Origin of the sequence: Thermoanaerobacter sp. X514, assembly GCF_000019065.1 — a bacterium.
Lineage (GTDB): Bacteria > Bacillota > Thermoanaerobacteria > Thermoanaerobacterales > Thermoanaerobacteraceae > Thermoanaerobacter > Thermoanaerobacter pseudethanolicus.
Genome location: NC_010320.1, coordinates 1,822,501 through 1,880,171 on the forward strand (window position 1 = coordinate 1,822,501; position 57,671 = coordinate 1,880,171).

Annotated in this window: 53 protein-coding genes, 1 tRNA gene and 2 pseudogenes (2 of these 56 only partly in view); 11 read left to right on the forward strand and 45 right to left on the reverse strand. The window is 32.9% G+C overall.

Annotation, left to right across the window (positions count from 1 at the left end; all coding sequences use genetic code 11):
- A protein-coding gene (locus TETH514_RS09120) for a class I SAM-dependent rRNA methyltransferase (RefSeq protein ID WP_009052448.1) crosses the window boundary here: on the forward strand, nt 1-1,088 show its 3' portion. It extends 88 nt beyond the left edge of the window; 1,088 of the gene's 1,176 nt are visible here — the last part of the coding sequence; the start codon falls outside the window, past its left edge; its stop codon occupies nt 1,086-1,088.
- 66 nt (nt 1,089-1,154) lie between these two features.
- Nucleotides 1,155-1,388: a peptidoglycan-binding protein gene (locus TETH514_RS09125; protein ID WP_003868407.1), complete on the forward strand. Its 234-nt coding sequence runs from the start codon at nt 1,155-1,157 to the stop codon at nt 1,386-1,388.
- On the opposite strand, the gene pyrE is transcribed toward TETH514_RS09125, so the two are convergent.
- The 7 genes from pyrE to pyrR form a co-directional block, all read right to left on the reverse strand.
- On the reverse strand, nt 1,385-1,957 hold the full coding sequence (gene pyrE / locus TETH514_RS09130) for an orotate phosphoribosyltransferase (RefSeq protein WP_012268739.1): 573 nt from the start codon (nt 1,955-1,957) through the stop codon (nt 1,385-1,387). The two genes, TETH514_RS09125 and pyrE, sit on opposite strands and share 4 nt — an antisense overlap.
- A gap of 13 nt (nt 1,958-1,970) precedes the next feature.
- Complete coding sequence (locus tag TETH514_RS09135; RefSeq protein WP_009052450.1) at nt 1,971-2,879, reverse strand: dihydroorotate dehydrogenase; 909 nt, start codon at nt 2,877-2,879, stop codon at nt 1,971-1,973.
- The gene (locus TETH514_RS09140; protein WP_009052451.1) at nt 2,876-3,604 is read right to left on the reverse strand and encodes a dihydroorotate dehydrogenase electron transfer subunit; all 729 of its coding nucleotides are present in this window, start codon (nt 3,602-3,604) and stop codon (nt 2,876-2,878) included. The genes TETH514_RS09135 and TETH514_RS09140 overlap by 4 nt, the downstream gene beginning before the upstream one ends.
- A gap of 8 nt (nt 3,605-3,612) precedes the next feature.
- Nucleotides 3,613-4,536: an orotidine-5'-phosphate decarboxylase gene (pyrF, locus tag TETH514_RS09145; protein WP_003868403.1), complete on the reverse strand. Its 924-nt coding sequence runs from the start codon at nt 4,534-4,536 to the stop codon at nt 3,613-3,615.
- A gap of 58 nt (nt 4,537-4,594) precedes the next feature.
- On the reverse strand, nt 4,595-5,890 hold the full coding sequence (locus TETH514_RS09150; RefSeq protein WP_003868402.1) for a dihydroorotase: 1,296 nt from the start codon (nt 5,888-5,890) through the stop codon (nt 4,595-4,597).
- A gap of 1 nt (nt 5,891) precedes the next feature.
- On the reverse strand, nt 5,892-6,806 hold the full coding sequence (locus tag TETH514_RS09155; RefSeq protein ID WP_003868401.1) for an aspartate carbamoyltransferase catalytic subunit: 915 nt from the start codon (nt 6,804-6,806) through the stop codon (nt 5,892-5,894).
- Nucleotides 6,807-7,011: 205 nt separating this feature from the next.
- Nucleotides 7,012-7,548, reverse strand: coding sequence for a bifunctional pyr operon transcriptional regulator/uracil phosphoribosyltransferase PyrR (gene pyrR, locus TETH514_RS09160; RefSeq protein WP_003868400.1), 537 nt, complete (start codon nt 7,546-7,548; stop codon nt 7,012-7,014).
- A 216-nt stretch (nt 7,549-7,764) separates the two neighbouring features.
- On the opposite strand from pyrR, the gene TETH514_RS09165 reads away from it, so the two are divergent.
- Nucleotides 7,765-8,760 carry an AIR synthase family protein gene (locus TETH514_RS09165; RefSeq protein ID WP_009052452.1) on the forward strand — a complete coding sequence of 332 codons (996 nt, stop codon included), beginning with the start codon at nt 7,765-7,767 and terminating at the stop codon, nt 8,758-8,760.
- Nucleotides 8,761-9,049: 289 nt separating this feature from the next.
- Here the strand turns inward: TETH514_RS09165 and TETH514_RS09170 are convergent, their stop codons facing one another.
- The 19 genes and pseudogenes from TETH514_RS09170 to csx20 form a co-directional block, all read right to left on the reverse strand.
- On the reverse strand, nt 9,050-9,967 hold the full coding sequence (locus TETH514_RS09170) for an RluA family pseudouridine synthase (protein ID WP_009052453.1): 918 nt from the start codon (nt 9,965-9,967) through the stop codon (nt 9,050-9,052).
- 4 nt (nt 9,968-9,971) lie between these two features.
- A complete protein-coding gene (gene lspA / locus TETH514_RS09175; protein WP_009052454.1) occupies nt 9,972-10,406 on the reverse strand; it encodes a signal peptidase II in 435 nt (144 codons plus the stop codon).
- Nucleotides 10,407-10,674: 268 nt separating this feature from the next.
- On the reverse strand, nt 10,675-11,232 hold the full coding sequence (locus TETH514_RS09180) for a GNAT family N-acetyltransferase (RefSeq protein ID WP_006570348.1): 558 nt from the start codon (nt 11,230-11,232) through the stop codon (nt 10,675-10,677).
- Between the two features lie 44 nt (nt 11,233-11,276).
- A complete protein-coding gene (locus tag TETH514_RS09185; protein ID WP_009052455.1) occupies nt 11,277-11,951 on the reverse strand; it encodes a M48 family metallopeptidase in 675 nt (224 codons plus the stop codon).
- A 51-nt stretch (nt 11,952-12,002) separates the two neighbouring features.
- Nucleotides 12,003-14,477, reverse strand: a complete 2,475-nt coding sequence (locus TETH514_RS09190; protein WP_009052456.1) for a DUF2357 domain-containing protein — start codon at nt 14,475-14,477, stop codon at nt 12,003-12,005.
- Nucleotides 14,452-16,173: an MrcB family domain-containing protein gene (locus TETH514_RS09195; RefSeq protein WP_232195818.1), complete on the reverse strand. Its 1,722-nt coding sequence runs from the start codon at nt 16,171-16,173 to the stop codon at nt 14,452-14,454. The genes TETH514_RS09190 and TETH514_RS09195 overlap by 26 nt, the downstream gene beginning before the upstream one ends.
- Nucleotides 16,174-16,327: 154 nt before the next feature.
- Complete coding sequence (locus TETH514_RS09200; RefSeq protein ID WP_009052458.1) at nt 16,328-19,426, reverse strand: DEAD/DEAH box helicase family protein; 3,099 nt, start codon at nt 19,424-19,426, stop codon at nt 16,328-16,330.
- Between the two features lie 12 nt (nt 19,427-19,438).
- The gene (locus TETH514_RS09205; RefSeq protein ID WP_009052459.1) at nt 19,439-21,337 is read right to left on the reverse strand and encodes a site-specific DNA-methyltransferase; all 1,899 of its coding nucleotides are present in this window, start codon (nt 21,335-21,337) and stop codon (nt 19,439-19,441) included.
- 13 nt (nt 21,338-21,350) lie between these two features.
- Nucleotides 21,351-22,076, reverse strand: coding sequence for a DUF4391 domain-containing protein (locus TETH514_RS09210; RefSeq protein ID WP_009052460.1), 726 nt, complete (start codon nt 22,074-22,076; stop codon nt 21,351-21,353).
- A complete protein-coding gene (locus TETH514_RS09215; RefSeq protein ID WP_009052461.1) occupies nt 22,077-25,238 on the reverse strand; it encodes a helicase-related protein in 3,162 nt (1,053 codons plus the stop codon).
- Between the two features lie 124 nt (nt 25,239-25,362).
- Nucleotides 25,363-26,091: pseudogene (locus tag TETH514_RS13175) on the reverse strand (restriction endonuclease).
- A 460-nt stretch (nt 26,092-26,551) separates the two neighbouring features.
- Nucleotides 26,552-28,552, reverse strand: a complete 2,001-nt coding sequence (locus TETH514_RS09235) for a TIGR03986 family CRISPR-associated RAMP protein (RefSeq protein WP_009052462.1) — start codon at nt 28,550-28,552, stop codon at nt 26,552-26,554.
- 18 nt (nt 28,553-28,570) lie between these two features.
- Nucleotides 28,571-29,152 (reverse strand): CRISPR-associated protein Csx19, encoded by a 582-nt coding sequence (csx19, locus tag TETH514_RS09240; protein ID WP_009052463.1) that lies wholly within the window; start codon nt 29,150-29,152, stop codon nt 28,571-28,573.
- The gene (locus TETH514_RS09245) at nt 29,142-30,560 is read right to left on the reverse strand and encodes an RAMP superfamily CRISPR-associated protein (RefSeq protein ID WP_009052464.1); all 1,419 of its coding nucleotides are present in this window, start codon (nt 30,558-30,560) and stop codon (nt 29,142-29,144) included. Before TETH514_RS09245 ends, csx19 begins: the two co-directional genes overlap by 11 nt.
- Entirely contained in the window at nt 30,553-32,769 is a 2,217-nt protein-coding gene (locus TETH514_RS09250; RefSeq protein ID WP_009052465.1) for an RAMP superfamily CRISPR-associated protein, read from the reverse strand. The genes TETH514_RS09245 and TETH514_RS09250 overlap by 8 nt, the downstream gene beginning before the upstream one ends.
- Nucleotides 32,766-34,310, reverse strand: a complete 1,545-nt coding sequence (locus TETH514_RS09255; protein WP_009052466.1) for a hypothetical protein — start codon at nt 34,308-34,310, stop codon at nt 32,766-32,768. Before TETH514_RS09255 ends, TETH514_RS09250 begins: the two co-directional genes overlap by 4 nt.
- Entirely contained in the window at nt 34,307-35,656 is a 1,350-nt protein-coding gene (locus tag TETH514_RS09260) for a Card1-like endonuclease domain-containing protein (protein WP_009052467.1), read from the reverse strand. Before TETH514_RS09260 ends, TETH514_RS09255 begins: the two co-directional genes overlap by 4 nt.
- Before the next feature lie 53 nt (nt 35,657-35,709).
- Complete coding sequence (gene csx2 / locus TETH514_RS09265) at nt 35,710-36,999, reverse strand: TIGR02221 family CRISPR-associated protein (RefSeq protein ID WP_009052468.1); 1,290 nt, start codon at nt 36,997-36,999, stop codon at nt 35,710-35,712.
- Between the two features lie 2 nt (nt 37,000-37,001).
- On the reverse strand, nt 37,002-37,412 hold the full coding sequence (csx20, locus tag TETH514_RS09270; protein WP_013337640.1) for a CRISPR-associated protein Csx20: 411 nt from the start codon (nt 37,410-37,412) through the stop codon (nt 37,002-37,004).
- A gap of 351 nt (nt 37,413-37,763) precedes the next feature.
- Here csx20 and TETH514_RS09275 point away from each other — a divergent pair, with 351 nt between their 5' ends.
- The 3 genes and pseudogenes from TETH514_RS09275 to TETH514_RS12390 form a co-directional block, all read left to right on the forward strand.
- Complete coding sequence (locus TETH514_RS09275; RefSeq protein ID WP_012268740.1) at nt 37,764-37,997, forward strand: DUF6883 domain-containing protein; 234 nt, start codon at nt 37,764-37,766, stop codon at nt 37,995-37,997.
- A 17-nt stretch (nt 37,998-38,014) separates the two neighbouring features.
- On the forward strand, nt 38,015-38,203 hold the full coding sequence (locus TETH514_RS09280; protein WP_009052470.1) for a hypothetical protein: 189 nt from the start codon (nt 38,015-38,017) through the stop codon (nt 38,201-38,203).
- Between the two features lie 97 nt (nt 38,204-38,300).
- Nucleotides 38,301-38,688, forward strand: a pseudogene (locus TETH514_RS12390) (transposase); the annotation flags it as partial.
- Nucleotides 38,689-38,823: 135 nt separating this feature from the next.
- On the opposite strand, the gene mscL reads toward TETH514_RS12390, so the two are convergent.
- The 4 genes from mscL to TETH514_RS09300 are packed head-to-tail and all read right to left on the reverse strand — an operon-like array spanning nt 38,824 to nt 42,434.
- A complete protein-coding gene (gene mscL, locus TETH514_RS09285) occupies nt 38,824-39,204 on the reverse strand; it encodes a large conductance mechanosensitive channel protein MscL (protein WP_009052471.1) in 381 nt (126 codons plus the stop codon).
- A 41-nt stretch (nt 39,205-39,245) separates the two neighbouring features.
- Nucleotides 39,246-41,042 carry a DUF2207 domain-containing protein gene (locus tag TETH514_RS09290; protein ID WP_009052472.1) on the reverse strand — a complete coding sequence of 599 codons (1,797 nt, stop codon included), beginning with the start codon at nt 41,040-41,042 and terminating at the stop codon, nt 39,246-39,248.
- A gap of 16 nt (nt 41,043-41,058) precedes the next feature.
- Nucleotides 41,059-41,814 (reverse strand): sulfite exporter TauE/SafE family protein, encoded by a 756-nt coding sequence (locus TETH514_RS09295; RefSeq protein WP_009052473.1) that lies wholly within the window; start codon nt 41,812-41,814, stop codon nt 41,059-41,061.
- Nucleotides 41,814-42,434, reverse strand: a complete 621-nt coding sequence (locus TETH514_RS09300; RefSeq protein ID WP_009052474.1) for a nitroreductase family protein — start codon at nt 42,432-42,434, stop codon at nt 41,814-41,816. The genes TETH514_RS09295 and TETH514_RS09300 overlap by 1 nt, the downstream gene beginning before the upstream one ends.
- Nucleotides 42,435-42,695: 261 nt before the next feature.
- Between TETH514_RS09300 and TETH514_RS09305 the strand changes: the two genes are divergently transcribed.
- Nucleotides 42,696-43,160: an RNA polymerase sigma factor gene (locus tag TETH514_RS09305; RefSeq protein ID WP_009052475.1), complete on the forward strand. Its 465-nt coding sequence runs from the start codon at nt 42,696-42,698 to the stop codon at nt 43,158-43,160.
- Nucleotides 43,161-44,120 carry a sigma factor regulator N-terminal domain-containing protein gene (locus TETH514_RS09310; RefSeq protein WP_009052476.1) on the forward strand — a complete coding sequence of 320 codons (960 nt, stop codon included), beginning with the start codon at nt 43,161-43,163 and terminating at the stop codon, nt 44,118-44,120.
- Between the two features lie 103 nt (nt 44,121-44,223).
- On the opposite strand, the gene TETH514_RS09315 is transcribed toward TETH514_RS09310, so the two are convergent.
- The 8 genes from TETH514_RS09315 to TETH514_RS09350 all read right to left on the reverse strand — a co-directional run bounded on the left by TETH514_RS09315 (nt 44,224) and on the right by TETH514_RS09350 (nt 51,297).
- A complete protein-coding gene (locus tag TETH514_RS09315) occupies nt 44,224-44,445 on the reverse strand; it encodes a hypothetical protein (RefSeq protein WP_012268741.1) in 222 nt (73 codons plus the stop codon).
- Between the two features lie 185 nt (nt 44,446-44,630).
- A complete protein-coding gene (locus TETH514_RS09320) occupies nt 44,631-45,746 on the reverse strand; it encodes a sodium ion-translocating decarboxylase subunit beta (protein WP_009052477.1) in 1,116 nt (371 codons plus the stop codon).
- A gap of 46 nt (nt 45,747-45,792) precedes the next feature.
- Nucleotides 45,793-46,152: an OadG family transporter subunit gene (locus TETH514_RS09325; RefSeq protein WP_003867702.1), complete on the reverse strand. Its 360-nt coding sequence runs from the start codon at nt 46,150-46,152 to the stop codon at nt 45,793-45,795.
- Between the two features lie 36 nt (nt 46,153-46,188).
- Complete coding sequence (gene mce, locus TETH514_RS09330; protein WP_003867701.1) at nt 46,189-46,590, reverse strand: methylmalonyl-CoA epimerase; 402 nt, start codon at nt 46,588-46,590, stop codon at nt 46,189-46,191.
- Nucleotides 46,591-46,603: 13 nt separating this feature from the next.
- Entirely contained in the window at nt 46,604-47,533 is a 930-nt protein-coding gene (gene meaB / locus TETH514_RS09335) for a methylmalonyl Co-A mutase-associated GTPase MeaB (RefSeq protein ID WP_003867700.1), read from the reverse strand.
- 3 nt (nt 47,534-47,536) lie between these two features.
- Entirely contained in the window at nt 47,537-47,950 is a 414-nt protein-coding gene (locus TETH514_RS09340; RefSeq protein ID WP_003867699.1) for a cobalamin B12-binding domain-containing protein, read from the reverse strand.
- Nucleotides 47,951-47,964: 14 nt separating this feature from the next.
- Nucleotides 47,965-49,647 carry a methylmalonyl-CoA mutase gene (locus TETH514_RS09345; RefSeq protein ID WP_009052478.1) on the reverse strand — a complete coding sequence of 561 codons (1,683 nt, stop codon included), beginning with the start codon at nt 49,645-49,647 and terminating at the stop codon, nt 47,965-47,967.
- 558 nt (nt 49,648-50,205) lie between these two features.
- Nucleotides 50,206-51,297 carry a transglutaminase domain-containing protein gene (locus tag TETH514_RS09350; protein WP_003867697.1) on the reverse strand — a complete coding sequence of 364 codons (1,092 nt, stop codon included), beginning with the start codon at nt 51,295-51,297 and terminating at the stop codon, nt 50,206-50,208.
- A 162-nt stretch (nt 51,298-51,459) separates the two neighbouring features.
- Here TETH514_RS09350 and TETH514_RS09355 point away from each other — a divergent pair.
- Nucleotides 51,460-51,535: transfer RNA gene (locus tag TETH514_RS09355), tRNA-Trp, on the forward strand.
- A 172-nt stretch (nt 51,536-51,707) separates the two neighbouring features.
- Here the strand turns inward: TETH514_RS09355 and TETH514_RS13180 are convergent.
- Complete coding sequence (locus TETH514_RS13180) at nt 51,708-51,782, reverse strand: PspC domain-containing protein (protein WP_156770530.1); 75 nt, start codon at nt 51,780-51,782, stop codon at nt 51,708-51,710.
- A gap of 180 nt (nt 51,783-51,962) precedes the next feature.
- Here TETH514_RS13180 and TETH514_RS09360 point away from each other — a divergent pair, with 180 nt between their 5' ends.
- The gene (locus tag TETH514_RS09360; protein ID WP_009052479.1) at nt 51,963-52,379 is read left to right on the forward strand and encodes a secondary thiamine-phosphate synthase enzyme YjbQ; all 417 of its coding nucleotides are present in this window, start codon (nt 51,963-51,965) and stop codon (nt 52,377-52,379) included.
- Nucleotides 52,380-52,401: 22 nt separating this feature from the next.
- Here TETH514_RS09360 and TETH514_RS09365 read toward each other — a convergent pair whose 3' ends face one another.
- Nucleotides 52,402-53,022 (reverse strand): TraR/DksA C4-type zinc finger protein, encoded by a 621-nt coding sequence (locus TETH514_RS09365; protein WP_003867695.1) that lies wholly within the window; start codon nt 53,020-53,022, stop codon nt 52,402-52,404.
- A 15-nt stretch (nt 53,023-53,037) separates the two neighbouring features.
- A complete protein-coding gene (locus tag TETH514_RS09370; RefSeq protein ID WP_003867694.1) occupies nt 53,038-53,349 on the reverse strand; it encodes a DUF5665 domain-containing protein in 312 nt (103 codons plus the stop codon).
- Between the two features lie 220 nt (nt 53,350-53,569).
- Between TETH514_RS09370 and TETH514_RS09375 the strand changes: the two genes are divergently transcribed.
- Nucleotides 53,570-54,751 carry a PLP-dependent aspartate aminotransferase family protein gene (locus TETH514_RS09375; RefSeq protein WP_009052480.1) on the forward strand — a complete coding sequence of 394 codons (1,182 nt, stop codon included), beginning with the start codon at nt 53,570-53,572 and terminating at the stop codon, nt 54,749-54,751.
- 33 nt (nt 54,752-54,784) lie between these two features.
- Here TETH514_RS09375 and bcp read toward each other — a convergent pair whose 3' ends face one another.
- The 4 genes from bcp to trpB form a co-directional block, all read right to left on the reverse strand.
- Entirely contained in the window at nt 54,785-55,246 is a 462-nt protein-coding gene (gene bcp, locus TETH514_RS09380; protein ID WP_038016646.1) for a thioredoxin-dependent thiol peroxidase, read from the reverse strand.
- 80 nt (nt 55,247-55,326) lie between these two features.
- Nucleotides 55,327-56,109, reverse strand: a complete 783-nt coding sequence (gene aroF, locus TETH514_RS09385) for a 3-deoxy-7-phosphoheptulonate synthase (protein WP_012268743.1) — start codon at nt 56,107-56,109, stop codon at nt 55,327-55,329.
- A gap of 11 nt (nt 56,110-56,120) precedes the next feature.
- On the reverse strand, nt 56,121-56,909 hold the full coding sequence (gene trpA / locus TETH514_RS09390; protein ID WP_009052482.1) for a tryptophan synthase subunit alpha: 789 nt from the start codon (nt 56,907-56,909) through the stop codon (nt 56,121-56,123).
- Nucleotides 56,906-57,671 carry the 3' portion of a tryptophan synthase subunit beta gene (gene trpB / locus TETH514_RS09395; RefSeq protein ID WP_009052483.1) on the reverse strand. 410 nt of this gene lie beyond the right edge of the window, so only the last 766 of its 1,176 coding nucleotides appear in the window; its start codon lies off the right edge, out of view — the gene reads right to left on this strand; the stop codon is at nt 56,906-56,908. The genes trpA and trpB overlap by 4 nt, the downstream gene beginning before the upstream one ends.

Genomic DNA, 57,671 nt, shown 5'->3' on the forward strand with positions numbered 1-57,671 from the left:
AAGGAGATTACACTCCAGGTGGAATTGTAAATGTTTTAAATCACAAAAAAGAATTCATAGGAAAAGGCTATATAAATTTAAAATCCATGATAACAGTAAGACTATTGACTCGGGATATTCATGAAGAAATAGATGAAGAATTTTTTAGAAAAAGAATTAAAAGAGCCTGGGAATACAGAAAAAAGGTTATGGACAATTTAAACTCCTGTAGAGTCGTATTTGCAGAAGCAGATTTTTTACCTGCTTTAATCGTGGACAAATTTGGTGACTATCTCGTTCTTCAAACACTTTCATTAGGTATAGATCGATATAAAGAAACAATAGTAAAGCTTCTTGTTGAAATATTAAATCCCAAAGGAATTTATGAAAGAAATGATGTAAATGTAAGAGAATTAGAGGGCCTTCCACAGCAAAAAGGTTATTTGTACGGCAAGTTTGACACAATGCAACAATTTGAAGAAAATGGAATAAAATTTTGGGTAGACATTGAAAATGGCCAAAAGACTGGATATTTTTTAGATCAAAAAGAAAACAGAAGAGCAATTCAAAATTACGTCAAAGATGCAGAAGTTCTTGATTGTTTCAGCCACACTGGTTCATTTACAGTACATGCCCTACACTATGGAGCAAAAAGAGTCGAGACAGTCGACATCTCTGAGGAAGCCATTGAAATGGCCAAAAAGAATGTAGAACTCAATGGTTATCAAGAAAGATGTAATTTCGTATGTGACAATGCCTTTGATTTGCTGAGGAAATACGACAAAGAAAATAGAAAATTTGACACTGTAATATTAGACCCTCCTGCCTTTACAAAAAGCAAAGAAACTGTAAAAGACGCATTAAGGGGATACAAGGAAATAAATTTAAGAGCATTAAAAATTCTAAGAGAAGGAGGCTTTCTCATCACCTGTTCTTGTTCACAGCACATAAAACCTGATATGTTTTTAGATGTCATTAAAGAAGCAGCCAATGATGCTAAAAGAAATGTAAGACTTGTAGAACAACGTACTCAATCAAAAGACCATCCAATATTATTAGCCTCTGAAGAAACTCAATACTTAAAGTGCCTAATTCTACAAGTCTTATAAAAAAGAACACTTTCCCTATTTTTATCATATTGTGTAATAGTGAAAGTGTATAAATGAGGTGAAAAAATGGAGAGGCAACAATTAGGCTCCAGGCTTCTATACGAGGGTACCGTCGGATACGATGTCCTTCAGCTTCAAATGATTCTTCAAAGTTTAGGTTATGACCCTGGTCCAATAGACGGCATTTTTGGGCCAAGAACCAAAAACGCCGTCATGAGATTTCAAAGAGACAATGGTCTTAAAGTGGATGGAATTGTAGGACCAGAAACAATGAGAGTTATAAATATGCTCATACCTTAAAATTTCCTGCTTCCCGGCTTTACAAGAGGAATGCCTTCTTTGCAAAGAGGACATTCCTCTTTTTCATATGTCTCAACATACAAACTTACTACAGACTTAAAAGGAACTTCAAAATTTACCTTTCCGTCGCTTCTATCAACTATACTTCCAACTCCTATAACATTGCCTTTTAAAGAATTGACTAAATTTATAACCTCTTTTACAGAACCTCCTGTAGTAACAACATCTTCTACCACTAATACATTTTCTCCTTCTTTGATTTCAAACCCTCTTCTTAGCTTCATCACCCCTTCTTCTCTTTCTGCAAAAAGAGCTTTTGCTCCAACTTGACGAGCAACTTCATAGGCCAATATAATTCCTCCAATTGCAGGCCCTATTACAACATCTATTTCGTGGCCTTTAAATTTTAATGCCAATTCTTTACTAAAAATTTCGCTGTATTTAGGATATTGAAATATTTTCGCACACTGCAAATAGGTATCGCTGTGTTTTCCTGATGTCAATAAAAAATGTCCTTTGTTAATTACTCCTAACTTGCTAAAAATCTCTAAGACTTCTTCTTTTTCCATTTTCTCATCCCCTTTAATCAACCTTTAAAGAACCTATAATCTCATTTATGTCTTCTATATTGTTTAAAACCATATATTGTTTTATGCCCTCAATAACTTCAATTGTGCAATTGGGATTCACAAAATTACAAGTGCCAATTGCCACTGCCTTCGCCCCCGCAATCATAAACTCTAATGCATCTTTAAATGAACTTATACCGCCCATACCTATAACAGGAATTTTCACGGCTCTCGCTGCCTCATACACCATCCTAAGGGCAATAGGCTTTATAGCAGGTCCAGACAAACCCGCAATCACGTTCTTAAAAACAGGGGTTCTTGTATCAATATTTATAGCCATTCCTGCAATTGTATTAATTAAAGATACAGCATCTGCTCCTCCATCTTCTGCTGCTTTAGCACAAACTCCAATATCTCCTACATTTGGAGTTAATTTTACAATGACAGTTTTTTGTGTAACTTTTTTTACTTCTTTTGTTATATTAAATATATCCTCAGGATTTATTCCAAAAGCCATACCACCTTTTTTTACATTTGGACAGGAGACATTTATTTCAATTCCATCAACACCATCTATATCAAGCTTCTTTGCCATGTAAGCAAATTCCTCAATGGTTTCTCCTGCAATATTTACTATTACAGCAACATCATAATCTCTTAAAAAGGGCAGCTCTTTCTCAATGAAAGCATCTACACCCGAATTTTGAAGCCCTACACTGTTTAGCATTCCACAAGGAGTTTCATAAACTCGTGGAGGTGGATTACCTTCTTTAGGTTTTACTGTAAGTCCTTTTACAACTATTGCCCCTAATTGATTTAAATCAATATATTCTCCGTACTCTCTTCCAAACCCAAAAGTACCTGAAGCTGTCATCACCGGATTTTTTAACTTAAGTCCCCCAACTTCAACTTGTAAATTCAAAACTCCACCTCCTCTGCCCAAAAGACGGGACCATCTTTGCACACTCTTTTGTACGCAAAACCACCATCTTTTTTCACTTTGCAAGCGCATACAAGACAAGCTCCTATGCCACAAGCCATCCTTTCTTCTACAGATATTTGACAAGGAATGTTATTTTTAAGAGAAATATCTTGTAATATCTTTAGCATAGGTTTTGGTCCACAGCCATATATTATGTCAATCTTATCAATTATATCCTCAATTACTTGTGTCACCATTCCTTTTTTCCCAAAACTTCCGTCCTCTGTCGTGACAATAACTTCTCCCAAATTTTTAAACTCTTCTACAAGAAAAGTTTCACTTCTAAATCCCAACGCAATATACAATTTTTTTGCTTTGATTTTTTTAGCAATGTATAGAAGGGGAGGAATGCCTATTCCCCCTCCTACTATTAAAACATTTTTGTCCTCCCTTATCTCAAAACCATTTCCATGAGGTCCTGTTACCTCAATTATCTCCCCACTTTTCATTTGAGATAAATTCTTTGTACCTTCCCCTTTAACTTGGTACACAATTGTCAAGGATTTGTCCTCAACAGAGCATACGCTAATAGGCCTCTTTAAAAAAGTCTTGCCTTTGCAGTCTACCATCACAAATTGTCCTGGGTGTGCTTTCTCATACCACTCAAATACCATTTTATAAATACCTGTGGCTATCTTTTCATTAGACAATATCCTGGTTTCCATTTTTCACCTCAACAAGCGATGTATTTTCTTTTAACAAGCCCATTGTTAATCATACCTGTCATAAGAATTACTTCTGCTCTCGCCGCTTGTGCATACTCATATTCAGAATATACATCTTTCCAGTAAGGAGTTTGATATGCATAGATAACGCTCCGTGAAGAATTTATTATTGCGCCAAATCCATTCTCATCAAAACAATCCATTATATCTTCAACAGTCCCCCCTTGTGCCCCATAGCCTGGCACTAGAAAGAAGCAATTTGGCATTTCCTTTCTTAGCACTTTTGCCTCTTCTGGATAAGTTGCCCCTACTACTGCACCTATAGAACTATAGCCATATTTCCCAATTGCTGAATTTGAAATTCTATTTATCATTCTTGCAACACTTTGATATACATACTCACCCTTGGTAGTTTTTATATCCTGTATATCTTTAGAACCTTTGTTAGAAGTCTTGACAAGTGCAAATATACCCTTATTGTATTTAATCGCATCTTCTACATAAGGCATTATAGTGTCTTCACCCATATAGGGATTTACAGTAATAGCATCAAACAACTGGTTTTGCAAATAAGCTTTTGAATACATTTTTGCAACCTCTTGTATATCTCCTCTTTTAACATCCGCTATTACCATAAGCCCTAAACTTTTGGCGTATTCCGCAGTTTTAAAGAAAGCTTTAAATCCTTCTATCCCATAAGCTTCATAAAAAGCCACTTGGATTTTGACCGCAGGTACAATATCGTAGACTGCATCTATTATACCTTTATTAAAAAGGTATAAAGCTTCAGATATGCCTTCAATATTTTCTCCTTTTCTCTTAAAAGCAACGTCTTTTATAAATTGTGGAGTTTTTTCAATTCTGGGGTCAAGCCCCACTACAACAGGGCTTTTCTTAGCTTTTATACTCTCAATTAATTTATCAATAAACATCTACACCATCCTCTTATTGAAAATTTATTCATTTTATTGTATAAATATTTATTAATAATTATACCTCAACTTTTTCTGTTTTTCTATCCTTTTTGTATTTTATTTCTCCTTCCACTATCGTACAATCCACAACTCCTTTTAGCCTCATACCATGGAAAGGTGTGTTTTTCCCTTTTGATTTAAATTTATCTTTGTCAACTACATACTCTTCATAAGGGTCTACAATTACAATATCCGCTATCGACCCTACCTTTATCCCACTGGATATACCTAATATTTTCGCAGGATTTATACTCATGTAATTGACTAACTCTTTTATGGTTATTTTACCTGTCTGTACAAGGAAAGTATTTATCACAGAGAAGGCTGTCTCTAAGCCCGATATTCCAAAAGCAGCCATGTCGTAAGGTACTTTTTTGTCATCCTTAGTGTGAGGGGCATGGTCTGTCGCGATTGCATCTATTGTGCCATCTTTCAATCCTTCTATTAATGCTTCTATATCCTCTCTTGTCCTTAAGGGTGGATAAGCTTTTGTGTTTGTATCGTAATTGTAAACTGCTTCATCTGTCAAGGTAAGATTGTGAGGAGTCACTTCAGCAGTTATTTTCACTCCCTTTTCTTTCGCTTCTCTTATAAGTTCGACACTTCCCTTTGTTGAGATATGTGCGATGTGAAGCCTTACACCAGTTGACTTTGCAAGTATAATATTTCTTGCAAGCATGACTTCTTCTGCTTCTCTTGGTATGCCTTTTAATCCTATCATTGTTGAAATTACTCCGCTATTCATTACACCTTCTCCACTTAAGGCTTTGTCTTCACAGTGAGTTATCATAAGAAGGTCATACATTTTTCCGTATGTCATTATCCTCTTCATAAGCCCTGCGCTCATTATTGGAAAACCATCATCAGATAAGGCAACAACCCCTGCTTTTTTAAGTTTTGCCATTTCGGTTATCTCTTCGCCTTTCATTCCCTTTGTCATGGCTCCTATAGGCAGTACTTTTACAACTCCTTCTCTTTGTGCAATGCTTTTTACATATTCTACTACTATTTCATTGTCTATAGGAGGATTTGTATTTGGCATGCAGGCAACAGTTGTATACCCTCCTGTTGCTGCCGCCTCTGTCCCTGTTTTAATAGTCTCTTTCTCTTCAAATCCCGGCTGCCTTAAATGGGTGTGCATATCAACAAAGCCCGGAAGTACATATTTTCCTGTCGCATCAATCACTATCCCGTCTGAGACTTGTATATTTTTATCAATCGCTTTTATGATACCATAGTCTATCAATATATCCGCTGTGGCTTCACTTCCAAATCCATCTATTACCGTACCGTTTTTTATAATCATCCTCATTTTAATTTCTCCTTTCACAAAGTATTTTTAAAAGTGCCATCCTGACAGCGACACCGTTTGTCACCTGTTCTTCTATAACAGAATACTTGTCATTTGCTGCTTCTGACGTAAGTTCAACATTTCTGTTTATAGGCCCTGGATGCATCAATATCGCATCAGGTTTTGCAAGTTTCATTCTTTCCTTATTTATCCCAAAATACTCTCTATATTCGTCAATTGAGGGAAAAAGACCGCTTTTTTGTCTTTCCAGCTGTATTCTAAGCCCCATCACCACATCTGCTCCTTCTATTGCTTCCTCTACATTGTAGTAAGCCTTGACTCCTAATTTTTCTATTGCAGGTGGCATCAAGGTTGAAGGGCCTGCAACTCTCACTTCCGCCCCCATCTTTTTAAGTCCCCATATATTTGACCGTGCAACTCTGCTGTGCATAATATCTCCTATTATTGCCACTTTTAATCCTTCAAAGCTTTCTTTCTTTTCTCTGATTGTCATCATGTCCAACAAGGCTTGGGTGGGATGTTCATTTATACCATCTCCTGCGTTTATGATAGAGGCATTTGTGTATTTTGCCATAAGATGCGGCGCTCCACTCATGTTGTGTCTTGTTATTATCACATCCGCCTTCATCATCTCAACAGTCCTTATGGTATCTATTAAAGACTCCCCTTTAGCCACACTGCTGGTTGCCACTTCTATATTGCCGTAATGGGCTCCTAAATACTTTGCTGCCATCTCAAAAGATAGTCTTGTCCTCGTGCTAGGTTCGAAAAAAATCGTCACAACTGTCTTTCCCTTTAGTATCTGTGAATATTTTTCTCCATTTAGAATTTTTTTCATCTCCTTTGCAGTGTCTAAAACTTCTAGTATTTCTTCTTTCGATAAATCCTTAATGCCTAACAGGTCTTTTCTCTTCACATTACCTTCCTCCTTTTAAAAAAAGAGTAGTAACCACATCACAATAGTGTGAAATGGTACTACTCTTTTTGTATAAAATATTCTCTTTTGTTAAAATTAGGGTTCTGAATTTTGGCATAAAAAATCCTCCCTTTTTAGAGTTTAATACTCCGGGAGAATATCTATCATTCTCCCTTTTTAGCCTCGCTGGGCTAAATTAAAGGTGCTACTTTTCAGTTATTACAACTCTGTTTACTTTGTCTACTTCCTCCAACATTACATTTACTATTTCATTTTTTGATGTTGGAACATTTTTACCTACATAATCTGGCTTTATAGGCAATTCCCTATGCCCTCTGTCAATTAGTTCTGCCAGCTGTATCGCTTTAGGTCTTCCTAAGTCGATAATTGCATCCATAGCAGCCCTTATAGTCCTTCCTGTGTATATCACGTCATCCACTAATACCACTATTTTACCTACTACATCTACACCTATATCTTTTTTCTTCACTAAAGGCTGTTCAAGGTCTGTCGTGAGGTCATCGCGATATAAGGTGATATCCAGCGACCCTACTGGAGGCTTTTTCCCTTCAATTCGCGATATATACTTCGCTATCCTTTCTGCTAAAGGCACTCCTCTTGTCTTAATACCTACCAAAACCACATCTTCAATGCCTTTATTCCTTTCCACAATTTCATGGGCTATTCGTATGAGCGCTCTGTCTATAGCTTTTTCATCCATTATCTCTGCTTTTATCTTCAACTTCACAACCTCCACAAAAAAACTTCTTGCACTGACAAGAAGTTTTTTATGCTACATTATGGTAACCTTGCCAGCCTCACAGGACTGCTTAAAGAACTTTGCTTTTTTATATATTATCACATTCTTTTTAAATTGTCCATAGGAATATTTAAAAAAAATAAAAATTGTGCTAAGATGTTAGTATTGACACCAATATTAAAAGAAGGATGTGACAAAATGGAAGTAGGAAAAGTACCTGTAGAAATACTAAAAAGAAGTGTTTTCCCATATCTCGGAGTTAAAAGAAAAGAAGTTTTAGTCCACTCCCAATTAGGAGAAGACAGTAGCATAATCGATTTCGGCGAATACGTGGCGGTCCTTTCAACAGACCCCATAACAGCAGCAGAGAAATTAAGCGGCTTTTTATCTGTCATAATATCCTGTAATGATTTAGCTTCTTGTGGCGCAAAGCCAATTGGAATATTATCAACTATACTACTGCCCGAAGGCAGTGATGAATCTGTACTCCATAATTTAATGGAAGAAATAGATAAAGCAGCAAAAAAGCTCAACATAGAAGTTTTAGGAGGCCACACAGAAATAACCACTACAGTAAACAAGCCTATTATAAGCACAACAGCAATTGGCATGGCTAAAAAAGGTGAGTACATAACCACAAAAGGCGCAAAAATAGGCGATGATGTCATAGTTACAAAAGCTTTAGGCCTTGAAGGCACAGCAATTTTAGCAACTGACTATGAAGATTTGCTGCTAAAGCGCTACGATAAAGATTTTATCTTAAAAGCACAAAGTTTTATAAACGAAATAAGTGTCATAGAAGAAGGACTTATTGCAGCACAAAATGGTGCAAATGCAATGCACGATATAACAGAAGGAGGAATATTAGGAGCAGCCTATGAAATCGCAGAAGCATCAGGCCTTGGCATTGAAATATATGAGGAAAAATTGCCAGTACGCCCTGAAACAAAAGAAATTTGCCGTTTTTTTGGCATAAACCCTTTAAAGCTCATATCCAGCGGTTCAATGATAATTACTGCCAGTGATGGAGATAAAATAGTCAAATCTCTATCTGAAAAAGGAATACAAACTACAATAATAGGTAAAATTATAAAAGAAGGGAAATATTTAATAACATCAAAAGGAAAAGAAGAAATAACTCCACCAGAGCGAGATGAGATATACCTTGTCAATAAAGATAGGATTACCACTTAATCCTCAGCTTGTTGACAAAGTCAAAAATTTTTAAATAGGATATTTCGCATCGTCACTCCGATGTTCCAAAGCGACAAAACTAAACTCGACCTTCGGGCTCCGGCAGGGTACCGGGCACATTCGACATCCTTGTCTTAGTGCCCGCCTCTGCCATCCGTGGCTACGGCCCTGCCTCCACCCTCGGTCTCGTTAAGTTTTGTTATCGCTTTGTCACAAGTCGTGCCTTATGCAAAATATCCTATTTTCGAAAATTTGTCTACAGTCTGAGGATTACCACTTAATCCTATCTTTATTTATTTCTCAAAATCTCTATCAATTTTTTAAAATACTCAGGAAGTGGAGCTTCAAACTCCATGTAAACTCCTTTTGTAGGATGCATAAATCCTAAAACACTTGAATGTAATGCCTGTCCTTCCAACTTAAACTTTTGCCTCTTAAAGCCATAAACATGGTCTCCTACAATAGGATGTCCTATATAAGCCATATGCACTCTTATCTGATGAGTCCTACCTGTCTTTATAACCGCCTCTACTAATGTATTTTCTTTAAACCGCTCCAAAACTTTGTACAATGTAAGAGCATATCTTCCATCCTCTATTACAGCCATCTTCTTTCTGTCAACAGGGTGCCTTCCTATAGGTGCCTCAATTTTCCCCTCTTCATCTTTTATAACTCCCTCTACAATAGCAACATATTTTTTAAAAACACTTCTCTCTTTTATTTGATTAGAAAGGCTTATGTGGGCCTTATCATTTTTAGCAACAACCATCACACCAGAGGTATCCTTATCAAGCCTGTGAACTATACCCGGCCTTAAAATGCCGTTAATTCCCGATAAATTTTTACAGTGGTAAAGAAGTGCATTAACAAGTGTACCGCTGTAATTACCCGGCGCCGGATGCACTACCATTCCCTGTGGCTTATTTATCACAATTATATCATCGTCTTCATAAAGAATATCCAAAGGTATATTTTCTGGCAGTACATCAATTTTCTCTGCCTCTGGGATATTTACAACAACCTCATCATTCTCTTTTACCTTATAACTGGGCTTTACCGTTTTACCATTTACAAAAACAAGCTCATCCACAATCAATTTTTTAATATAAGACCTTGTGTAATCTAATTCTGCCGCAAGAAAAACGTCTATTCTCTTTCCCTCATCCTCTTTTTCTCCTTGCAAAACTATCTTATCTACTATGTTCATCACATCACGCCTTCTCCTTAAAAATCATAAGATATCCTAATATAATAGCTCCTATAACTATAAAAGAATCTGCAACATTAAAAACCGCAGGGAAAAATTTAAAATCAATAAAGTCTACAACATATCCCAATCTAACTCTGTCAATAAGATTTCCAATAGCGCCACCTAAAATCATAGCAAGTGTATAATTATACACACTATTCCCTGGCAGTTTAATCATAGAATAAATTAGCACAGCCCCTACAATTACTGTTATAACTATAAAAAAAAGAGTCTTATTCTGAAGCATACCAAATGCCGCACCTTTATTCTCCACATAAGTAAGATGAAAAAAATTCTTTATAACCGGATAACTTCCTATAAGCATAAGGTACTTCACTGCAAGATACTTCGTCAATTGGTCAAGAAAAACCACAAAAGCTACAATAACTATCGCCAATGCCAATTCCTCCTATGTATTCATTTGTTTTTCTAACCATATTGCTGTACGAATATATTATACAGAAAAATTACAAATTAAACTATAGCTTAATTTATAATTAAACTTTCTGCAAAATATTAATCTATGTCTGTAATGAATAATTAAAATTAAATATTTCCTTTAGACACAAAGAATATTCTAAATTTTATGCAAAACAAGCCATCCAATATAAGGCGCTTATTGCCTTAGATGGCTAAAAAAACTGATTAATTTTCTAGTCTATAATCTAATTATTTAATTCATACTCTCTTTTCAAAATAGAATACATCTTCATATCCCAAAATCTCCCTTTTATAAAAACTGTTTCTCTCAATATCCCTTCAAACTTCATACCAACTTTTTGCATTACTCTCTCAGAAGGTATATTTTCCACCTTGCACCTTGCCTGTATTCTATTAAGATTCAACTTTTTAAAGCCAAACTCTATTACTTTTTTAACTGCCTCTGTCATAAATCCTTTATTCCAGTATTTTTTGCCAAGCACATACCCTATTTCTCCTGTCATATTCTTTTCATCTATAAATACATATCCACATGTTCCAATTAATTTGCCATTTTCTTTTAAATATAATCCCCAGTCTGAAGGCTCACTATTTGCATATTTTGACAACAAAAGATTAATAAACTTTACAGAATCCTCAATACTTTTATGATATTCCCATGATACATATTTTGTAACTTCTGGATCCCTTGCGTATTCAAACATGTCTTCCGCATCTTCTAAACTTATTTTCTTTAATATAAGCCTTGGAGTCTCAAGAACAGGTTGATAAAACTTTTCCATATTTTTTACTTCCTTCCTTAAAAATATATACAATTAATTTTCACTTACAAATTCAGCAAATAACCATTTTTCTTGAGCCAGTCTTCCTGCTTTTTATAATCCGGCATTAACATCTTTACTTTTATCCAGAAATTCTTTCCATGATTTCTTTCTTCCAAGTGTGCAAGCTCATGCACAACAACATAGTCTATTACAGAAATAGGAGCCATTATAAGTCTCCATGAAAAGTTTAAGTTTCCATTTGAAGAACAAGAACCCCACCTTTTTTGTGCAGACGTAATATTTATCTTATTGTATTTTAAATTACTCTTTTGTGCATACCACTTGACTCTTTCAGATATCTTCTTAAAAGCTTCTTTTTTATACCAATCAATAAAAACCTCTTTTGCTTTATTTAAAAAATCCCTTGAAAGATAAAAACCATCTTCAAGCTTAAGAGGAACCTCCTGATTATCTACTATATACAGCTTATAATACTTACCAAGATATAAAAACCCTTCCCCATTCACAAATTCCTTTTTTAAAGCTTTAGGACCCCTTGCCTCTATCTCCTTCTTTTTCTCCTCAATCCACCTTGAATGCTTTTGTATCACATCAAAAATCGTCTTTTCATCTATACCAAAAGGTGCTTTCACTATAAGAGTAGCATTATCTGTAATCTGCAATGCTATTGTCTTTCTTTTTGAACGTATTATTTTCTCAATCTTTATGTCTAACATAATTTCACTTCCTATAATGGTGATAAGATACTTAATTCTTTTTTAAATATACTACATCTTATTTCTTATCCTCTTTATAATTGCATTGGGTCTTTTTGAAAATTCTTCTATAGGTATTTTGTCTCGTAAAATATCATCTTTATAGATATTATAATAACCCTCATTTATAAATATCGTTAAATTCCCTATTTTAAAGCCTGTTATTTTTGTATTTTCGTCAATCACTTTACTATTAATATTGACTTTTAAAAATTCTTCTTGATGCTCATACAACCTCTTAAGTTCCAAATAAAGTCTATAGTCTTCTTTTGTTTTTATACAAAGTTCTGATACATTTTTTGCATTCTTAAGAAGAAACAAATTAGTATATATACGATTCGTAACTCCAAAAGAACCACAAGTAATAGGTCTTTCAAGCTTTTTCCATTCTTCTATTTCAAATTTCACATATAACTCATCAGAATCCTTTGGTATTTCTTTTATATCTTTCCTTTTTACTATTTCAAAACCTTTTATCCTCCCATAATAGTGTATCCCAGCTTCTTTATCAAATTTTTTGATTGACTGGTATATCGCAACATATTTAAACTTCATACCGCTAGACTTAATATTTTTATAAGGTATATGATAAAAATTATATTTGAGATTTATATCAAGCTGCTCTTTACTTGACAACGGAGCAACAAGTACTTCTTTATCATCAAACTTTACTTGATCAATGTATTCATATGTACCACCTTGAAAAACTGAATCTTCAAAAGCTGACTCAAAAGAATTATTTATAAGGTCATCTATGAATTTCTCAACAAGCTTAGTAGAACCAGGTAAAAATGGCAGTCCTCCCACATTAACTTTTTCAATACTTTTATAAAAATGATGTTCTTTATATTTTTCTTCGTCAGAATATGGAAACAATACAAAAGCCCCGAAAACCATTCTCTCAAAATTTTTATTATTTTTATTTTCATACACAACGGCATCACGGTATCTATGCATAGTGTTTATATCCTCTTCTTCCGGACCTGGAGAACGATATTTATTATAATAATCTGTATCAACAACTGCAGGATTTATTTTGTATTTTGCATCAAGTACATATTTAAATATAGTATTTGATCCAACTTTACTCAACGATAATATATTATCAGGCATTTGAGGTGTAGTTGGGATATTATCATATTTAAATTTCTTATTGTACACTAGGGAATATATCTCCCCATTTTTTGGATTTTGATATTCAACACGAGTCTCCTCGCCTTTTGTCAAAGTAACAGTAAGTCCTCGATTATTAAATTTAATAATACCTTGCTTTACAAGACTATATTTTTCTCTCAATATTGAATTAAGTTTGATAAAACACCAATATTCATATAATATAGCCAAATCTTTCATAGATATTTTAAAAATGTATTCCCTTATCATAAGTCCCTTTAAAAGCATAATATAATATTTATAAACATCCTTGTATCCTGGCGCCATATTAAGCACAAGGGAAAGTGAATTCATAGTATATATATCTCCAACATCTTTCAAAAAACTGTAATTTAAATGCCTTCCAAGCTTATATATCATCGCTTCAATGCTTTTTTTAATATTTTCATCAACAATACTTGATTCTTTTTCATAATTTTTCTTAACTAAATTAAGCTTTTTTATTATAGATTTTATAATGTATTTTACCAATCTGTTTTCATATGTATCATAGGTAATAGAACTCTTTACAGAGCAAACTTTGTCAACTATTATTTCCCCATTAATGTTCTTCACATATTGAGGATGCTTGTTAATCCATTTTATTCCCTCTCTGTCAACCCTTTTTGCAGTATAATATTTGAGTATTTCCCTATCTTTTTTTAATACATGATGGGGCATATTTAGCACAATCATGATCGATTTATTTAACTTATCAAACACTTGATTTATAATCGCAAAAAATTCAGTGAGGCTGTTTCCTACCTTGTTTTTAGTCATGCTATAAAAGTATGTCCTTTTATAAAAATCAAATATAAGGTTGTATAATTCATTGTTAATATCTTGTAAAAGAGCATAATAATCCTTTTGATAGTCAATTTTAGAAGGAAAAACCTCAATAGTTACCTTTAGATATTCTCGATTATTCACTAGCATAATAAGCTCTGAATATCCAATATCATTTTTAAAATTAATAATACCTGATAATACTCTTTTGGAAGCACCTACAAAACGTACTTTGTTCCTAATATTTATATTCTCATGCCAAAATGACACCTCATCATCAGTTTTTTTCTCAATCACAATTTCATAATTTTGCTGTTCATAAAAAAGAGGATAACTATCCCCCGTATATGACACCAACTTATCCTCTATTGGCGAATAAATTTTAGCAGTATATTCTGTACACGAGATATATATTTTTGCCCTTACGTTTTCATTGATATTTAAAGCTCCAACATTAGGATGATAGGGATTGCCTTTTATTGAAAAATCAAATTTCGGAGTAGATATATAAAGCAGGTCAACATCAGAGCCAGTATGACGTAAATCCATCTTCTTCATATCTCCTTACCATATAAATAATTTTTTCTGCTGACCTTGGATATACACAATTATCCATATCTTTAAGCATCTTATCACTAACATCCATATCCTCATAATCATACTTGGCTTCATAATTGCCAGAACATATTTTAAATAATTCGACAAGTATTTTCTTTATACTGATACTGCTTCCGTGTATCCTGGGCAAAATCTTTTGCAATATTTCTAAATCCATCGCTTCATCAAAATCCATTAAACCATTTAACTCATTGTATATCATATAAAAACTTATTTCATCTCTCACCCTATAACCAAAATGCAAATTTCCTTCTCTTAGAACATCATTAATTTTTTTTAAAACCAAAATCACATCATCAATAATTTCCCTATAATCAAGACAATCATTTAATGTTAAAAATTCACTCTTCAAAAAACTATTGTTTAATACTTTTTCAGTAATTTCTTCGATATCTCCAACAAAATAATCGAGGTTTACATCAGAAAACTCAATAACATTTGCTCTATCAAGCACTTTTTTGCTAAAGGGAAACGTAGTCTCATCCATATTAACAGTGCCAATGAAATATAAATTTTCAGGTATGTACAAATTGCCATATTCATGGAAAGAATTTTCATCTAACAGTTCTTTGATCAAAAGGGGATCTGTAACAATTCTATCGCCATCCTTTTTTCGTGACTCTATAATTGAAAGAATATCGCTGAAATAATACTCTACACGTGCAAGGTTCATTTCATCCAATACAAAAAAGTAAGGTCTATTTATATCGTTTATAGCCTTTTTTATAAAATTTGTTAAAACACCAGGATGAAATTTATTATGCATATCTTTGTAACCTAATAATTCCGTAGAATCTGACCAGTCGGGTCTTACAGGTACCAACATAAATCGTCCATTCTTGGTATTGCAACCGATAGCCTCCGCAAAAAGTCTTGCAAGTTTGCTTTTCCCAGTACCTGAAATACCAGCAAGAATTAAAAATGGCTTTGACTTCAAGGATAAATAAAAATTTTCTATTAACTTATCATTGTAGCTAAACCCATGATTTTTTATGTAACTTTTTATGTAATCAAGTTCATCTTTGACGTTATAACTAGTATCGTTGTCAGGTATATAATCTTCCTCATTTTCATATATTTGTTCCTTATCTTCACCGCTTAAAACAGAAACATTTTTATAAATATTTATCAAATCATGAAGGTCATTTTTTAATGTTTCATCATCTGGTAAATCATTATTCTCATATTTTTTATAAAATATTGTCCCTTTTTCATAAAATTCATTGCCAATTGATAAATTATTATCTGTATTCCATCCCTTTGCCTCCATTTTACTCCTTATCTTTAAAGCAAGAGATAACATTTTTTTAATGGCCACAAGTTTACCATATTTATCTTTTAACTTAGTATAGCCTTGATTCAAAGTTAAATATAGCCTTTTCATATCAGAAGAAAATAGATAAACAATATATACCCCTTCCATTGTAGTTTGTGTAATATTTTTGTCCATAATAGCAACCCAAGGAATTTCTGCCCAGTTACCTTGACCATTAGAGCCTTTAATAAAATATTCATCACCTATAAAATCAAATTTTTGTATCTCCTGAGGTATTTCTTTTCGTAATATATCTCCTATTCTATTTCCTTTAAATGGCTGTGAGGTTCTTGCTTTTATATAATTATCCATAACCTCTTTAAAAAGAGTCTTTAGTGACATTTTTATCTTACCTTTCTCAAAAATATAAATTTCTCTAGTTATTATTCAAAATATCCCATTTTTATTTAATTAAACACTTTATATATTTCGACATGTATTTTAAAAATTCCTTCTTAAGCCTCTTTTAACTTCCTTTCACTACATTATTTTTTTGTATACTTCTATTTACAATATCTTTAAATCTTTCATAGCTATTGACCCAATCAAAAACTACATCACTGGATACGGTGGCAAAATGTTTACGGGCACATTCAATTTTGGCTTTTTCCACATCGGTTAAATTAACTCTTTCTTTATCAAATTTTGACTCTACAATAAAATACAACTTTGCTCTATGATCATCAACTTTATGGATTATTGCCCAGTCAGGGGTATAATTTCCATAAGGGGTTTCAATTACAAGTCCTCCCTTTTTTAATTTTGTGAAGAGAAGAACATCAGGATCTTCATCAAGGCTTCTAGCAAATTCATACTCCCCATGGCTATCTACACGGATATATTTCTGGAGAGCTTTTCGGTATTCTTCTTTTGTTTTATATGCTTTTTTAGCACTTTCATTTAGCATCCATTGTTCAATTTCATCCACAGCAAAAATATTCTTCTCTTCAAACACAACTCCATCCAAAACCTCATATTCTATATTCTTAGCCTGGAATTCATTCAATTTATTCTGGAGAATCTTAATTACTTCATCTAAAATCTCTTGTTTCTGCAATAAAATTTTATTTTCTAAAGCTGAATAAATTCTGATTAAAGCTTTCCTTGGCAAGAAAGTTTGATGCATGAGATAATTTATTATTTCAAAATCACTTTTATTATTTTCTATTGCTTCTGTTCCAAGATTAATTGTAAATTTAGCAGGATCATGTATTTGCAACTCATTAGATTTTTTGAAATCTATACCTCCTGTTGCTACTTCATATTGACGATAAATAGATTTATAAGTAAGATGTTTATTGATTTCTTCTATACTTTGTTTAATAAACTCCTCTTTATCAATGTTTACATGGTAAATTGTTCTTTTGTTTATTCGTTCACGTAATTCTGCTAAAAGCTTTTGAAATTCTTTTTCCGTTACAAAACTGTTATATCCATTTTCCACAGGTTCTTCATCACCATTTTTAATCTCAATTCGCTTACTTCCTTTTGCTTTCATATTTTCTATAAATTTCTCTTTAATAGCTTCCTGATACGGTTGTAAAATTGCATTTGTAAAATCATAATATATTATCTCTGCTGCATCTTTCGTTAGTTGGTTAGTTTTAGCATTAATAATTCCAGCATTAATAAGTTCAGTCCTAAAAGCTTCTACTGTATCTGCCACAAGAAATTCCTCTGGAATCCCAGCGTCTGCCAAGGTTTGATAAATAACTTCAAAAGTAACTTCTTCCTGATCTAGTCCTTCCTCCAATCTAAAATCTTTTTGCAAGGCTTCAGCGAAGTGATCGTAATAGTCATTGGCAATTACAGTCAAAACATTTATTTCACTGTCAAAACACCGGTTTCCATAAATATCCACTGGCAGTCGCAAGCCTCGTCCTATTTCTTGCTTTTTAGCAATTTCTGAACTTCCTTTTTTTAATGTACACAGTTGGAAAACATTAGGGTTATCCCAGCCTTCTCTTAAAGCTGAATGAGAAAAAATAAATGCCAATGGTTCATCAAAAGAAATTAGTTCATCCTTTTTCTCTAAAATAAGTTGTATTCCACGTTCAATATCTTCCTGAGATTTAGCTTTTACCTCTAATTCATCTTTCCCCCAGTCCCAATCCTCTATCTCAGTTTCATTATTTTTCTTATCCCGTGCAAAATAACCTTCTCTTACCTTTTGCACATTTTTGTATTCAGGAAATAAATCAGGATATTTTTTAAAAAGTTCATTATATCTTGGATCTTTAATTACTTTCTCATATTCCTCATCAAAAATGCGGGCATAAATTCCTCGGCCGTCAGGTGCTTCACTATCTCTAAAATTTTTAACCCGATCTATAAAGAAAAGGGACAAAACTTTGATTTTATAGCCTTTTTCTAAAATTTTTAGTTGCTTTGTTAAATGCGTTTGTATAGTTAAACGGATTAATATTCTGATTAAGTCCAGTTCATCTAAGTTATAATTATTTTCTCCTTCTTTTAATATTAAGATACCTTCCTTATAACCAATTTTCAATCCGTTAATTTTGTGCGGGTCTTCCAATACAATCATATCTCTATATTGGGATAATTCTCCGGATAATTCATAAAGGCTTACCCCTTTTTGCACATTGAAGGTACGTAATTTAACCTGCCCGCCCGGTTCACGATAGAAAATTTCAATTTTTGCTTTTAAGTCCCGGGTAAATTCTATATAGCGAACATAAGGGTAGTCTTTACTGATATTGCCATAAACAGTTTTAACCTCAATTTTCTTTACTAAATCCTGTTTATAAGCCTGGTACGAATCAAGTTTATATACTTGATGGTAAAGCTTTTTATGAGTTGCTGAATACCTTAAAATGAATAGCGGATCCAATTCTTCAATAGCCTTTAAAGAAGCACTTTTCTTTTTCCCATTTCCTTCAAGTCGCTGTGGTTCATCTATAATGACAATTGGTTTAGTATATTTTATTAGGTCCCACAAAACTCGCCCTCTTTCATCTTCTCTGCGAATTTTATTGCTGTCTTTATTAAATGCCTGTATATTCATAATTACAATGCGTAAATCCCTAGCTTCCACAAAGTCCATTAACTTATTTAAGTTATTTGAATCATAAACGAAAGCATAATTTGAAATGTCAAGGTCATAAAGGGTTTTTAAATGTTCTTTCAAAATTTCAATATTTTTTTCTACTCCTTTACGAATAGCCACTGTAGGCACTACAATTATAAACTTTAAAAAATTATAATTTTTATAGAGCTCCAAAATAGTCCGCAAATATACGTAAGTTTTACCAGTACCTGTTTCCATTTCTACAGAAAAATTATATATAGGCTGTAAATCAGCAGAGGGAAATAGCATATTTTGCGTTTGTATTTCTCGTAAATTTTCTAGAATAACATTTCTTCCTATGTCCAATCTATTCCTTATAATTTCCTCAGATATACGTCCTATATGTCGGGTTTTCCCACGATAAATTACATCTCCCAGCTCCCGATCTTGTCCTCTAAAGAGGGCTACAACTGAGTTGATAGCTTTCTTTTGGTATTCTAAATTATCATCAAAGTTAAATATAACTTTCCTTGTCATTTAGCCCACTCCTTAAATAAACTCTACTCTGTAAGTCTGGTCTTTTCCCTGGTTAAAAAGCTTTATTTGTGTATCAAGTCTGTGCAAAATATTTAACTTCAAAGAAATATCATCATCAAAAGCACTATCTCTAAAAATAATTTTTATCGGTTTTGGTTCTAAAGAAGCTATTTTATCCACAATATCACTGGTAATCGTTTCTTCAAGACATACAACTACACTATCGGCAAACATATATGTTCGATTCCCTATATTGGTAAGTTTTTCAATTTTAGATGTAAGTGGGAAATCTCTGTGACGTAGCATAATCTCATAAACTACATCAATATCAGTAAAGCCAGGATTAAAGTCTAAAGCATCCTTAACAGAAAGAGCGCTTTCGCTTAAAGTAATCTGCTCACCTTTAAGAGCATCATCATTCCATCGAATATTTGTTTTACCTACCTTAAAAACTTTAAAACCAATATCAAGGTCATCAATCCACTCCTTATCCTTAAATTCTTCTTTAATCTTTTCTCCAGCCCTACGAATCCTCTCTTTACCAATATCGGCAATGGTTTTAAAGCCAGCTTTATAGGCTTCTGATTCTTCATCTACCCTTTCAGGAAGTTGCACCATTATAAATTTGCGTTTGCCACCATCTTCAGCATTAAGCTCCATAACGGCATGAGCTGTTGTAGCTGAACCAGAGAAGAAGTCAAGAACTATAGAATCATGCTTTGTACCTATATGAATACACCGTTTTACTAAATCAACAGGTTTAGGATAATCAAAAATAGAACCTTTAAGTAATGCCCTTAATTCTTTTGCAGCACTATCAGTATGACCTACTTCACTATATTCCCATATAGTTTTAGGAGTAATCCCATTCTTGACTTCAGATAAAAATCTTTTTATCCTGGGAACATTATTACCATCTTCACCAAACCAGATTCGATTATCTTTTACTAATTCTTCAAATTTTTCTTTTGAAACTCGCCAACTATTACCTGGGGGAGGCAATACTTTTCTTCCACTTGGTGTAATAATTTCATAAATATCCTTTTCAGTAACTCTGCCTACACTAAGGTTATCACTTATCCACGGCCCACGAGGGTCATTGTCTGGATTTTTATACCTAGCATTTTGCTTATCTGTTCTTGGTAATAATGTTGGCCTAAATACTTCTTTATTCTTTGCTACTGCAATTATGTAATCATGACTTGTTGAGAACCATTTTGCATCATTTTGAATTCCATATTTTTTCTCCCAGATAATAGTTGCAATAAAATTCTCCTCCCCAAAAATCTCATCACAAATCTTTCTTAAATTTGCCACTTCATTATCATCAATACTAATAAAAATTACTCCATCATCGGAAAGCAAATCCTTAGCTACTTTTAAGCGTGGATACATCATATTCAACCAATTGGAATGGAAGCGTGCAGAACTTCGCTGGTTTTTAATTAAACGCTCACCGTTTTCATCAAGTTCACCTTCTTCTTTGTCGCTTTCTTCTTTTAATTTTTTAAAGTCATCTTTATAGATAAAGTCATTGCCGGTGTTATAGGGCGGATCTATGTAAATCATTTTTATCTTGCCATAGTACGAATTTCTAAGAAGTTTTAAGACCTCCAAGTTATCTCCTTCTATATAAAGATTTTCTGTAGTATCCGGATTTTTGCTCTCTTCAGGTACATACTTTAAGGTTTTTCCAACTACATCGGTTAAGGCAAGCTGTTTTGCTAAAGTCTTCCCTGGCCAGGTAAGCTCATACTTTTCCTTCCCTACCTCTTCAACTTGGCCAAGTTCCTGTTTTAGCGCTTCAAAATCTACTTGACCATCTTTTACAACAGCAGGAAATAACTCAGCAAGCTTTTTGATATTATCTTGGACTGGATTAAATATTTCCTTTGACACTTTATTTTCCATTTTATTACCCCTCCTAAATAGCAATTATTTCATTTAACCTTAAAAAACTACTTTTTATTTCTGAATTAAGGCTTGCTTTTTCTGCTAATGTGATCGACTTGCTCAGATGATTTTGAAGATTTATAATTTTCTTTAAAAGCGTCCTAATTTCATTCATTTTTTCAATATTATAAAAGATATTGGTATCTAATGCTCTTAAAGCTCCAGTCCAAAGATATTTATAGGTAATAAGATAGGCTTTAGTTATAATTTCTGTGTAAAAGGTGAGTTTGTTACCAGTGTTTAATATTTTAGTAAAAGCTAAATATTGATCAAATAATGTTGCATTTTCATCAGGGAAAAATAAAGAACTTCTCTGAGTAAAAATTATATCATCTATGACAATTTCCTGCGAATCAATTTTACTTAATCTTTTTAAAGCAAAACAGTACAGGTAATTGCCTTTATTATCAATAAACCGTAACACCGCAGGAGGTTTAACTGTTTTTTGTAAAATTCCGCCAATAAAATTAGAATACTTTAAGTCATTAACTTTTATATCAAAATAAAGAATAGCTTGATAGTTATAATCATTGTTTATTAATGACGGTATTTCTTCTCCAATTATTTGGTGTGTTAAAATTATTCCTTTAACATCTTCTTTAAATTTTTGTTTCTCTTGTTTTGTTAGTTCCCCGGTTAAAAAGGTTTTTATATCGAAATTTTTATCAATCTTATATTTCTCAGGTACTCCAAGCATTTACATCACCACAAGAAAAGATACTAACTCAAAATCATCAGCACTTGTATGGGCAAATTCATTTTCGTAGCCACCAAAGTCAAAAATACTTGTTTCAGCTTTTATTTCTTCCTCACCTTTAATACTATCAATTGCCTTATTCAAAAGATTTGAATAAAAGCTCATATCAGTTGCATTTTTAGTTTGCTGATTAAACAAATCAATTAGTTCGGTATTTGGTTTATTTTTCCCATAAGAAAGCTTTCTAAATTGCATTAAAGTTTCTCGTGAACTACCGCTTCCAAAATATATTTCACCGTCATGGGTAACATAAATTAAGTAATAGGGGTAAAGAGAACTATTACTTTCAGGCTTAGTATTATCTTCAAGATGCCTAAAGCAAAAGATACAACCTGGTTTTTCCCCTTTAACCACAGAATAAATTCCTCTCGGTACTCTTTTTATTTCAGGATGACTACGCACATACATGGACAACTCATATAGGTAATCGTTCATATTTAGGCCTGTTATAGAAATATTATCTGATAATTCATCAATATCAACTATTTCATTTTGCAATCGTTCCAATTGCTTTTTACGAAAATCGAAGTCATTTAAATCTGGATTTAATATATCACCTTCTCCGGTTGCAGTCAAATTTACCGCCAGCATTTTTTGTTTGACACGGTATTCTAATTGAAGATATTCATTTAGTTCTAAATTCGGGAAAAAATTTATCATAGCTATTCGTTCATTTTTGCTTCCAATCCTATCAATACGACCAAAGCGTTGAATTAAAATAACTGGATTCCATTGAATATCATAATTTACCACGCAATCAGCATCTTGAAGGTTTTGACCTTCGGAAATACAATCAGTAGCAATAAGAATATCTATTTGTTCATTTTCGGGTAATTTTCTCTCTAATTTAGAATTGGGAGAGAAATAAGATAGTATAGTATTAAATTCTTTAGAAATATTTAGCGTTGTTTTAGGTTCGCCTGTCCCAGTTACAAGCGCAGTATGAATTCCATGTTTTTTCATTTCTTGTGCAATAGTATCATAAAGATAATATGCGGTATCAGCAAAAGCAGTAAAAATTAATACTTTTTTATTGCCTGGATTATAAGGTGTCTTAGTTATTTTTTCTTCTAAAAAGTTTAATAAGGTTTTTAATTTTTCATCTCTCTGTTCTTGCAGAACAATATCAACACTTTTCAACAATTCTTCTATTTTCCCTTTATCGTGATATAAGTCAGCCAAATATATTCCTTTCATTAAATGATTAACATTTATTTCATACTTATAATCCAATAATAATTCTTCATCGTCATCTGATTCTTCAAATTCTACTTCTAAATCTTCACTACTTTTTTCAAGCAATTCTATATATCTATCAATTCTCTGAAGAAGACGTTGTAAAGTCTCCCTAAAAGCATAAACAGAGCTTTCTAATCTTTTAAATAAATTGAATCGGTGTAGTACGGAAACAAAATATTCTCTTTCTTCATGATTAAATAATACTCTACCACCACGAACTGTTTGAAATTTTTCTACATAATATTGCTTGTATTCTGGTCTAATGTATTTCATAGGTTGATATACCGCAAGTGTTAACATATCAAGTTTTTCATCTGTGTCATAAAATTTTAACAATTCTCCTTTGCTATCAATTTCTGGTTTATAAGTTTTTGGTGGAAGTTTTTCAGGAAAACTACTTATTTCATCATTGCCATAATACATAGTGATATGCTTACGACTTCTCGAAATTGTAACCATTTCAAGAAGTTTAAAAAATTCTGATGGAAGATTATCCAATAAATCCTTTTTATTTCTATTCGACTCTTTAATCCAATCATTTATTACTTTTTGCGCTTTTTTTAATACCCCTTCAATGCTTATAATACCATCTTCTTTAAAAGCTTCGTCATTATCTATAGTAATTGTGCTCAACTGATTTTTTAAGTCATTTAGAGAATTGTTTACAGGTGTAGCTGTCAGCATTAAAACTTTTGTTCTAACCCCTTTTTTAATAATTTCATTTATCAATCTTCCATAACGTGAAAGTCTTTCTGGATTATCATTGCGATTTCTGAAATTATGGGACTCATCAATAACAAGCAAATCATAATTTCCCCAATTTATTCTGGATAAATCAAGGCCGCTACGGGATCTCCCAAAACGACGACTTAAATCACTATGACAAAGAATATCAAATGCAAACCGATCTTTCGCAAAACGGTTATCTATGTAAGAATTTCTGAATGAATCCCAGTTATCATACAACTTTGCCGGTGTTAAAACTAAAACTCTATGCTGTCGTAACTCATAATATTTTATTATAGCTAATGCTTCAAAAGTTTTTCCAAGCCCTACGCTATCAGCAATAATGCAGCCATTATATTTTTCAATTTTGCGTATAGCAGAAACCACTGCATCTTTTTGAAATCGAAAAAGACTTTTCCAAATCTCAGTATCTTTAAAACCAATATGATCGCTTTCAAATCGCTCTATATCGGAATCTAATTGGTCTCCAAAAAGTTCATAAAGGGTAAAAAAATAAAGAAATTCCGGATCGTATTCTTTATAAATGAAATTAAGATTTTCTAAAAGTTGCTTCTTGAAATCTTCTGTATATCCCTTATTGTTCCAAATAAGTTCAAAACTTCTTTTAAGTTCTTTGACCTGTTTCGAATCAGTAATTTCTATATTAAAATTCATTGGAACTATACCATTTTTCCTGGTTTTGCGGATAATTTCCAAAGAAGAATCCCCAAAAACTCCATAGTCTTCATCTATTAATATGAAATTGCTTTTTAAAAGCTCTTTCTTTTTTATCCTTTTTACATTCACGTGTTTTTCAATAAAATTATACATACTACGAGCTTTGCTTAGATGCCCCAATTTATTTTTTTCAACTATTTCATAGGAGTTAAAAAATATATTATCAGCAATTCTACCAATTTCAAATTCCCGAGAAATTTCTTTGCCAGTAGGAATATAAGTAGAATCTCTTAGAACAAGATTTATTTCTTTGACTTTTTCCATGTCGAATTGCAATTCACTAAAAACAGAAAGTGTTAATTTATCATTAACAATGTTTATTGTACTATTCTTTTTATTTTTAAGTATAGTTTTTATCCGTTGTATTAAAACATCATTGGAATTTATTACTTCAGCCATTCTCCTATCCCTCACCTTTTAGTAACCTATCATATATAATAACATACTGCATAAGAATATTACATAAACCTCTATAAATCAAAAAATGTATTTTAGCACGCCTAAGAGTTTAACACATTTACAGTCATTCTTCAAAATAGTCATTATCAATTCTTTTTATCTCGTATAGTTCCTGTATTGTTACACCAACATTAAAATCTATCATATATTCAGCTAATTTATGTCCATCGATTAAAATTATTTTTTTACTTGTTAATCTTTCAACATATTCTTTAGCATCTTTTGTAAAATTAGAAGTTGTTATAAAAATTCCCTTGCTTGCACCTTGCCCATCTAAAGCGCCAGCAAAAGTTTGAATTATAGGTCTTCCAAAAATCTCTCTTTCCATCTTTTAGCTTGTATATAGATTTTATCAAACCCTAATTTATCTTCATTAATTATACCGTCAATTCCCTCATCACCTGTCTTTTGTGTCATTTCCTTAGCTTCCTCTTTAGAACCTCCATACCCCATTTTTATTAACAAGTCTAACACTATTTCCTCAAATTTATATGGATCTACCTCTTTTAGTTTTTGTAGCAATTCGTCTATTAGAGAATCTTTTATTTCATCATAAGCATTGCTAATTCTTTCAAATGGTGTCATATTGTCATTTTTTTAAATATGTAGCCGCCCATCCTATTCTATTATAAAAAATTTTAATACCACTCTCACGTCTTGAATTTACTTCTTCCTCTGTTAAGTCAAATACATTTTTAAGTTTTTCTTCTAATTCTTTATACTTGTGTGTTTCATCAACAGAAAGAATTTTAAGTAATGGCAACATAATCTCTTCATATGTAGGTATAGCCATTTTATCAACCCCTATTTTATGTATCTCCATAATATATTTCTACACAACTTTACAAAATCCTTTATTATAACACATAACTTCATAATATTTAATTTTATTTAAAAAATTTAGTCTCTCTTTACAATATCTCCTAATAAAAAACAGGCATAGATTAAAACATATTGCCTGTTTTTTTAACATTTTATTTTATCTTTTCAAATTTACCCTTAATTAGCTGATATTTATTCAAACTAATTATTCAAAGTTTGAAATTTTACTGCCTACATTTATATAATAGGCCGCTTCCTGAACTTTTTGTATATTTTGAGTAAAATCAAATTCTGCAGGAAATTTGATATCCCTTCGAAATTTATTGTAAAAAAAACATGAGTTTACTTTTTCATGGCAAACTCATAAGTATAGCTTTCTTTTTTTATATAAGAATTAATAAAAACCTTTTTTGCCAGACTTTGTGCAATATTTATTGTATCACCTTTTCCGGTTTTGGTAAAACAGGCCTACCTTTGTATTCATTACATGTATTCCTCCTGGAATCAGAGCAAATACAGCCATAATCCGAATCGTCCTGTGGACATTCTATCATCATATATCTTGTTTTCTTAAGCCAATCTGGAATCTCAGTATTACTCCAGTTTAGCATTATTTTTAATTGTTTTAGTCTTGGAGTTTCCCAAAGGGAACTTGCATTGCCTTTATCATTATCAGAAATGTTTCTTAAAATATATTTTTCAAATGCTTCTTTAAAGTCATTTTTTCCACTTGTTTTATCTTCATCTCCTAAGTTCCATGTATCATTATTAAATAATGATGTATATCTCTTTTTTCTATCCACTATAAACAAACTCGGTTTTATTTCTATACTACCTAAACCTAATGGTTTGCCCATACCAATCTTATGATAATGATTTTCTGGTAAGTCTAATACAAATAGTAATGCACCTAATTCTTCCTTTGTAAGATTTTCAAAACGTATGCGTGATTTGAATTTAATATTTCTTTTAATTGGTTTTATAATAGTATGCTGAGTATCATTTATTGCTTTTCCTTCATTCCAACTGTATTTTTTTGTTGAATTATCTGGACTATTTCTATGCCAGTAAAGTTTATAGCCTCTAATTAATGCATCTTCATTATCCCAATGTTTTAGTTCTTCTAACTTAGTATTCTCTTCTTTAGGCTGCTCTAAGTAAAGCTGAAAAGCTGTAGGTTTTGGTGAAGAAAGAATTTTAGGTGAAGTCTCTTCAATAAATATATCATTTTGTTCTTTCTCCAGAACAGCATCTTCAAAAAATACTCTACTTGCCCATTTACTTTCTTTCCCAAAAATAGCTTCAGCAAAATCTATTGTATCATTTGACTTTAAATTATCAGGCACATGATCACCTATAGTTAACTCATAGGGTAATCTAAAGAATCCTGTATGACCAAAAGCAACTCTATCTTTACCTTCTTTATCTTTATACTTAACAAAAAACACAGGAGCACCATTCGGTAAATCTATTTTCAATCCATTAGGTAATTTAAATTTTTTATCTCTTGCCATTTTTATAAGATTATAGTATTCCGGAATATTTCTATTTTCATCGTTTTGATAATCCTTTATGTCCTTGTCACTCAATTCAAAAGAAGCTGATAAATTATCCGGTTCCTTTATTATCCAATTTTTCTTTTTCCCTTGAATCATTCCAGACCAAATTTTGTAATCATTATTAATTCCTTGTATTTCAAATACTTTTGAAATATCATTGAACCTATCACACTTAGATGAAACAATCTTATATGTGCCACTTTCATATTTTAAAAATCCTGCACTTTTAAACTTATTTTTTGAAAAATATAAATTTTTTAAGGTTGAATTTTTACCAGCTATATCTCTGTAATATAACCTTCTTTCTTTATCAAAAAATCCAAATTTTCCAAAAGAGACTATTTCTACTAAAGTCCTAACCATCCCTCTTAAAGAACTTCCTGGAATTATTGGTAACCCATTTTTTATAGAAAAAAATTCACTTTCTTCTATATCCCTTCTAATATATATAGGTGTTTTTGTAGTAATCACAAGGTCTATATATCCTGAGAATCTGTCCTTATGATATTTGTTAAACTCTGGAATATCTTGTGCTTTTACTACACATTCATTTAATGGAATAAAATTATACGGAGCTCTTGCAGGTATTCTAGATTGTGTTTTCTGTTGAGTTCCATAATTTTTCTGATGATTTTCTGTTTTTTCCTTGTTTTGATCGTTTAAGTTTTTTTGTATATTGGGCTCATTATATTCTATTCCATCAATCACTATTTTTTCAATAACCCCTTTAATTCTTTCAACATCACATTCCTTTCCGTCAACATTTTGAGGTAGGTTAAACCCTTGAGCTTTTATTTTTTTACCATCATCAAAAGTTAATAAATAATCATACCCTTTTTTGGTTTTTTGTAAGCTAATCTTGGCTTTTTCCATAATAATGACCTCCAAATATTAAATAACTTGTACTTTTAAAAATCTACTGTCAACAAAACCAGCTTGTCCAATTTCATTATATCCTATGTAATTTCTCGTATGTAACACTAATCTTTTCCCATTTTTGTTTAGCTCCTCAACTGAGCTATTACCTATAAATTCCTTTGGTACTATATATCTAATTCCTCTTTTTTCAGAAACCTCAATGAAATTACCTTTATCTTCAAATTTACTTCCATACATTATTTGCTTAGCATCAATACATTCTACTATTTCTCCATCTTCATCATTAACTTCATCTTCTCTATATCTAAATTTAAATTTATTTTCTGACCTCCAAATATATAGTTCCTTTTTTTCATTAAAAACTCGCAATTTTTGAAGATATTTATTAAAATCAGGTAATTCATTGTTGTAAAATTTAATTTCACCACTATGTATTATTCCAAATAGAACTGCATAATCAAGCCAGCATACAATATATCCCTTATCAACCTCTTTTATTTTTTGAATAAATGCATCATTGTTTAATTCATTATCCATATCTTTTGCTTCAACTTTTGAACGAATGGTTCCAATTTTGTAAATATCATCTAACATCCCAATCCCTCACTTTTTTCAAGAGTTCTTCAACAAAACCTTCTAATATCTGTTTATCTCTATCATTAACTACTATTTTATTTGTCTCGTCATCATTTGTAGACTTTTCAATAATATATTTATGTTCTTTATACTCAATTTCTATCTTTTTACCTTTTAAGACTCCTCTTCCTATATTTTTTTCTCCGCCAATAGGCAAATCTTCATTCCATAAATCTTTCAATACCAAAAGTAAAAGTCCAATTTCCCAGTCTTTTGCATCTTTAATTTTTATTCTTAATTGAACATTTTCATCGTTATGCCAAAGAGGTTTAGATTGAAATAAAGCTCCTGCAATTACTCCTCCTGTAAATCTATCAATCTTTATTCTCGCCTGTTCTTTTTCAATCACACCCTCAACTATACTCTCATCAATAATTACTCTGCTTTTGTATTTAGTCTTTTCTTTGTTTTCTGTATCAGCCCAACCAAACAATTTTCGTAAATCATTATTTTTTTCTTGATTATTCTTACATAATGTGTTCACAATCTTAAAAGCTCTTGAGTTTATCGCACCTTTTAGTGAAGTTCCTGTTAAAACATTTTTGTCATTATATTTTATATGTACTTTATCAGGATCTTTAGGATCTGTTGTATATGAACTTATGATAAGTGAGCTTTTTATGGAAAAATACGAATTAATAATGCAATCAATATTATCTTTTTTAGGAAGTATATCTATCTTGCTTACATCAAGTTTATCTTCTGGCAAATACTCATGCTGCAAGAATTTCAAATAATTTTCTCCATTTTTTGGAAAATCGAATTTTAGTATTTTAATATCTTTTAACTTAAACCTGCCAAATCCTTTAGTGGTAAATGCACCAAACTGAACCTTCCCGGCTTCCAACTCAGCAATTACAGTTTTTAATATTTTTAGAATCTCAATTTCCTTATCTTTTAAACTTTTTCTTATTTTAATTTCGGCTTTTAACTCAAATTCTAAATCTTTATTAACTATTTCATAATCATATTTTGCTTTTTCTTTTGCAATTCCAGTCTTTTCATCTATTGCTACTCCATCTCTAACGGCAATGTAGCTTTCATTTTTATTGCTTTTGATCTTTACATCACTAACAATAAAATGACTTTGAACAGCCTCATCGTTATTTGCATTTTTAGAACCCCAAAAATATTTCCATAATTCTTCATCTTCTTTTTTAAGATTTTCTACTTCAAAATTTTTTGAAATATAGTGTCTTAATGCCCCTACAAAAGATGTAGCTGGAATATAAGGATTGCCAATCTCATCTTTTATAATTTCTATATCAATACTTTCCCCTTTACCCATTCCAATTACAAAAGGTGAAATGTTTTCTAAAATACCTTCTACAACAATAACACTTACAAGTTTAGCATTATCATTCATCTTTTTCTCCCCCCTGCTTGTTAAATAGTCTTAAATATTTAAAGAAGTAAATCCAGTATCTTTTTGATAACTCAAAATTATCCAACTCCACATTTAGCTTATTAATAGATTTTAATAAATTATCATAAAACATATTTTTATATTCATCAGAAATATCCAATTTATATAAATCATCCCATAGATTTAAATCCTTTAAGGTCTCTGCAGCAGGCTTATTATTTAATCCATCTAATTTTCTCTCCCATTCGTCAAATTCATCAGTCGCTGACAGCATTCCTTCAAGTCGTCCTATTAGATTGTTTGAAATAGCTTTTTTGTCATTGAATTTCTTAATTTTTTTATATAAATCATTCGCTTTCTCAAAAGCCTTAGATTTTAAAATTTCATTTGCTTTTTTCTTTACTATATCTTCTAAAATAACTTTTGAGAATTGGGGAGTTATTTCTTCGTATTCATCACTATTATAATACTCAATTTTATAACCTTCATTCAAAAACGAATATACCTTTACTCTACCAAAACCTAAATCGGTTTTCTCTCCAAATCCGTATATTAAAATATTATTTAGTTTTTCTTCCAAGTTATCACAGCCTTTAATTATAATTTTAAAAGCTGATCCGGGTGAATAAGCTAATTCACGAGTATTTTTCATTCCCCAAATACCTACGAAGTTTTCAACATATTCAATTCTTGAAATAATTTTTTCTACATTAATATCACAATCATCAAAATGTTTCTGCAGATAATTTTTTAATGTCTTTTCAGAGACCTCACTAAAACCCCATTCGTTATATAAAATAATAGGAGAAGTTGCTACTATAATAAACTCATCGTCCACATCTTCTAAATCGTCCGTATTTTCTAAATCGCCAAATTCTATATTTACTAAACCATATTGTGCACTTTTTGATCTACCAATAAAAGAGGTAAATGTTTCGCCATATATTCTTTTTATTTCTTCAAGGTACCCCTCATCACCAATAATAAATCCTTTAAATTCTTCTCCTTCATTTATTGCCTCATAATAAAAGATTTCTTCCCCCGTACTGTGTCCTTTTTCTCTGTCTCTTGCATTGTGAAAATAAAATGTTGTTGATACACCATAAGTATATATTTTTTCATCATTAGTATTATAGACCATTTTTTCCAATGATTTTGTTTTTTTGTTATCTGGAACTTCTTCTAAAACATTGTATACATACTTATTATCGTCTCCTTTTTCTTTATGCAAATAAAGAGCTGGATAATAAATTTTACCGTTTTTAAATGGATATGCAGAAGTAAATAAAATCTCATTTTTCAAAAATAAATTATAAAAATTGTCGTTTTCATGGGCAGCATTACCTAAATTAAATTTTTTTATAAATTTATTTGCAAATAAACCTCTAACTGTTGTAGATGATATATATTTTTCTGTATTAATTGTATTTTGTTCGCCTATCTCTTTTGCTAACACAATCGGAGATAATGCAGTTATTTTGTAAAATAGTTTTTTTACATTTCCTTTTTTATTCCCATCAAATTTTTCTGAATTAGAAGATTTAATCTCTTCTGTGATATTTTTATCATTATCACTATTTAAATATTGAATAGCCTCATCAATACTGCTAATTTTAATACCTTCAATCAAACAACTTATTTCGCCAAAACCACGGTTTCTTGATGTACCTATCCTTTTTAAATTAATCGAAGCCAGATATAATAAAGCTTTTTCTTTTTTATTTAAAGGAGTTATTTCGTACAATTTACCTTCAAATTGCAAATTAGGCTTTAAAACCCTAAATGTCCTAAGTGAACCCTTTTTAGCAATTTCTCCATCTTCATCTATAGAAGTTTGCTGCCTTATAGTTGTATAATAAGATGCAATTTGAGAAGGATTTATAAAAGTTTTATATGTGCTTTTTTTATCATTTTTTAAGATTTTAATTTCTTCTTTTATCTTTTTGTAATTATTTATATATAAATTGTCTATATGCAGCTTTCCTTCTGTAAAACCATCTTCCCCAAATATGTTTCCAACAATACTATAATCTTTTACGCCTAATATATCACAAACTTCTTTTGCACTTTCTTTTAATACACCTTTTACACGTCTTGAAGGAATATAGGGAAATCCAAGATCATCTAATACTACATCGCTATCTATTATACCCGCACCTTCCCCAGAACCAATTAGTGTATATGATAATAAGTCTATTTTGATCTTCATAATAATCCCTCCGGATAAAAATCTATAAGTTCTATAGCATCATAATATGGGGTTTCACCATCTTGCCATATATCAAGGTGATAATACCTTCCCTTTATTATTTCTTTCAATTTTATACCTTTTACTTCTAATTCTTTTAAATAGTTTTTAGCAATCTTTTTATCTTCAAATAGAATCTCTCTTAATTTCATTACTTTATTCTTAGGGATATCTTTAAATTCTTTAACAATATTTTTTAAATTTTCTAATGATTGCTTGTCATTTGTTTTATCAATTCTATAGGGTCCAAAATGAAGATTACCATTTACAGTAGATAAATGTTTATTTAAAATATCATCTAAGCTGCCACTCCAACCAGAGGAAGAGATAAAAAAGTCAATATACGAACCATTATTCTTTCTTGATGACTGCTTAGCTATATCTGTTAAATCTTCTGCTACTATATAAGCTCTATAAAAAGGATATTTTGTCTTTACAATACTTACTCCTCCACATGCAGACAATGATTCACTATTTATGCTTTGTTTTATAAATTCTTCAATAAATGTCTCTGCTAACCAAACTCCTAACCTACCATCAGAAATAAAAGTTATGTCATCTCCACCTAAAATAATAGGTCTTATTGGCAATACGATTTTTCCCTTTTCCGTACTTAATTTAAATTCTCCATCTTTGGGATCAAAAGCTTTATTTTTCTCAATTTGTTCTATTAAAATTTCTATCATTTCTTTAAAAGCAGTCTCTGTAGCTTCTTTTACATTAATTGATAGATTCCTATATTCTATAAGGCTTTCACATCTTGAAAATCTCTCACCCATTTTATTCCCATCAATATGTACAACTGCAATATAGTCTTTGCCTTCTGTTTGACCTAATTTTTCAATGTCATCTGTTAAAGTATATTTATCTTTGAGTATATCTTTTATTTTATCTATCATTTCATCTTTTGCTTTTTCCTCAATTTTTAATTTAGCCCTAGCTACTGATGATATAATTTTTTTATCATCGTCTTTAACGCGCTCTGCACTTTCATTGGTTCTCGGACAATCAAGTGTGAAACCATATTTGGGTAACGTAACATTAGGAAAATATTTATTTTTATTATCTCTTAAGCTTTCACGTAATCTCTTCATTGAATCTTTAAAATCATCCAAATTAAAATCATGTATTATTCCAAAGGCGGTTTTAAGTCCGGGAATCTTCCTTAAAAGAAGCTTTGTATAATTTTTTATAAATTCTATTGCTTTTTCCTTTCTTTTATTTTCATTTTTATCATTAAATAAAATTAAAGCATTTCCTCCCCCTATATATCCTATCTCAACTTCTTCGTTTCCTTGGATCATTTTAACTTGTTCAGGATTATTCTTCCATTCATTAATGTCTATATCCCTACAAAATGTTGCTTTTAAAGCCTCTTTTAAAACATCTTCATATATTTTATCAACTAAAAATGATGCTCCAATATTTTCTTTAAGTTTATTACTTGAAAAAATATATTCTTGTATTGACACTGTATCAACTAACACTGCACTTAATGTCATTCAAATACCTCCTCAAAAATTTTATCTCCAATATCTGCCCAATCATCTATACCGAAAACAATAATTTTATCTTTTGCTGTTCCTGTTACAAAGGATAAATCTTCTTGTAGTTTTTTAGTGCCTTTATTACTATCATCTTTATATTCTTTTTTTAGTCCTGTTATTAATATTGCTTTGCTTTCATCACCACCTATTTGTCTTACTCTATGAATTACTTCAAATCCTTTTAATTTGCAATCTCCTTGCCTGCTCGAAGTAGTTAATGATATTCCTACCAACTGATATCCATTAATTAGAAAGATGTCTAATTCAAAATTAGGTGAGTTTTCCCTTTGTGCTTTTAATGATATACCAAAATGCTCTTTTTCTTTTAGTCCTTTTTTTAATAATTTATCTCTTATTTCATTGTATACATACCATTCAAACCATTTTCCATCTAAAAATTCTACGGTATCTTTTATCCTAGTAGTAAAATCTTTGTTAGATATTCTATCTTCTGGTATCCATAATTTTTGTTCCTCATTTAATTTTTTCCCTTCAGGAAAAGCGTTTAAAATATCCCATATGAATTGAGGAGTTTTTTCATTAAATTTAACTATTGGCGATAAATCATTATCTTTTGAGAGTTTCTCTATATGTTTTTTAAATTTTACAGTACTTTTTAAAAGTCCACTCTCCCCTTTAAAAATTTTTCTAAAAGGATCCTCTAACCATTTTATAAATTCTTCACCTTTATTACTTTTAATAGCATTTTGTATTTCCTGTGATATTTTATCAACGCTATCTGCAAATTTTTGTTTATAACTGTATTCATCATAAAATTCAAAAGTAATATCTTTATCATATAGATGAATTGATAAAAGTGTCTTTATATCTATTTTTATGGTATCTTTTAGACTTATAGCTTCTTCGCTATAATCATATAGAAGTTTATAATCTCTTGCATCTAAATAAGAGCCTTCAAATTTGATATTATTTTCTTTACATTTTTGTTTTAAAAAATTGTAAATGTGCACTACCATTGTTTTTGTGCCACCTGTGTAATTTAAATGAACTTCATCAAAGCCAATGTAATTTTTTTCTCGAAATTCTTTTTTTAAATCTTCTTCTATTTTCTTTTTATTTGATATATTTGAAATGTTTAGTAAAGTCCACTCTTTATTATCAATATATAAATGTTCTTTTAATTTTTCAGCATAACCAACTGTACTATATTGATTAATTTCATTGTTTTCGTCTGAGTAAATTAATACAAATTTATCATACTTTTCTTTTAAATGACTTCCAACAATATAATTAGGCAATGGATTTGTCCCTATAATTAATACTAAGACTTTTGTATTCATAGTTTTAATCCCCCTTAAACAAAAATAGTATCTTAATTTTTAGAACTTCAAATTTAAACTATATATTTTTCTACCTTATTTATTAATTCATTTAATTTATCTTCAAACTTTTCAGCTTTCATATCATTTTCCTTATACCCAGCATGGTTAATATCATTACGCAAAGGTTTAATTTCTTCATATAATACTTTAATCAAATTTTTATAATTTTCTTCATTAAGCTTACTTAAAAGGTTATAAATTACAGCTTCGTTTTCAAATGCTGTTTTTTTCCATCTATCTTTTGGTAAAGAATAATGTTTAATATATGTAGCATTTTCAATTATTTCGCGTTCTTTTATATTATTTTTATCAAATCCAAATTTTTCACAAAAAAAGTTTACAATTCCCTCTTCAAGTATAGTAAAGCCCTGCTGTATAAGATTATGTTCACTGCACCATTTGACTATTTCAATCATGTTTTTATTTTCATCATTACTAAAGTTTATAAATCTATCGTTTAACCTATCTATTACTGGTTTCATCGGCTTAATATATGTCTTATCTGCTATGCTTACAGCATCTCCAAGTATATTCTTCAGTTCTAATCCACCCTTAGAAATTTCTTTGCCTCTACATGTAGCAACATTTCTTGTGTAGTTTTCTAACTTTTGAGCAAAGTTACTTAATATATTTCTTTCATCTTTCATACCTTTAAGGTGTAACTCTTTAGTGCCTAATTTCATTAAATAATTTATGTACCTAGCATCACCTGTTTCTATAAACCGATCAATTCCTACGGTCCAATCAAGTAGTCTTACAAAAGGTGTTAGGTCAAATATAGGAGCTATATCTGATTCTTCAATATCTTTTATTTCCTTACCAACTGCTTCTATTGCTCCATAATATATACCTTTTATTTCGCATTTTTTAATAAATTTAGCATAATTTAAGATAATTAGTGCCAGCATTGGAATTGAGCAGAATGAATGTGTAATATCAAATATTATTTCATCTCCTTTATCTATTTGTTCTAAAACTTTATCAAATATTTCCCAAAGTTCATTTTCATTTTGTCCTGAGGGTATATCAACATAATTAATACTTGGTTTGCCCTTATATTTGTCTAAAACCTGTTTTAAACCAGGATCACTTGGATATTTCTTATTTTTAGACCAATTTGCATTAGTAGCCTCTTCAGTTTTAAATATAAATATGCTTTCTAAATCAACATTCTTTTTTAATAAAATATCAATAAGAGCTTCCTGTACATAGCAACTACTGTCACTTTCAATATTATCAAATTTATATTTACACTTAGTATAAGCTCCTGTGCCAAGAAATGAAAAAAACTTAATAGTCATTTCTATGTCCACCTCTCATATTTTCTAAATCTTACATGGGTGAATAATCTACTTACTTTTATGTTTTCACCATTTTTAATCTCAGTAATAACTTCTCTTTTTGTAGTTGAATAAACAGGAATCAAATCATTTTTCAAACAAAAATCAACAATTAAAAAAGTAGCTCCAAAATCTCCTTGTACAAGTACATAATCGCCTTTTCTTGCATTAATCTTTAACCAACTAATTAAATCTTGCAAACAAAAAGTTAAGCTATCATCATATGGAGAAATACCTGACCAGTGGATCTTTAAATTATCTGGCAAATATACAAACTCATTTACGCCTAAATTTGCGATGGCATCTTCTTTTTGAAAATCTGTGAGTTCATGAGAAAATACCAAAAACATCTTTTTTAAATCTGTTTGCTTCATCTTGAAAACCTTCTTTTCATTAAGTTCTAAAAGTTTTATTTTTCGTGTCAATTTTGTACCTCAAGTGTTAAATATTCTCTCATATATCAATATTCTACATAACTTTCCAAATTCCTTCTAAAAAATTGTATTTTTATAGAAAAATGTCGTTGAATTATGTAAAATGATATAAACTTGATGATTTTATAAGTTTTTAAACGTCGCTAACTAAAAAAACATGGAACAAAAAAGAAAAACAGACACACAGTGAAATGCAAAATCTGATCTAATAACACCTGAAAATTCTTATATACCAGAAAACAAAATTGTTGACTATGCTTTATCCAAAAGATAAAGATAAAGCTATAGCATTTGAGAAAGCTTTGGAGTATAATACAAGTAATTATAGACTTAGTAAAGAATTTTATGGATAACTTAAAGAATTTTCCTGCAATATTACAAGAAGAAGACAAATATGAGAAACGATATGAAATAACTATAGAATTAACAAGACCCAATGGCAATATTGCAAAAGTAAAAACTGGTTGGATTGAAAAGAAAGAAACAGATAAATTTAGATTGATGACAATATTTGTTAATAAATAATTTGGAGAGTGATTAGCGTGAGAATAGAAGAGCTTGATGTTATTAAAACAAAAGATAGACGAGAGGGGACAGTAGTGCATATTTTTAATGTAAGTGGTTTGCCAAAAGCATATTTAGTTGAATTTGATGATGGTGAGTTAGAAACAATCGAAGAAGATAAAATTAGTAAAGTAATTTGGCAAATGGTTAAATCTAGTAGCAGCTAAATAATTAAGACTGTAAAAAATTTTGTGTAAACTGATTAGAAACCTCTTTCTTGGTAAGAATTAGAATATATACAAAACCAAGAAGGAGGTTTTAAAAATGTCACTATTGACAAAAGAACAATTAAGAAATTTCATTAGTGAAAACAATATTCAATCTACTTAAGACCTTTATACATCATTAAAAAACCTTTTTAAAGATACTATTCAAGAAATGCTTGAAGCAGAACTTTCAACAGAACTTGGCTACGAAAGATACGACAAAAAAGACAAATATATTCAAAAAAATTCAAAAGAGACATATCAGGAATTGAAGAAAAAGTAATAGCCTTATATGCAAGAGGGATGTCAATTTAAGATTTCATGACCAGATAAAAGACCTGTATGGAATAGAACTATCTGCAGAAATGGTAAGTAAAATAACCGAAAAAATAGTGCAAAAAAAAGAATGGCAATCAAGGCCATTAGAAAAGATATGTACTTTCATGGAATTTAAAGTTATGTAAAAACTTTCATTATCCATAATTAAATATTTTAACCAAATTTATTCACTTTCATTCATTAGATATAGAAAAAGATTATACTAGTGATAGAACAGATAAAAATGTTAACTGATTCTTACATTACTTTTCTTTTAACATATCTAAAATTTCCCTTAAAAGTTTTACTTCCTCTGAAGGCTCAGGAGATGCTTGTGGTGTTTGTTGTTGTTTTTGTTTTTCTTTGCGATTTTTGATTGTATTAATAGGAGCTACTACAAAAAAATATATTGCGGCAGCTATAACTATAAAGTTAATAACTGCATTTATGAAGTTGCCTATTGATATAGGTCCGAATTTAATAGCAGAAAAGTCTGGTGCTCCAAATATTGCTCCGATTAATGGAGTTAATACATCAACTACTAATGAATTGACAATCTTATTAAATGCTCCACCTATTATTACAGCTACAGCTAAATCTAAAACATTTCCTCTCATAATAAATTCTTTAAATCCTTTTAACATAATTTTCTCCTCTCTAAAATAAATTATTGTACATTTTTATTCTACCTCGCTCCTCCTCCGCTACCTCCAAATCCTCCTCCCCCGCCGATGGATGAACCGGAAGAAGAGGATGGCATGACATTTTGTGAAAAGCTCTGTGAAAATGCCATTAAAGAAGCGTTAAAACTTTCTGTAAAATTTTTTATATTCATTGTCCCTGCAAGAGCAGGTACATACCAGTCAATCTCTTGGACAGGAACATTTAGTTCTTTCATGGCTTTTAATACCTCTTTTGCCACACCTAAAGCTGTACCATATACTAAATATTTCTCCCATATGACTAAAGAAGCTGGAGGATATTGTGAAATTAATGAAAAATCCTTTAAAAACTTTTTAAAAGCATTCCATTTTAATGTAAGCAATTTTCCTTCGTAAGAATATTTTTTTATGCCAAATCTATAAATACTTGCATGTATAAGCCCGGATACAGAAATTATTATAAATAATACATTTAAAATAACAAGTAGACCATTAAAAGGCAGTGTTGCAATTACAATAATGTTTAAAAATGAATACAAAGCTATAATTAGCCATAAATATACATATTTATTTACCTCTTTGTATTTTTCAATTGTTATCCATTTAGTTTCATCATACACTTTTTTCTTTACTATTTGTTCAAACTTTTCTTTAAACTCGCTAAATTTCTTTTTGTCAATATCAGATAAATAAAATTCATCTCCATAAGTTTTGTATTCAAAAAGCAAAGCCTTTAAATCTTCACTTAAACTTTCATCTACTTCTTTATCAGTTAATACAATTTTATACTCAGGGCTTGAACCAAATAGTCCTTTCTTTGCTTCTTCTTTTATTTTTAAATATCCCCTTCTTGCCAGTTCTAATGTTGATGCAATGATTGAATCAGAACCTACAGTTTCAAACTTATATACAAGCATTTCAACCCATGCAGGTGGGCAGTCTATTGGTACTTCTCTTTCATATATACCTTCATATAAAACTTCAGGCTCTTTACCATATTTTTGTTTTATCTTTGTAGATATTGACACTGCTAAACCTAAAAATACAAGAAAAAGTATTAAATAGGCCTTTTCTAAATTTTTAGATAAAATCTCCTTTTGTTCTTCACTTTTTTGCCATGCCTCTTCCTCTGCTAAAATTTTATCTCTTCCATTTTCAGATATTAATATAACATTATTAGGGTTAAAGTTTTTAATATAGCTTTTTGGAAATACAAGTCTTACCTCTACCCAATGCTTAGAAGGTATGTTTCCAGCATAAGCTATTATGCCGCTTTGGTCGTTTTTAATGCCAATTTTCCCTTCAATTTTAGGATGAAGCCAATAATTTATATCTTGTACATTAACAATTTGGGAAGGCAAATTAACTTCAACCCAAAGTGCTGAAAGACTTTTATCCCAGGCGCTTCCCCAAACTTTCCAATAAAACTCTGCTACATCCTCGTAGACTTTTAAGCCTTTTAAAACTTTATATTTAATCCTAAAAGTCTTTATTTCATTATTAGCTTTATATTTCCAGGTTATTTTGTACTCTTGTTTACCTTTTGCAAAGTCAAAATTAAGGGGAGTCTCTTTATCATCCTTAATTTCAGTTACTGACACATCTTTTATCTCATAATCACCTACTGGTATAGTCATCCATGCTTCAGAAAAAGAGCCATTAAACTTATAAGTTATATCGTTTGTTACATCCATTTCCCCATTATCCTGAATAAAATAATATATTTTAGCTTCTTTTAAACTATAATCTTTAGCGTATACCTCTGAAAAAGGTGTAAAAAATAAAAATAATACTGCAAATATTAAAAGGACTCTTTTCACCAAACCACCTCCAAAATTACATTCCTCTCACCCAAAAAATCAGTGCCAAAATGATTCCCCATAAAACTACAAAATTCTTTACTTTTCTGCTGTCAAATCTTTGAGACATTATAGCTCCCAAATATCCTCCTAAAGCAAATCCTATCATGAGAATAATAGCAAAAGGCCATACTACTTTTCCACTAAAAAGTAAAACTAAACCGGAGGTGATATTTATAAAAAGTGAAAGAACATTTTTTATACCATTTGCTGTGTGTATATCAGTAATACCTGCTATGCCTAAAGTGGCAAGCATTAAAATGCCAATTCCTGCTGCAAAATATCCACCATAAAGAGAAGTAAGAAATTGAAGTATAAACACAAATACTAACGATTTTTTCTCTCTACCTTCCTCACTATCTAAATTAAACTTATTTATTCTATCATTTAATGCTAAAATTACAGTTGCAAATAAAACTAAAAAAGGTACAACAAAATTAAAGACCTTGTGAGGAGTTATCATAAGAAGATAAGCTCCTAAGATACCTCCAAGTAAAGAAGGCAATGTCAAAAATTTTAAAAGCTCCTTTGTTTGAGAAAGTCTTTCTTTAAATCCCAATGCCCCTGTGACAGATCCTGTCCATAAAGCTACTGTATTTGTCATATTGGCAGCTAACGGATTAATGCCCACCCATACAAGGGCAGGAAAAGTTATTAAAGTACCTCCACCAGCTATTGAATTAGTGGCTCCTGCTAGGATAGATGCCATTAAAATCAATATGTAATTTTTCATCAAACTATCTCCCCAAATTCTTCAAATTTAAATCTATAGGCTCTTGGTAGTAAATCTTTCTCTGGGTCCTTGTAACCTATCGCTATTATCATAGGTACCATTTTTTCTACATCTATCCCTAAAAACTCCTTCATCTTCTCTTCATTAAAACCATCCATAGGATGGGTTTCAAGGCCATAAACTCTTGCAACTATCATTATATTCATTGCAAAAAGTGCAGTATCTCTTATGGACTTTCTTTTAGCTTGCTCCATATCTTTCCACACTTCAAGGACCCTTTCTTTTGCTGATTCTCTCCTTTCTTTTGGCATATACCCCAGTTCTACAGAACTGTCTAAAACTCTGTCTATATGTTCAAAAGCTGCTTTTGGATTTGCTATTAAGACAATTACAGCCGATGCATCTTCCACTTTTTGTTGGTTAAAACAGATTCCTTTGAGAATTTTCTTTTTTTCTTTGTCCTTTATAACTATGACCTCCCAAGGCTGAAGATTATTAGCTGAAGGCGCTGTAGCAGCTACCTCAAGGACTTCTTTTATAAAGTCATCAGATATTTCTTTTGTAGGGTCAAAAAATGTAATAGACCTTCTCTCTGTTATAAGTTTCTGGCATTCTTTCATGCTTATACACTCTCCTTTTTTTAATCCAGAATTACAAAGCTAACCTAAAATTGGTATGCCAGTTTTTAAAAAATGCCGATAATAGATTTATATTCTCTATAAAAGTATGAAATCCTTCCTGCCTTTTTAAAAAAAAGCTTTAGAACAAACTCTTTTGAGTTATAATCGAAATAACAATGAACTTTTGCATATTTTTAATTTGTTTACTTTTTCATCCCCAAAACGTCTTTATTAATGAAAAGCTATAAGGAGGAGGGGTTAATGTGGCAGGATTTGTACAAAGCTGCATTCTATTATTTACTTAAATTGGGTGTACCACAGGCTGATGCTGAAGACATAGCCCAAGAAGCTCTGCTTTCCACATACTTGAATTTAGACGGCATTCAAGAGGGAAAATTAAAAGCTTATGTTTTGACTGCGGCGCGAAACAAATACACTGATTATCTGCGCAAAACCAAAAAAGATATGACAGTTTCTATTATAGATGTCTTTCCTCAAAGTACCTTTTCAGAGTTTCAACAGATTGAAAATAAAGAAGTAATAAAAAAAGCAGTTAATAGGCTTACTCTCAATGAGCAAAAGCTCTTTTACCTTAAATTCATATTAGAAATGTCAAATGAAGAAATTTCCTCTTACTTAAAAACCAATTCCAATACAGTAAAGACAATGGTATGGAGACTAAGAAAAAAATTAAAAGAATATTTAAAAGAGGAGGAGAAAAGTTAAATGGGATCAGATTTAAATAAGCCAATAAGCGATATATCTTTTGACGAAAAAGCTTTTTTGCGCAAAGCTCGTTTTAAAAGCATACTTCGCATAATAATAATTTCTTTAATTATCGCCATAGGTGTTTTTGTATTAACCTTCATAATTCCTGAAATGATGCTGCAGAATCAAGAAAACCGCATAGATAGCTTTTATCCGGGTATTGTTAAATTTACAGAACCTAATACCTTCGCAATTTCAGGAGAAAGTTATAATGTCAGGCTATTCGGGCGGCAAAAAGAATATTATCTTTTAAGGTTAATAGGAAATAAGCCTTATCCTGCCGGAATAGTCACAGTTGATTTTGATATCTGGGGAGGAGAGCAATTTCAAGGAAACAAATCTTTTTGTGTTGTCGAAACTGACCACATAATCCCCTATTCCGAAATCTCCACAGTCATACCAGAAGGTACAAAAGAATACCTTGCTCCTTATGCCGTGCCAAAATTAAAATTTTACAATCCCGTAGTAAAATACGATAAAGTTATAAGAGAGTTTGATGTATTAAAAAATATACCTAACGATAATCTCGTTGAAATGGCTTTATCTTTTTACAGGCCTTTAACCTTTATCGAAATTAAAACTATTATACCTGAGGATTTAAAGCTAATGTGGGGTGCTGTTTTGGTTTTTGAAGAAAACGACTATAAAGAAAAAAACTATCTTGCAGAAAGATTGGTGGGAAACCCCTATATTGACAGCCATGATGGCGAAAAAGAATTTTTAAAACAGCTGGAACAACTCAGTAATTTGCAAAGTTATTCTTCGACAAATCTAAAAAGAACAGTAAATTTTTTAAAGGAAAAAGGCATAAAATACTACGGAGTTGTAGTGGTGGGACATCCTGAATCCTTACAAAAGTTGTCCTCTAATTCAATTATAAGGGGAGCAGTTTTAGGTATAGTTACAACTCCTTATTAACTCAATCGAGTACATCCTTTTCCTTAAACCATCGCATATCTGCGAAAGTTAATATAACAAAAATCAAAGGTCCTGCTACAAAGGGAAAAAGGCGGTTGTTCTATTATATCACCGCCTGTTTTCCCTTTTCCAATGACTCAATTATGTAATGGCTTTTTTCGTACTTTTTACACTCCATTTTAATTTGCGATGCAATTCTGCTTATCTCATCTATATCAGAAAACTTCCTGTTGGAATTATTCACAACAGCAATGGATATTCCCATGATGGGGAAGTCACTTTCATTGCCAAGCCTGTCTGTGGCATGTATGTAACCTCTCTTCACATCCAGCTCATTATAAAACCTTACAATGTTATAATCAAACTCTTCTATTATGTTCTTACAAAGCCTTTCTACATCATAAGTTTTTACAATCGCTACAAAGTCATCTCCTCCTATGTGACCCAGGAAACTGTAATATCCTGCCCCAACGTCACAAAAACTGCTTCAAAAATTGAAGCGGCTTTTTACTATCCACCATACAGTGAAAGCAACACGCCTGCGGCGATGGCAGAGCCTATGACTCCTGCCACGTTGGGACCCATGGCGTGCATCAGTACGAAGTTACCAGGCATCTCTTCCTGAGCCACTTTCTGGGACACACGAGCAGCCATGGGTACCGCCGACACTCCGGCAGAGCCTATCAAAGGGTTTACCTTTCCACCAGAGAGCAGATACATCAGCTTGCCAAAAAGCACTCCCCCAGCAGTACCGCCTGCAAAGGCTATCAACCCTAGAATTATTATCTCTATGGTCTCGAGCCTCAGGAAATTGTCTCCACTGGCTGTAGCCCCTACGCTCAGCCCTATGAATATGGTTAGTATGTTCATCAATTCGTTTTGGACAGCCTTGGAAAGCCTGTCTACTACGCCGGATTCTCTGAAGAGATTGCCCAACATGAGGGAGCCGATGAGCGGCGTGGCAGGGGGCACTAAAAAGCTCGCCAGTACCGTGATTATTATCGGGAATATTATTTTTTCGGTCTTTGATACGGGCCTTAATTGTTCCATTACTACGGTGCGCTCTTTTTTGGTGGTCAGAAGGCGCATTATAGAGGGCTGGATTATAGGTACTAGAGCCATGTAGGAGTAGGCGGCTACCGCCACGGCTCCCAGAAGATGAGGGGCAAGCTTGCTTGTCACAAATATGGCCGTGGGGCCATCAGCCCCGCCTATTATGCCTATAGAGGAGGCTTCTTTTGCATCAAACCCCAAAAGTCTTGCTCCAAGGAATGTGATGAATATGCCGAGCTGGGCGGCAGCTCCCAAAAGGAGGCTCTTGGGGTTTGATATTAAGGGACCAAAGTCGGTCATAGCCCCAACCCCCATGAATATAAGAGGCGGGTATATGCCGAGTTTTACTCCCTGGTATATCCAGTATAAAAATCCCCCCTCCTCCATTAGGCCGGCTTCAGGTATGTTGGCTAAAAACATGCCAAAGCTTATGGGCACTAAAAGCAGCGGCTCATATTTTTTTACTATTGCAAGATACATGAGTACAAAGGCTATGATTATCATTATGAGCTGGGATAGCGTTACATTAAAGTAGCCAGTAGTTTTTAGAAAGTTTATTATTGCCTCGAACAATTGGTTTCACCTCTTCTTTATTTTTTTGGTTTTACTTTATACAGTGTCAGCGGAGGCTTCTTAAGTGTTGTTGGTGTTTCATTAGATTAAGCCTTGATTCCATGGCCCAGATAGGGGTCCTTTGATTAATTCTCCTGATAAGCCTTATTTTTATCTCGTCAGCAGGTTTCTGGGAGCATGCTAAAATGGCGGATGTTATTACGGCTATAAGTTCCCCTTCATCTTCTTCGGTTTCATCTTCCTGGAACTTTGTTTTTTCCTGTTCCCGTGACGGCAGTATTTTGGGCTCTTTTTTGTCCTTCTTGTAGAATACAACCCTCATAAGGTCAAGAATGAGGGACAGCAGGTAAAGGAAGATGAGGGTTATTCCAAAGCCTAAAACAGTGGTACTTAATGCTTCTATCATTTTTTCATCCCCTTCTTTTGCCCTTTCACTCCCCTTTTATCTCTCGCATAATTCTATGAGAACGCCTTTTGTGGCTTTGGGGTGGATGAAGGCGATTTTTGCACCCCCGGCACCATACCTTGGTTTTTCGTCGATGAGCCTTACACCCTTTTGCTTGAGTTCTTCTAGAGCTTTTTCGATGTCCTCCACCCGGAAGGCTATGTGCTGTACACCCTCACCATTTTTTTCTATGAACCGTGCGATGGGGCCTTCGGGATCGGTGGATTCTAAAAGTTCCACTTCGCTTTCCCCAACCGGTATGAAGGCCACTTTTACTTTCTGCTCCGCCACTTCCTCCACACCGTGCATCTCAAGTCCCAGAAGTTCTGTGTATATTTTGGATGCCTCTTCTATGCTGTTCACGGCTATGCCTATGTGGTCTATTTTCAGGATATTCATGGCTTTTTACCTCCTAAAGGATTTCTCTTGTAAGAATATCAAGGGCCGTATACGGATCAACCGCCTTCTTGGATATATCCTGTAACAGCATGTCTATTTTGGGTGAGTTCTTTTGGAGTATCAGTCTGGTGATATGGTCTTTCAATAATTCCATGAACTCTTCCCTTACTTTGGCTCTTCTCTTCTGTTCCAGGATTCCATTTTTGCTAAGGTAGTCCAGGTGTTCCCTTATCCTGCGTTCCAGGGTATCGATGCCTTCACCGGTAACGGCAACGGTTTTGACAACTGGAGGTCTAAAGTCGAACTGTTTCTGTGAAAGGTCCAGCATCATTTCGATTTCGGTAACTAATCTATCCGCTCCTTCCCTGTCGGATTTGTTCACGGCAAATATATCGGCTATTTCCATTATACCGGCTTTAATGGCCTGCACGTCGTCGCCAAGGCCGGGGACCAGTACAAGCACAACCGTATCCGCCAGTTTCACTATGTCTATCTCCGACTGGCCTACACCCACGGTTTCGATTATGATGTAATCCATGCCAAAAGCATCCAGTACTTTTACCGCATCGTAAGCGGCTTTAGCAATGCCGCCCAGGGAGCCACGGCTGCCCATGCTTCTGATGAAAATGCCATCGTCTAGCGTTAAATCCTGCATCCTTATCCTGTCGCCCAGTAAAGCGCCGCCGGTGAAGGGGCTGGTGGGGTCGACGGCTATTATCCCCACCGTTTTGCCCTTCGCCCGGATTTTTTTGGCAAGCTCGTTTACAAGGCTGCTCTTGCCGGCCCCGGGCGGTCCGGTAATGCCTATGACAAAGGAATTTCCGGTGTACTTATAAAGTTGTTTCAAAGCCTCTGTGGCTTCCGGGCTTTCGCGCTCGATGAGGGTTATGAGCCTTGCTACGGCTCTTTTGTCCTTTTTTAGTACTCTGTCGGCCAGGTCCAAATTTCACACCTCTCCCCGTTTTTTGACGTTATTTTTGATAAACTCCACTATCTCGGATATCGAGGTTCCAGGGGTAAATATCTCGGCTATGCCGCACTCTTTCAGGTAGGGTATGTCTTCGTGGGGTATCACGCCTCCTCCAATCACTAGGATATCCTCGGCTCCTTTTTGTTTTAAAAGTTCCATTACCCTGGGAAAGAGCACATTATGGGCTCCGGACAGTATCGAAAGCCCAATTACGTCCACATCTTCCTGTATGGCAGCCTCGACTATCTGTTCGGGAGTCTGCCGAAGGCCAGTATAAATTACTTCCATCCCTGCATCCCTCAAACCCCTGGCTATTACTTTTGCTCCCCTGTCATGGCCGTCAAGACCTGGTTTTGCTATTAATACTCTTATCTTCTTTGTTTGTTCCATTATTCCACCTCCCACTAAAAGGTTACAGTGGCCTTGTATTCACCAAATACCCCTCGCAGGGTGTCACTTATTTCACCTAGGGTAGCATACACCTTTACGCAGTTTATTATGCTCGGCATGAGGTTTTCACTGGTTTTCGCCTTACAGGAAAGTTCTTCCAGAGCGCTTTTGACGGCTATGTTGTCCCGCGTAGCCCTCAGTACTTCCAGTTTCTTCCTCTGGATTTTTTCTACTTCGGGATTCACTTTTAAAAGGTTCTTGGGCGGTTCTTCTTCTATCTGGAATTTGTTTACTCCCACTACTATCCTGCGACCTGATTCAATTTCCTGCTGGTATCTGTAGGCACTGTCTTGGATTTCCTGCTGGATGTAGCCTTTTTCTATGGCCTTCGGAGCACCCCCTAGTTCATCTATTTTTTGTATATATTCCATGGCCTTTTGTTCTATGAGGTTTGTCAGGTGTTCTACGTAGTAAGAGCCAGCCAGCGGGTCTACGGTCTCTGTCACTCCGCTTTCGTAGGCTATTATCTGCTGGGTCCTCAGGGCTATTCTCACAGATTCTTCGGTAGGCAAAGCCAAGGCTTCGTCCCTTGAGTTGGTGTGCAGCGATTGAGTGCCTCCTAACACTGCCGCCAGGGCCTGGATGGCTACTCTTACTATGTTGTTGTCGGGCTGCTGGGCAGTTAGAGTAGAGCCAGCAGTTTGGGTATGGAAGCGCAGCATCATAGACCTTGGGTTTTTAGCTTTGAAACGTTCTTTCATTATTTTCGCCCATAGTCTCCTCGCGGCCCTGAATTTAGCGACTTCTTCCAGAAGGTCATTATGGGCATTGAAGAAAAAGGAAAGTCTCGGAGCAAAGTCATCGACGTCAAGCCCTGCCTTTATAGCAGCTTCTACGTACGCTATGCCGTTGGCCAACGTGAAGGCCACTTCCTGTACCGCCGTTGCTCCAGCTTCTCTTATGTGGTAGCCGCTTATGCTTATGGTGTTCCACTTGGGCACGTTCCTGGAACAGAATTCAAAAATGTCAGTTATGAGTTTCATAGAAGGTTCAGGTGGAAATATATAGGTACCCCTGGCCACATATTCTTTCAGTATGTCGTTCTGGATGGTACCGGAAAGTTTCTCCGGGCTGACTCCCTGTTTTTCTGCTACAGCTATATACATGGCAAGAAGTATCGCGGCAGGAGCATTTATGGTCATTGAAGTGCTGACTTGGTCCAGGGGTATGCCGTCAAACAGTATCTCCATGTCTTTCAGCGAGTCGATGGCCACACCTACTTTGCCCACCTCACCTTGAGCCATGGGGTGGTCGGAATCGTAGCCTATCTGGGTGGGCAGGTCGAAAGCCACACTCAGGCCCGTCTGTCCCTGGGATAACAAAAACTTATATCTCTCGTTGGATTCCTCTGCTGTGCCAAAACCTGCATACTGTCTCATGGTCCACAAGCGACCACGGTACATGGTAGGCTGGATTCCTCTGGTAAATGGGTATTCGCCGGGAAACCCTAAGTCTTTTATGTAGTCGTTTTCCTGTGCATCCAACGGTGTATACAGGCGGTCTACTTCTAAGTTGGAACCTGTATAGAATTTTTCATACCTCTCGGGGGCCTTACTTATGACTTTTTCTACGGTAGTGCTTTCCCATCTTTTCTTTTCCTCTTCGAGTTTTTTAAGGAACTCCTTGTTATGGTACATTTCTTTAAACACCTCCACACTTAGAATTTGGTTAACTGCAGGATATAAAGGGGGTATTGAGTAATTTGCTTAATTTTGTATAATTATCTTCTATTATTATGAGTTCTTTATTTCTTACCAATCTATCACTCTCATTAGATTTTGTTTGCAATATATAATTATTCTATATAAAAATAAAAAATCCTCCATAAAATGAATAATAAATGTCATGAATATTTTTGATACAATTCTTGCATCATATAGAATGTTACAAATATTTACTCTATTTTTATATCCTAGGAGTTTAAAGGCAAGTTGCTAAAGTTGGTGGAAGTCTCACAGAACAAAAAATTAAAGAAGTGGCTGTTCCTGAAGCTATAGTTTCTGTTTCTCTAAAAACGGCATAGAAACTGCAGAAAGTTATGCTCATTTTATCATACCCTTACAAGGTAATTTGTCATCGTTTCTTCTTCTGGAAATGAATACCTTGTGCCTATTTGCGTGGTAAACTAATTATTTTAAAAAAATTTGTAAAACTCTTATATCAAAAAAGGGTTTTAGTGTTTTTCTAAAACCCTTTTACTTATAATCAAAATATTTCTCCGAAAATTTTTCTTTATCCCACTTATGGTCCTTTTCTAATTGTTTTTCAGTTACATTAAAATAAGTATACATTACTTTATTCCCCCTATCAGGCACAGGGTCATCCCAAGTAACATCTATATAACGAATTTTACCATCGATTCTTACCATGTTCCAAGCATGTGGCATGGCTTTGCCATTGTAAAAACCAGTACCTGACACTCCAAGACTATCTATTCCAGCCATATGAGCTAATAAATTAAAAGCTGCAGTATATCCTTGACACACTCCCACTCCTTTTATTAAAACTCCGTAAGCAGTAAAAGATTCTAATGGTATAGTATTGTTTAGATAGTTCTTATAATCATATTTAGTGTGTTTAACTATATAATCGTGAATAGCTTTAGCTTTTTGTAATTCAGTCATATTTGGAGTTATTATTTTGCTAATTATTTCTTTAGCTTTTATGTTTACTTCTTCTTTTATTTTTTCCAATTTATCTTTTGGATAAAAGTAATCAAACTTTATGGTTACCTTATTTACATCATTATTGTAGCTAACTACAGACACAGTCCATTTATCAGTATATCCAATTTCAGGATGGTGAGATAATACCAATTTCACAACATCCGACATACTTGTTATAATGTCTTCACTTGAACAGCTACTTCCCATTGAATCGCAAAAAGAGGATTTAGCAATAAACGTTATCTCTTCTTCATTCTTGTGAAGAGTGTTCTTTATTAAAAGATACAAATCCTTTTCACTATTAACAGAAGGCAAATTAGCAAAAGAAGAAGAATCAGTTCCCACAGACTCTTTTGAAGAGGGTAATTCAAGAACTCCTGTCTTAGTCCTAAAATCAATTATTAAGCGTCCATTATCCAACATTATTCTATTTCCAATTACTGTTTCAATATATTTTAGAGAGTTAAGTATAAATTCTTGTATATTTTTAACAACTGGATTTTGCTCAAAAGAAATTCTTCCTTCATTAAATGTAGGTATTAAGTTTGTAAAATTAAAGGAAAAAAACATCAAAAACAATATTACAGCAATTATAACTAACAAAAATGCACTTTTGCGCATTGTTTAACCTCCTGAATTTTTAATCTTTAGTATATAGTACGGCAAGTCTTCGCTTTTCTTTAATTATACTATATATTAAAAAACTTTTCATGAATAATTCAACAAAAAAAGATATAAATTATTGACGAGGGTTTATTTTGTATGCTATAATAAAAAGCGCGCAGGGGAGTAGCTCAATTGGTAGAGCAACGGTCTCCAAAACCGTGGGCTGCGGGTTCGATTCCTGTCTCCCCTGCCAGTAGGAAAAACAAGGCTTTCGGAATTAGCCTCCGAAAGCTTTTTTGTTTATCTTAATTAGACCTTTGCTCATAACCACCGACAACGGTATCTAGTATCGATGCTATCGACAAACTCTTCTCCTAAACCAGTTAGCGACTGCATTTGAGGGGAAGATAGCAAGGTAAAAATGGCTAACTGTATCGGGTTTTACGACATACTCCTCCTATCATTCTTTGTGTCCTTGAGCGATAAAGCTTTTTTGACATTATAAACACTCCTTAATTTTTTATTTTCTTTCCTAATATAACCTTCAAACGCCAATTTTTTTGTGTCCGTTTTACGACACCCTTTTCCTCTTAAAATTAATATACCAGAGTATTATTACTCTTGCAAACAATTTATTTGTGGTAAAATATAAATAAAACAACAATGTAGGAGGTATCACCATGAAAAGCTATAGAAAAGAGTTGTGGTTTGAAACAAAAAAGAGGAGAGAATTTATAAACATTACACCTTTTATAGAGGAATGTGTGAGAGAAAGTGGCATCAAAGAAGGGCTTCTTTTATGTAATGCAATGCACATTACCTCAAGTGTTTTTATAAACGACGATGAACCGGGTTTACATAAAGATTTTGAAAATTTCTTAGAAAAATTAGCTCCTGAAAAACCCTATGAACAATATTATCATAACACTTACGAAGATAATGCAGACGCTCATTTAAAGCGTACAATAATGGGAAGAGAAGTGGTTGTTGCAATAACAGATGGAAAATTGGATTTCGGACCATGGGAACAAATTTTCTACGGTGAATTTGATGGAAAAAGAAAAAAGAGAGTGTTGGTCAAAATTATAGGTGAATAAAAATCTCCAGTTTCCCGGAGATTTATAATGTCTTCTTATAATCCTCATTACTTATTTTATCAGTTTCTTCTACATAGCCAGCATTTTCATCATCATAGACATCGTCATAATTGTCCAAGCCACTTTTCGTCTTATTAAACCGTGCAACTTCTTGATAAGAATCCTCTGCATCAAATTGAATTTCACCTTTTAAATCCTTATACCCCCATCCAAAGGGGTATTTTATCATTCTTTCTTCATTAGGCCTTGAATTTTTTAAATCCTTAAGTTCTAAATCATTATTTTTAGCACACTCTGCACAAAGAACAGTATAAGGAAGGGCTTCTAAACGCTCTTCTTCAATTGGCTTATGACAGTGAGCACATATGCCGTAAGTACCTATTTCCATTCTTTTAAAAGCATCTTCTATTTGCCTTAAAATATATTTTTCATTATCTTTGAGAGCATAATTTTTCTCTACTTCATAAACTTCAGAAGCAAAATCTGCCGGATGATTATCCAAAAGAGAAAGTTCTTGATAATATTCTCTTTGTGCAATCCCTCCTATACCATCATTCAAATTCATTTGATTTATAGTACTTAAGACCTTTTCCTTTTCTTTTAACAGTAACTGTCTAAAGTGTTCCAGTTTTTCACTATCCATTATACCAACTCCTATCTAATATAGCTTTTGATTTACAATCTTAACTATATCCGCTATAATACTGCCAATCACAGGCAAATTTAACACCACTAGTTTTTGAAGAATATAAAGAATTATCGCACCAAGTATTGTAAAGCCTACTGCTATTCCAAAACCTCTTGCTACCCCGCCTATAAAGTTTAGCCACAAAAGCCTATAAGGGCTTTGCATAAGTTCGACGTAATCAGCAATTTTCATCTTCTCCATCATCTCTGACATTTGGTCCAACTGCTTTTTTATTGCAGTTAACATAATATTATTATTGTTTTTATATTCGTCTTTATTCAAGACTTTTTCCTCCTTACATTTAATTTTTCCAGTATCGTTTTCTTTATTACTGTAAAATAAAGCCTTTATAAACGTTTATTTATTCATTAGAAAAAATATGCAATCAATTTTGTATTTAATAATAGTTTACCTCAAAATATAATTCAAGTGAAGCGTTGTTGACTTTTAATTTTGCACATATTATCATTAATTTAAAGTACAAATTGTGGGAGTTGATAAAATGGATTTAAGTTTTAAAACAAAAGTAGTACATACTGGAAACTACATAGATAAAGAAATTCCTCCAATGCCAAAAACTCTTCCTATCTATCAAACTTCTGTTTTCACTTTTGATACGTTGGAAGAAGTTTACGATTATCTTGGTGGTAATCCTTCAAGGTATATGTACACAAGACTTGGAAACCCTAATCAAACTGCAGTGGAAGAATTAATTGCCAGTTTAGAAGGCGCGGAAGCAGGACAGGCTTGTTCATCCGGAATGGCGGCAATTTTTTCAGCTTTGTTGGCAGAAGTAAATTCAGGAGACCACATAATCGCCGCAAAAGATATATACGGTGGTACAAACAGTCTTTTTAATGCAGAATTTAAAAGACTTAATATTGATGTAACTTTAGTGGATTTCTCCGATTTAGAAGCTGTTGAAAAAGCTATAAAACCAAACACTAAAGTGATATACATGGAAATCATGACAAATCCTCTAATAAGAGTTTTTGATGTAGTAGAAGTTGCAAATATCGCAAAAAAGCACAATATAAAATTGATTGTTGACAATACTTTTACAACACCTTATTTGATAAAACCAATTGAATTAGGAGCTTATGCTGTAATACACAGCGCAACAAAATACATTAACGGCCACAGCGATGTCATCGCCGGACTTATAGCAGGCAATAAAGAATTTATCTCTCGCACAAAAAGAATTACGCAAAACTTCGGCGGTTCAATGAGCCCCTTTGACGCATGGCTGACTTTAAGAGGAGCAAAAACTCTATTCTTAAGAATGAGAGAACACTGTAAAAACGCAATGGAATTGGCTAAATTCTTAGAAAGCCATCCAAAAGTCAAAAAAGTGTATTATCCCGGACTTTCTTCTCACCCTGACTACAGTGTTTCAAAGAAGTTGTTTAAAGATGAGTTTGGAGGTATGTTAAGTTTTGAAATAGAAGGTGGAGAACCTGAAGTAGATAAGTTTATGCAAGAGCTGAAACTGGTGAAATTTGCTCCTTCACTGGCAGGAGTACAAACCATGATAACTCATCCAAAATCCACTTCCCATAGGTCTCTCAGCAAGGAAGAATTAAACGCGTTAGGAATTTCAGAAGGACTTATAAGAGTTTCTGTTGGAATAGAGGAGATAGAAGATATTATAAAAGACTTTAAACAAGCTCTTGACAAGATATAAGAAAAAAAGTTTAGGGCTTTCCCTAAACTTTTTTTATATTTCATCTAGCACCTTTAATACCTCTTCAACGTGTCCATCTACTTTTACCCTTCTAAATATTTTCCTAACAATTCCTTCAGAGTCAATGATAAAAGTTGACCTTTCTATTCCCATTTTCTTTTTGCCATACATGTTTTTTTCTTTGTATACCCCATATTCTGTAGACACATTAGCATCTTTGTCACTTAGAAGAATAAAAGGAAGATTGAATTTTTCAATAAACTTTTTATGAGAAATTTCATCATCTAAACTTATACCTATTATAACAGCATTTTTCTCTTCTATTGACTTTATGTTGTCCCTAAAAGAAACAGCTTCTTTTGTACAACCTGGAGTGTTATCTTTTGGATAAAAGTATAAAACAACCTTTTTACCTAAAAAATCTGAAAGGGAAACTTGTTTTCCATCATGAGTATTTAAAGTAAAGTCAGGAGCTTTTTTATTTAGCTCTACCATGCTATCCCTACTTTCTAAAATTATTTTCTTTAGATAATTATTTTCTGTTACTTCTATTATATATTTTCTCACGCAAAATTTCAATAGCTTTTTATCTCTCTCATCAATTCTTCAAATTGGGAAAAATCAAGAGACTGTTCTCCATCAGATAAAGCTTTATCGGGCTCAGGGTGAACTTCCACCATTATTCCGTCTGCGCCAGCAGCTATTGAAGCTTTTGCCATCGGTATGATTAAGCTTCTTTTCCCTGTACCATGGCTTACATCTGCGATAATAGGCAAGTTTGAAAGTTCATGAATTACTGAAATTGCAGCAATATCCAGCGTATTTCGTGTATAAGTTTCAAAAGTCCTTATACCTCTTTCACACATGATGATGTTGGTGTTTCCTTCAACTGCAATATATTCCGCTGCATAAAGCCATTCTTCATAGGTAGCTGAAAATCCCCTTTTTAACAAAACAGGCTTTTTGGTTTTTCCTACTTCTTTGAGAAGCGAAAAATTCTGCATATTTCTTGAACCTATTTGAAGAACATCAACATATCTTTCCACAATTTCAACATCTCTCACATCTAAAACTTCAGTTACAACTGGCAAATTAAACATATCTCCCACATTCTTAAGCATTTTAAGTCCATCAATCCCTAAACCTTGAAAAGAATAAGGGGAGGTGCGGGGCTTATAAGCTCCTCCTCTTAAAGCATTTGCGCCACAGCTTTTAACTTTTTCTGCTGTTTTTACTAGCATTTCTTCATTCTCTATAGCACAAGGTCCCGCTATTATTAGTTTATCTTTTCCAACAGTTATATCTCCTATTTTTATTGATATTTTATTATTTTTGTCGCCAATTATTTTAAGGTCCATTTTCATCACCTTCATAACACTTCTTTTAAGCTGGATACAAAACTCTTAACTTCCTGCAGCATTTCAGATTTATTATACCCTTTAGCAATTCTTTCTACAAGGGCACTCCCTACAATAATCCCATCACTAAAATCTTTTAATTTTTTCGCCATCTCCGGAGTAGATATGCCAAACCCTATCGCCTTTGGCATATTGGTGTATTGAGAGACTGTCTTCATATATTCTTCAATGTCAGTTTCAATGTCTTCTCTTGCTCCTGTCACACCTGTAATTGAAACACAATATACAAATCCTTTGCCATTTTCAGTGATTAATTTTATTCTTTCTTTTGATGTGGGAGCGACTAAAGGTATTAAATAAATACCGTATTTATCTGCTTCTTCTAAAATATCTTTTCTTTCTTCAATAGGCAAGTCTGGTATGATAAGCCCATCTATCCCTACATCTTTTGACTCTTTTAAAAATTTTTGTATGCCATATTTGAATATAGAGTTATAGTAGACAAGGTAAACCAGAGGGATATCACTTTTTAACCTTATTTTTTCTACTATTTTCATTATATCAGGTATTTTTACACCTTTATTTAAAGCTCTTTGTGAAGAAGCCTGTATTGTAGGTCCATCAGCTAAGGGATCAGAATAAGGTATTCCCAGTTCTATTATATCAGATCCTGCTTCTTCCAAAGCCAAGACTATATCATAAGTCGTCTCAATATCCGGGTCTCCCGCTGTTATAAAGGTTATTAAGGCTTTGCGCCCTTCTCCTTTTAAAACTTCAAACTTTTTGTCAATCCTATTCATAACTCCACCCCCAATACTTTTGCAACTGTATTTACGTCTTTATCTCCTCTGCCTGACAAATTTACAATGATAATATTGTCTTTCGTTAAATTTGGAGCCAGTTTCATAGCATATGCCAAAGCGTGAGCACTTTCCAAAGCTGGTATTATCCCTTCTGTTTGAGATAAATCCATAAAAGCCGCCAATGCTTCTTCGTCTGTCGCATATACATATTGAGCTCTATTACTTTCTTTTAAAAAGGCATGTTCTGGACCTACACCTGGGTAATCCAGTCCTGCAGATATAGAGTATACTGGCATTATTCTCCCCTCTTCATCCTGTAAAAGATAAGTCATCATGCCGTGCAATACTCCTACAGAGCCTTTCGCCATTGCAGCTGCATGTTTCCCTGTCTCAATCCCTTCTCCGGCTGCTTCTACTCCTATCAATTTTACCTCTTTATCTTCAATGAAGGGATAGAAAATTCCCATTGCATTGCTGCCTCCACCAACACAAGCAATCACATAATCAGGAAGTCTTCCTTCTTTTTGAAGTATTTGTTCTTTTGCTTCATCCCCTATCACTCTTTGAAAATCTCTCACCATTGTAGGATAAGGATGAGGACCAACAACAGAACCTATCACATAAAAAGTATCGTTTATATTCGTCACCCAATCCCTTATTGCTTCATTTACTGCATCTTTTAAGGTTCCCGTCCCTGATTTTACTGGTGTTACTTTTGCACCTAAAAGTTTCATTCTAAAGACATTTAAAGATTGCCTT

Excerpts from the sequence above, each read along its gene's own strand:
- TETH514_RS09125 (WP_003868407.1), top strand. The coding sequence starts at position 1,155 with ATGGAGAGGCAACAATTAGGCTCCAGGCTTCTATACGAGGGTACCGTC.
- pyrE (WP_012268739.1), bottom strand. The coding sequence starts at position 1,957 with ATGGAAAAAGAAGAAGTCTTAGAGATTTTTAGCAAGTTAGGAGTAATT.
- TETH514_RS09140 (WP_009052451.1), bottom strand. The coding sequence starts at position 3,604 with ATGGAAACCAGGATATTGTCTAATGAAAAGATAGCCACAGGTATTTAT.
- pyrF (WP_003868403.1), bottom strand. The coding sequence starts at position 4,536 with ATGTTTATTGATAAATTAATTGAGAGTATAAAAGCTAAGAAAAGCCCT.
- TETH514_RS09150 (WP_003868402.1), bottom strand. The coding sequence starts at position 5,890 with ATGAGGATGATTATAAAAAACGGTACGGTAATAGATGGATTTGGAAGT.
- TETH514_RS09165 (WP_009052452.1), top strand. The coding sequence starts at position 7,765 with ATGGAAGTAGGAAAAGTACCTGTAGAAATACTAAAAAGAAGTGTTTTC.
- TETH514_RS09170 (WP_009052453.1), bottom strand. The coding sequence starts at position 9,967 with ATGAACATAGTAGATAAGATAGTTTTGCAAGGAGAAAAAGAGGATGAG.
- TETH514_RS09180 (WP_006570348.1), bottom strand. The coding sequence starts at position 11,232 with ATGGAAAAGTTTTATCAACCTGTTCTTGAGACTCCAAGGCTTATATTA.
- TETH514_RS09185 (WP_009052455.1), bottom strand. The coding sequence starts at position 11,951 with ATGTTAGACATAAAGATTGAGAAAATAATACGTTCAAAAAGAAAGACA.
- TETH514_RS09190 (WP_009052456.1), bottom strand. The coding sequence starts at position 14,477 with ATGGATTTACGTCATACTGGCTCTGATGTTGACCTGCTTTATATATCT.
- TETH514_RS09195 (WP_232195818.1), bottom strand. The coding sequence starts at position 16,173 with ATGGATAATTATATAAAAGCAAGAACCTCACAGCCATTTAAAGGAAAT.
- TETH514_RS09200 (WP_009052458.1), bottom strand. The coding sequence starts at position 19,426 with ATGACAAGGAAAGTTATATTTAACTTTGATGATAATTTAGAATACCAA.
- TETH514_RS09205 (WP_009052459.1), bottom strand. The coding sequence starts at position 21,337 with ATGGAAAATAAAGTGTCAAAGGAAATATTTAATCCAGTCCAAGATAAT.
- TETH514_RS09210 (WP_009052460.1), bottom strand. The coding sequence starts at position 22,076 with ATGCTTGGAGTACCTGAGAAATATAAGATTGATAAAAATTTCGATATA.
- TETH514_RS09215 (WP_009052461.1), bottom strand. The coding sequence starts at position 25,238 with ATGGCTGAAGTAATAAATTCCAATGATGTTTTAATACAACGGATAAAA.
- TETH514_RS09235 (WP_009052462.1), bottom strand. The coding sequence starts at position 28,552 with ATGGAAAAAGCCAAGATTAGCTTACAAAAAACCAAAAAAGGGTATGAT.
- csx19 (WP_009052463.1), bottom strand. The coding sequence starts at position 29,152 with ATGTTAGATGATATTTACAAAATTGGAACCATTCGTTCAAAAGTTGAA.
- TETH514_RS09245 (WP_009052464.1), bottom strand. The coding sequence starts at position 30,560 with ATGAATGATAATGCTAAACTTGTAAGTGTTATTGTTGTAGAAGGTATT.
- TETH514_RS09250 (WP_009052465.1), bottom strand. The coding sequence starts at position 32,769 with ATGAAGATCAAAATAGACTTATTATCATATACACTAATTGGTTCTGGG.
- TETH514_RS09255 (WP_009052466.1), bottom strand. The coding sequence starts at position 34,310 with ATGACATTAAGTGCAGTGTTAGTTGATACAGTGTCAATACAAGAATAT.
- TETH514_RS09260 (WP_009052467.1), bottom strand. The coding sequence starts at position 35,656 with ATGAATACAAAAGTCTTAGTATTAATTATAGGGACAAATCCATTGCCT.
- csx2 (WP_009052468.1), bottom strand. The coding sequence starts at position 36,999 with ATGACTATTAAGTTTTTTTCATTTCTTGGCACAGGAGCTTATACTAAG.
- csx20 (WP_013337640.1), bottom strand. The coding sequence starts at position 37,412 with ATGAAGCAAACAGATTTAAAAAAGATGTTTTTGGTATTTTCTCATGAA.
- mscL (WP_009052471.1), bottom strand. The coding sequence starts at position 39,204 with ATGTTAAAAGGATTTAAAGAATTTATTATGAGAGGAAATGTTTTAGAT.
- TETH514_RS09295 (WP_009052473.1), bottom strand. The coding sequence starts at position 41,814 with ATGAAAAATTACATATTGATTTTAATGGCATCTATCCTAGCAGGAGCC.
- TETH514_RS09300 (WP_009052474.1), bottom strand. The coding sequence starts at position 42,434 with ATGAAAGAATGCCAGAAACTTATAACAGAGAGAAGGTCTATTACATTT.
- TETH514_RS09305 (WP_009052475.1), top strand. The coding sequence starts at position 42,696 with ATGTGGCAGGATTTGTACAAAGCTGCATTCTATTATTTACTTAAATTG.
- TETH514_RS09310 (WP_009052476.1), top strand. The coding sequence starts at position 43,161 with ATGGGATCAGATTTAAATAAGCCAATAAGCGATATATCTTTTGACGAA.
- TETH514_RS09325 (WP_003867702.1), bottom strand. The coding sequence starts at position 46,152 with ATGATAGAAGCATTAAGTACCACTGTTTTAGGCTTTGGAATAACCCTC.
- mce (WP_003867701.1), bottom strand. The coding sequence starts at position 46,590 with ATGAATATCCTGAAAATAGACCACATAGGCATAGCCGTGAACAGCATA.
- TETH514_RS09340 (WP_003867699.1), bottom strand. The coding sequence starts at position 47,950 with ATGGAACAAACAAAGAAGATAAGAGTATTAATAGCAAAACCAGGTCTT.
- TETH514_RS09345 (WP_009052478.1), bottom strand. The coding sequence starts at position 49,647 with ATGTACCATAACAAGGAGTTCCTTAAAAAACTCGAAGAGGAAAAGAAA.
- TETH514_RS09350 (WP_003867697.1), bottom strand. The coding sequence starts at position 51,297 with ATGCGCAAAAGTGCATTTTTGTTAGTTATAATTGCTGTAATATTGTTT.
- TETH514_RS09360 (WP_009052479.1), top strand. The coding sequence starts at position 51,963 with ATGAAAAGCTATAGAAAAGAGTTGTGGTTTGAAACAAAAAAGAGGAGA.
- TETH514_RS09365 (WP_003867695.1), bottom strand. The coding sequence starts at position 53,022 with ATGGATAGTGAAAAACTGGAACACTTTAGACAGTTACTGTTAAAAGAA.
- TETH514_RS09375 (WP_009052480.1), top strand. The coding sequence starts at position 53,570 with ATGGATTTAAGTTTTAAAACAAAAGTAGTACATACTGGAAACTACATA.
- bcp (WP_038016646.1), bottom strand. The coding sequence starts at position 55,246 with ATGGTAGAGCTAAATAAAAAAGCTCCTGACTTTACTTTAAATACTCAT.
- aroF (WP_012268743.1), bottom strand. The coding sequence starts at position 56,109 with ATGGACCTTAAAATAATTGGCGACAAAAATAATAAAATATCAATAAAA.
- trpA (WP_009052482.1), bottom strand. The coding sequence starts at position 56,909 with ATGAATAGGATTGACAAAAAGTTTGAAGTTTTAAAAGGAGAAGGGCGC.